The organism is Halorhodospira sp. 9628 (genome assembly GCF_022228075.1).
In the GTDB taxonomy this organism is placed as follows: Bacteria; Pseudomonadota; Gammaproteobacteria; order Nitrococcales; family Halorhodospiraceae; genus Halorhodospira; species Halorhodospira halophila_A.
The window spans coordinates 57,672-108,509 of sequence record NZ_JAJNRF010000010.1; the positions used below are offsets into that span (position 1 = coordinate 57,672).

The 50,838-nt window shown below is 70.7% G+C and carries 50 protein-coding genes (1 of these 50 cut by a window edge); 20 read left to right on the forward strand and 30 right to left on the reverse strand.

Going from position 1 to position 50,838, the window contains the following annotated elements; genetic code table 11:
• From LRG10_RS10355 to LRG10_RS10375, 5 genes are all read right to left on the reverse strand, one after another.
• On the reverse strand, nt 1–53 hold the beginning of the coding sequence (locus tag LRG10_RS10355; RefSeq protein ID WP_238635527.1) for a VWA-like domain-containing protein. 1,303 nt of this gene lie to the left of the window's left edge; the window shows 53 of its 1,356 coding nt (coding positions 1–53); the start codon lies at nt 51–53; its stop codon lies off the left edge, out of view.
• Nucleotides 43–1,146 (reverse strand): AAA family ATPase, encoded by a 1,104-nt coding sequence (locus LRG10_RS10360; protein ID WP_238635528.1) that lies wholly within the window; start codon nt 1,144–1,146, stop codon nt 43–45. The genes LRG10_RS10355 and LRG10_RS10360 overlap by 11 nt, the downstream gene beginning before the upstream one ends.
• The gene (locus tag LRG10_RS10365; RefSeq protein WP_238635529.1) at nt 1,136–2,104 is read right to left on the reverse strand and encodes a hypothetical protein; all 969 of its coding nucleotides are present in this window, start codon (nt 2,102–2,104) and stop codon (nt 1,136–1,138) included. The genes LRG10_RS10360 and LRG10_RS10365 overlap by 11 nt, the downstream gene beginning before the upstream one ends.
• Nucleotides 2,105–2,215: 111 nt before the next feature.
• Entirely contained in the window at nt 2,216–3,178 is a 963-nt protein-coding gene (locus tag LRG10_RS10370; RefSeq protein WP_201168026.1) for an SLAC1 anion channel family protein, read from the reverse strand.
• 67 nt (nt 3,179–3,245) lie between these two features.
• Entirely contained in the window at nt 3,246–5,894 is a 2,649-nt protein-coding gene (locus LRG10_RS10375) for a GNAT family N-acetyltransferase (RefSeq protein WP_201168029.1), read from the reverse strand.
• 128 nt (nt 5,895–6,022) lie between these two features.
• Between LRG10_RS10375 and LRG10_RS13175 the strand changes: the two genes are divergently transcribed.
• Nucleotides 6,023–6,283 (forward strand): acyl carrier protein, encoded by a 261-nt coding sequence (locus tag LRG10_RS13175; protein ID WP_201242846.1) that lies wholly within the window; start codon nt 6,023–6,025, stop codon nt 6,281–6,283.
• Here the strand turns inward: LRG10_RS13175 and LRG10_RS10385 are convergent.
• Complete coding sequence (locus LRG10_RS10385) at nt 6,280–7,035, reverse strand: pseudouridine synthase (RefSeq protein WP_238635530.1); 756 nt, start codon at nt 7,033–7,035, stop codon at nt 6,280–6,282. The genes LRG10_RS13175 and LRG10_RS10385 overlap by 4 nt on opposite strands.
• Nucleotides 7,036–7,121: 86 nt before the next feature.
• On the opposite strand from LRG10_RS10385, the gene LRG10_RS10390 reads away from it, so the two are divergent.
• Complete coding sequence (locus LRG10_RS10390) at nt 7,122–8,465, forward strand: MFS transporter (RefSeq protein WP_238635531.1); 1,344 nt, start codon at nt 7,122–7,124, stop codon at nt 8,463–8,465.
• A 21-nt stretch (nt 8,466–8,486) separates the two neighbouring features.
• On the opposite strand, the gene nadA is transcribed toward LRG10_RS10390, so the two are convergent.
• The 7 genes from nadA to dnaQ are packed head-to-tail and all read right to left on the reverse strand — an operon-like array spanning nt 8,487 to nt 17,351.
• Nucleotides 8,487–9,560 (reverse strand): quinolinate synthase NadA, encoded by a 1,074-nt coding sequence (nadA, locus tag LRG10_RS10395; protein ID WP_201168045.1) that lies wholly within the window; start codon nt 9,558–9,560, stop codon nt 8,487–8,489.
• A gap of 32 nt (nt 9,561–9,592) precedes the next feature.
• Nucleotides 9,593–10,399, reverse strand: a complete 807-nt coding sequence (locus tag LRG10_RS10400) for a molybdopterin-binding protein (RefSeq protein WP_201168048.1) — start codon at nt 10,397–10,399, stop codon at nt 9,593–9,595.
• Nucleotides 10,396–13,518 (reverse strand): efflux RND transporter permease subunit, encoded by a 3,123-nt coding sequence (locus tag LRG10_RS10405; RefSeq protein WP_201242840.1) that lies wholly within the window; start codon nt 13,516–13,518, stop codon nt 10,396–10,398. Before LRG10_RS10405 ends, LRG10_RS10400 begins: the two co-directional genes overlap by 4 nt.
• Nucleotides 13,519–13,521: 3 nt before the next feature.
• Nucleotides 13,522–14,799, reverse strand: a complete 1,278-nt coding sequence (locus LRG10_RS10410; protein WP_201168050.1) for a biotin/lipoyl-binding protein — start codon at nt 14,797–14,799, stop codon at nt 13,522–13,524.
• Nucleotides 14,800–14,850: 51 nt separating this feature from the next.
• Nucleotides 14,851–15,849, reverse strand: coding sequence for a DUF523 and DUF1722 domain-containing protein (locus tag LRG10_RS10415; protein ID WP_201242838.1), 999 nt, complete (start codon nt 15,847–15,849; stop codon nt 14,851–14,853).
• A gap of 36 nt (nt 15,850–15,885) precedes the next feature.
• Nucleotides 15,886–16,623, reverse strand: a complete 738-nt coding sequence (locus LRG10_RS10420; protein WP_201168052.1) for an HAD family hydrolase — start codon at nt 16,621–16,623, stop codon at nt 15,886–15,888.
• The gene (gene dnaQ, locus LRG10_RS10425; RefSeq protein ID WP_238635532.1) at nt 16,620–17,351 is read right to left on the reverse strand and encodes a DNA polymerase III subunit epsilon; all 732 of its coding nucleotides are present in this window, start codon (nt 17,349–17,351) and stop codon (nt 16,620–16,622) included. The genes LRG10_RS10420 and dnaQ overlap by 4 nt, the downstream gene beginning before the upstream one ends.
• Nucleotides 17,352–17,589: 238 nt before the next feature.
• Here dnaQ and nifE point away from each other — a divergent pair, with 238 nt between their 5' ends.
• The 5 genes from nifE to LRG10_RS10450 all read left to right on the forward strand — a co-directional run bounded on the left by nifE (nt 17,590) and on the right by LRG10_RS10450 (nt 22,319).
• The gene (gene nifE, locus LRG10_RS10430) at nt 17,590–18,987 is read left to right on the forward strand and encodes a nitrogenase iron-molybdenum cofactor biosynthesis protein NifE (RefSeq protein WP_238635533.1); all 1,398 of its coding nucleotides are present in this window, start codon (nt 17,590–17,592) and stop codon (nt 18,985–18,987) included.
• Nucleotides 18,984–20,351 carry a nitrogenase iron-molybdenum cofactor biosynthesis protein NifN gene (gene nifN / locus LRG10_RS10435; RefSeq protein WP_238635534.1) on the forward strand — a complete coding sequence of 456 codons (1,368 nt, stop codon included), beginning with the start codon at nt 18,984–18,986 and terminating at the stop codon, nt 20,349–20,351. Before nifE ends, nifN begins: the two co-directional genes overlap by 4 nt.
• 9 nt (nt 20,352–20,360) lie before the next feature.
• Nucleotides 20,361–20,846 (forward strand): NifB/NifX family molybdenum-iron cluster-binding protein, encoded by a 486-nt coding sequence (locus LRG10_RS10440; protein WP_201168056.1) that lies wholly within the window; start codon nt 20,361–20,363, stop codon nt 20,844–20,846.
• Between the two features lie 30 nt (nt 20,847–20,876).
• Nucleotides 20,877–21,386 carry a NifX-associated nitrogen fixation protein gene (locus LRG10_RS10445; RefSeq protein WP_201168057.1) on the forward strand — a complete coding sequence of 170 codons (510 nt, stop codon included), beginning with the start codon at nt 20,877–20,879 and terminating at the stop codon, nt 21,384–21,386.
• Nucleotides 21,387–21,455: 69 nt separating this feature from the next.
• Nucleotides 21,456–22,319, forward strand: coding sequence for a glycine betaine ABC transporter substrate-binding protein (locus tag LRG10_RS10450; RefSeq protein WP_201168058.1), 864 nt, complete (start codon nt 21,456–21,458; stop codon nt 22,317–22,319).
• Nucleotides 22,320–22,377: 58 nt separating this feature from the next.
• Here the strand turns inward: LRG10_RS10450 and LRG10_RS10455 are convergent, their stop codons facing one another.
• Nucleotides 22,378–23,262 (reverse strand): universal stress protein, encoded by an 885-nt coding sequence (locus tag LRG10_RS10455; RefSeq protein WP_201168059.1) that lies wholly within the window; start codon nt 23,260–23,262, stop codon nt 22,378–22,380.
• 184 nt (nt 23,263–23,446) lie between these two features.
• Between LRG10_RS10455 and LRG10_RS10460 the strand changes: the two genes are divergently transcribed.
• Nucleotides 23,447–23,812, forward strand: a complete 366-nt coding sequence (locus tag LRG10_RS10460) for a hypothetical protein (RefSeq protein WP_238633054.1) — start codon at nt 23,447–23,449, stop codon at nt 23,810–23,812.
• 72 nt (nt 23,813–23,884) lie between these two features.
• On the opposite strand, the gene LRG10_RS10465 is transcribed toward LRG10_RS10460, so the two are convergent.
• The 13 genes from LRG10_RS10465 to nifA form a co-directional block, all read right to left on the reverse strand.
• Complete coding sequence (locus tag LRG10_RS10465; RefSeq protein ID WP_201168061.1) at nt 23,885–24,169, reverse strand: 2Fe-2S iron-sulfur cluster-binding protein; 285 nt, start codon at nt 24,167–24,169, stop codon at nt 23,885–23,887.
• 64 nt (nt 24,170–24,233) lie between these two features.
• Complete coding sequence (locus tag LRG10_RS10470) at nt 24,234–24,938, reverse strand: dinitrogenase iron-molybdenum cofactor biosynthesis protein (protein WP_238633053.1); 705 nt, start codon at nt 24,936–24,938, stop codon at nt 24,234–24,236.
• Between the two features lie 14 nt (nt 24,939–24,952).
• A complete protein-coding gene (locus LRG10_RS10475; RefSeq protein ID WP_201168064.1) occupies nt 24,953–25,153 on the reverse strand; it encodes a 4Fe-4S binding protein in 201 nt (66 codons plus the stop codon).
• 16 nt (nt 25,154–25,169) lie between these two features.
• Nucleotides 25,170–26,741: a nitrogenase molybdenum-iron protein subunit beta gene (gene nifK, locus LRG10_RS10480; protein ID WP_201168066.1), complete on the reverse strand. Its 1,572-nt coding sequence runs from the start codon at nt 26,739–26,741 to the stop codon at nt 25,170–25,172.
• Nucleotides 26,742–26,831: 90 nt separating this feature from the next.
• A complete protein-coding gene (gene nifD / locus LRG10_RS10485) occupies nt 26,832–28,298 on the reverse strand; it encodes a nitrogenase molybdenum-iron protein alpha chain (RefSeq protein WP_201168069.1) in 1,467 nt (488 codons plus the stop codon).
• Between the two features lie 13 nt (nt 28,299–28,311).
• Nucleotides 28,312–29,187 (reverse strand): nitrogenase iron protein, encoded by an 876-nt coding sequence (gene nifH, locus LRG10_RS10490; protein ID WP_201168071.1) that lies wholly within the window; start codon nt 29,185–29,187, stop codon nt 28,312–28,314.
• 512 nt (nt 29,188–29,699) lie between these two features.
• Complete coding sequence (locus tag LRG10_RS10495; RefSeq protein WP_201168074.1) at nt 29,700–30,587, reverse strand: SIR2 family protein; 888 nt, start codon at nt 30,585–30,587, stop codon at nt 29,700–29,702.
• Nucleotides 30,565–31,530, reverse strand: a complete 966-nt coding sequence (locus LRG10_RS13275; protein WP_201168077.1) for a nitrogen fixation protein NifZ — start codon at nt 31,528–31,530, stop codon at nt 30,565–30,567. The genes LRG10_RS10495 and LRG10_RS13275 overlap by 23 nt, the downstream gene beginning before the upstream one ends.
• Nucleotides 31,530–31,865, reverse strand: a complete 336-nt coding sequence (gene nifW / locus LRG10_RS10510) for a nitrogenase-stabilizing/protective protein NifW (RefSeq protein ID WP_201168080.1) — start codon at nt 31,863–31,865, stop codon at nt 31,530–31,532. Before nifW ends, LRG10_RS13275 begins: the two co-directional genes overlap by 1 nt.
• 11 nt (nt 31,866–31,876) lie before the next feature.
• A complete protein-coding gene (gene nifV / locus LRG10_RS10515) occupies nt 31,877–33,022 on the reverse strand; it encodes a homocitrate synthase (protein WP_238635535.1) in 1,146 nt (381 codons plus the stop codon).
• Entirely contained in the window at nt 33,022–33,615 is a 594-nt protein-coding gene (locus LRG10_RS10520) for a nitrogen fixation protein NifQ (protein ID WP_201168087.1), read from the reverse strand. Before LRG10_RS10520 ends, nifV begins: the two co-directional genes overlap by 1 nt.
• The gene (gene nifB / locus LRG10_RS10525; RefSeq protein ID WP_238635536.1) at nt 33,612–34,667 is read right to left on the reverse strand and encodes a nitrogenase cofactor biosynthesis protein NifB; all 1,056 of its coding nucleotides are present in this window, start codon (nt 34,665–34,667) and stop codon (nt 33,612–33,614) included. Before nifB ends, LRG10_RS10520 begins: the two co-directional genes overlap by 4 nt.
• A gap of 187 nt (nt 34,668–34,854) precedes the next feature.
• On the reverse strand, nt 34,855–36,432 hold the full coding sequence (gene nifA / locus LRG10_RS10530) for a nif-specific transcriptional activator NifA (protein WP_238635537.1): 1,578 nt from the start codon (nt 36,430–36,432) through the stop codon (nt 34,855–34,857).
• A gap of 517 nt (nt 36,433–36,949) precedes the next feature.
• Here nifA and rsxA point away from each other — a divergent pair.
• Genes rsxA through LRG10_RS10570 form a run of 8 tightly spaced genes read left to right on the forward strand, consistent with a single transcriptional unit; the run spans nt 36,950 to nt 42,747 of the window.
• Nucleotides 36,950–37,534 carry an electron transport complex subunit RsxA gene (gene rsxA / locus LRG10_RS10535; protein ID WP_238635538.1) on the forward strand — a complete coding sequence of 195 codons (585 nt, stop codon included), beginning with the start codon at nt 36,950–36,952 and terminating at the stop codon, nt 37,532–37,534.
• A 4-nt stretch (nt 37,535–37,538) separates the two neighbouring features.
• Nucleotides 37,539–38,084, forward strand: a complete 546-nt coding sequence (locus LRG10_RS10540) for an RnfABCDGE type electron transport complex subunit B (protein ID WP_201168096.1) — start codon at nt 37,539–37,541, stop codon at nt 38,082–38,084.
• Nucleotides 38,074–39,594 (forward strand): electron transport complex subunit RsxC, encoded by a 1,521-nt coding sequence (rsxC, locus tag LRG10_RS10545; protein ID WP_238635539.1) that lies wholly within the window; start codon nt 38,074–38,076, stop codon nt 39,592–39,594. Before LRG10_RS10540 ends, rsxC begins: the two co-directional genes overlap by 11 nt.
• A complete protein-coding gene (locus LRG10_RS10550) occupies nt 39,591–40,664 on the forward strand; it encodes an RnfABCDGE type electron transport complex subunit D (protein WP_201242815.1) in 1,074 nt (357 codons plus the stop codon). The genes rsxC and LRG10_RS10550 overlap by 4 nt, the downstream gene beginning before the upstream one ends.
• A complete protein-coding gene (locus LRG10_RS10555) occupies nt 40,661–41,332 on the forward strand; it encodes an RnfABCDGE type electron transport complex subunit G (RefSeq protein WP_201168102.1) in 672 nt (223 codons plus the stop codon). The genes LRG10_RS10550 and LRG10_RS10555 overlap by 4 nt, the downstream gene beginning before the upstream one ends.
• The gene (locus LRG10_RS10560; protein WP_207190267.1) at nt 41,325–42,020 is read left to right on the forward strand and encodes an electron transport complex subunit E; all 696 of its coding nucleotides are present in this window, start codon (nt 41,325–41,327) and stop codon (nt 42,018–42,020) included. Before LRG10_RS10555 ends, LRG10_RS10560 begins: the two co-directional genes overlap by 8 nt.
• Complete coding sequence (locus tag LRG10_RS10565) at nt 42,017–42,313, forward strand: RnfH family protein (protein WP_201168104.1); 297 nt, start codon at nt 42,017–42,019, stop codon at nt 42,311–42,313. The genes LRG10_RS10560 and LRG10_RS10565 overlap by 4 nt, the downstream gene beginning before the upstream one ends.
• On the forward strand, nt 42,310–42,747 hold the full coding sequence (locus LRG10_RS10570) for a SoxR reducing system RseC family protein (RefSeq protein WP_201168106.1): 438 nt from the start codon (nt 42,310–42,312) through the stop codon (nt 42,745–42,747). Before LRG10_RS10565 ends, LRG10_RS10570 begins: the two co-directional genes overlap by 4 nt.
• Here the strand turns inward: LRG10_RS10570 and LRG10_RS10575 are convergent.
• The 3 genes from LRG10_RS10575 to LRG10_RS10585 all read right to left on the reverse strand — a co-directional run bounded on the left by LRG10_RS10575 (nt 42,744) and on the right by LRG10_RS10585 (nt 45,143).
• Nucleotides 42,744–43,484 carry an outer membrane beta-barrel protein gene (locus LRG10_RS10575; RefSeq protein ID WP_238635540.1) on the reverse strand — a complete coding sequence of 247 codons (741 nt, stop codon included), beginning with the start codon at nt 43,482–43,484 and terminating at the stop codon, nt 42,744–42,746. The genes LRG10_RS10570 and LRG10_RS10575 overlap by 4 nt on opposite strands.
• A 71-nt stretch (nt 43,485–43,555) precedes the next feature.
• The gene (locus LRG10_RS10580; RefSeq protein WP_238635541.1) at nt 43,556–44,332 is read right to left on the reverse strand and encodes an MBL fold metallo-hydrolase; all 777 of its coding nucleotides are present in this window, start codon (nt 44,330–44,332) and stop codon (nt 43,556–43,558) included.
• 49 nt (nt 44,333–44,381) lie between these two features.
• Nucleotides 44,382–45,143, reverse strand: a complete 762-nt coding sequence (locus LRG10_RS10585) for a class I SAM-dependent methyltransferase (RefSeq protein WP_201242804.1) — start codon at nt 45,141–45,143, stop codon at nt 44,382–44,384.
• 162 nt (nt 45,144–45,305) lie between these two features.
• On the opposite strand from LRG10_RS10585, the gene LRG10_RS10590 reads away from it, so the two are divergent.
• The 4 genes from LRG10_RS10590 to LRG10_RS10605 all read left to right on the forward strand — a co-directional run.
• On the forward strand, nt 45,306–45,500 hold the full coding sequence (locus LRG10_RS10590) for a hypothetical protein (RefSeq protein WP_201168112.1): 195 nt from the start codon (nt 45,306–45,308) through the stop codon (nt 45,498–45,500).
• A gap of 43 nt (nt 45,501–45,543) precedes the next feature.
• The gene (locus LRG10_RS10595; RefSeq protein ID WP_238635542.1) at nt 45,544–47,160 is read left to right on the forward strand and encodes an HD family phosphohydrolase; all 1,617 of its coding nucleotides are present in this window, start codon (nt 45,544–45,546) and stop codon (nt 47,158–47,160) included.
• A 2-nt stretch (nt 47,161–47,162) separates the two neighbouring features.
• Nucleotides 47,163–49,175 carry an adenylate/guanylate cyclase domain-containing protein gene (locus LRG10_RS10600; RefSeq protein WP_238635543.1) on the forward strand — a complete coding sequence of 671 codons (2,013 nt, stop codon included), beginning with the start codon at nt 47,163–47,165 and terminating at the stop codon, nt 49,173–49,175.
• Nucleotides 49,176–49,274: 99 nt separating this feature from the next.
• The coding region (locus tag LRG10_RS10605) for a tetratricopeptide repeat protein (RefSeq protein WP_238635544.1) at nt 49,275–50,838 on the forward strand (1,564 nt) is incomplete at its 3' end.

Consider the following 50,838-nt stretch of genomic DNA (forward strand, 5'->3'; position numbering starts at 1 on the left):
ACCATCACGCGAATCGCCGCCGTGCCGCGGTGGGTGTAGGGCTCAGTCGCCATCGGCCCGGCGCTCGGCCATGTAGCGCTGGTACGCCTCGCTGCGCAGGATCGCCCCCTCCAGGCCCCAGGCCAGACCGCGCTGGAAGAGCAACTCCATGGCCAGGGTCTGCGCCTCGCGCGCCGGCAGCGGCGTACGCCCGCGCATCTCCGGGAACTGCTCGATGATCTCCAGGGCGCGGGTAAGGGTCGGCTCGTCGGTGACCGCCGCCACCAGGCCGTAGACCATGCCGTAGAGGCCATCCAGGCTCTCGGGCAGCAGCGCCGCGGTCTCCGGCCCGGGCTGCGCGGCCAGCAGCCGGGTGACGTCGGCAGCCGCCTGCAGCTCATCGAGCACCCCGAAGAATTCAGCGGCGTTGGCGGCCCCGATGCGCCCCTGCACGAACAGCCGCCGCACGGCATCGCCCAGATCGGCCCGGAGCACCGAAGAGACATCCTCCCAGCCCCGCGGGCTGGCGCCGACCAGGTGGTCGTTGGCCAGCTGCGTGGCGGTGTCGTCGAGCCGGTCGGCGCGCACCCGCAGGAAGGCCATCACCTCCGGGGCCAGCTCGCGCTCGGCGGCGTAGTCGAGGAACGCCTCCAGGGCCGTCTGCACGTTGAAGTGGAACATGCGATCGGCCAGCGCCGTGCCCATGTCGTGGCTCACCGCCCCCTGGAAGCGGGCATTGCCCGCCGCCACCACCTGCCAGCCGTCGGGCAGCCGGTACGCCCCCACCTTGCGATCGAGGATCAGCGAGTAGGCAGAGATCTGCAGACGCTGATCGGCGGCGGTGAGCTCGTCGAGGAAGAGGATTCCCTCCGGCTGGTCGGCACCGGGGAGGAACTCCGGCGGGAACCACACCGTGCGCTGCTGCTGCTCATCGGCGTAGATCGCCCCGCGGATGTCCACCGGCTCGATGGTGGTCAGGCGCAGGTCGACCAGAGGCACCCCGAAGTGCTCGGCCACCTGCGCCACCACCGAGGACTTGCCCACGCCGCGGGTGCCCCACAGCATGGTGGCCCGCCGGCGTAGGATCGGGTCGGCGTACTGCTCGATCAGCGCCTGCCGGGCGGCGGCCACCGAGACCGCCGGGATGTTCATCGGATCAGCCGCCATCGCTCCCTCCGTGCCAGGTGCTCGCCGTCAGCGGCCGCGGCAACGGCGGTCGGTCCACCAGCGGGACCTCGGTCCCGGAGAAGAGCAGCGCGCCGATGGCCAGCAGCGGCGGGACACCGTGGAGCCACGGCGGCATCTCGCCCTCGGGCAGCACCACGCCGAACAGCGGCACCGCGGCGAGGATCAGGAAGAAGACGGTCATCGGCAGCAGCCGGCGGCCCACCACCGCCCAGCGCCGGCGACGGAAGCGCCGGTGGAAGGCGCTCGGCGGCTCGGCGAAGACCGCCGCCAGGTGGGCGACGAGCTGCTCGATCCGGGCCTCGACGGCCGCCCGCCGGCGCGGCTCCTCCCGGGGCAGCGCCCGGGTGCTGCGCCACGCCTTCTGCCGCCAGACCAGCGGCCGCCAGCCCCAGCCGAGGACGGCGATCAGGTCTTCGGGCAGCGCAGGCTCGCCCTCGGGGTGGGGCGTGATCTCGATTTGCGCCGGCAGGCCGGCACCCGGGGTGGCGTCGAGCACCACGCGCCGCCCGGCCAGCCGCGCCTCGGCGCCCACGGCCCGCCACCGCGGGTCACCGGGGTCGGCCTCGGAGGCTTTCGCCCAGTAGCTGCGGCCGATACAGACACCGGCGATGCGGATGAACAGCCGGGGGCGCAGCTCCGTGGCCTGCAGGCCCGCGAGCAGGTCGGCGGGACACCCACCATCAAGGGCGAGACCGGCCCAGGTGCCATCGGCGGCGGTGTAGGTGGCGCTCAGCCGATAGAGCCCGGGCTCCCGCTCGGCGAGCACCAGCTGCTCGGTGACCGGCCCCTCGGCGGCGTCCAGCCCCTCGTGGCTGCGCGGCTCAAAGGCGATCTCGCGGTGGACCCGGTCGCTGGCGGCCAGATCCACGGCCCACCCGGCGTCGCTGAACGGCGCCACCCGGGTGAGGATCTCATGGTGGGAAAGCGGCTTGACCAAGGCGGTCGTCCCCTGCGCGGGCTGCTCCGCAGTTCAGGGTACGCCCGGCCGGCGGCGCAATGAAGCCACTCGCCGCCGGGGTATCCCACCCGGGCCCTGGCTCGGCCCGCCCTATTCCGGGCGCAGCAGCTTGCCGCTGAGCAGCTTGATCACGGTGGCGACGAAGACCACGGCGATGACCAGCGTGGTCAGCACCACCAGCAGCATCACGCCGCGGCCGCCGCCGGTCTGGTAAGCCTGCACGAAGTGCTGGCTGGCCAGGCAGAAGGCGGCCAGGGGGAAGGTGTACGCCCACCAGGAGGGGTAGTACGGCAGGCGGACGAGCCGTGGCACCTGGATGAGCAGCAGCAGAAAGGTGAACAACGCCTTGTAGTAGAGCAGCCGACCGACCACCCCGGGATCGCCGCCGTCAAGCAGCGACACCCAGGCCAGGTAGCCGGCCGCCGGCGGGGCCAGGAGCACGAAGAGTGTGGGCAGCAGGAACGCCGGCAGGTTGGGCGCGAAGATCAGCCGGTAGTACACCAGGGTCATCAGGATCAGCCAGAAGAACAGCCCGATGCTGAAGAAGAACCAGGCCACCTCCATGTAGCCGGCCTGCGCCGCCGGGATGGGCACCAGGACGTTGCCCACCGCCGGGATGAACCAGACCGGATTCAGGGTGCCGAGCTCCAGCTGACGCTGCATCCAACTGGTGACGATGGCCAGCATCAGGATCAGGTGCAGCAACGCCCCGCTGCCCCACAGGGCGGTGGACAGCGGTTCCGACTCGGTCACGATGCCCAGCAGGATCAGCGAGATGGAAACCGCCGGCAGGAAGTTGAGGCGCACCGGGTGGGTGACCTCGCCCCACGCCGCCGATGGGTGTAGCGCCGCCTTGAGGGCATAGCCTGCGGCCATGGCGACGAAGCTGATCACCGCCAGCACCACCACGGCCTCGGCTACCCAGGCGGGCCAGCCCCAGAGGCTATGGCTCTCGTTCCAGACCATGGCCAGGCCGGCCAGGCCCATGGTGGCGGCAAACAGCGGCAGCGGCAGGTGGGCCAGGCTGACCCGGGCGTTCTCTTCCTGACTCATGCGAGGCTCCTTCAGCTCGGGGTGGTCACCGCATGCCGGCATACATTACGGATCGGGCATATGCTTGTCACGCGCCGTCGCCGTCCAGGCGCAGGGTCACGTGCATCAGCCCCGGGTCGTCGCTGCTCGGCTCGATGCGAAAGCCCATGGCCTGATTGATCTTGAGCATCGGCTCGTTCTCGCGCAGCACCTCGCCGTAGATCTCGCGGATGCCACGGCGCCGGGCGTAGTCGACGATCCGGTGCATGAGCATCGGGCCCAGCCCCATGCCGGCCACCGAGGGGTCGAGCATGATGTCGTACTCCGCCTGCTCCAGGTCGGGATCGGCGCTGATGTGGACCATCCCCAGCAGCGGCGCCCGGCCAGCGATGCCGTCGCGGGTGATGACCAGCGCCATCTCGCGGTCGAAATCGATCTGCGTCAGCCGCGCGGCCATCTCCTGGGGCAGGCTCTTCAGCGCCTGGAAGAAGCGCATGCGCACCTGCTCCGGCGGCGTTCGCTCGACCATGGCGTTGAGCTGCGGGGCGTCCTCGGGCAGCACCGGGCGCAGGTTCAGGCACTGGCCGTCGGGCAGTTCGATGCGCTCGCTGAGCTCCTGGGGGTAGGGGCGGATGGACAGCGAGTCGGCCGGATCCCCGCGCTGGGGCTGGATGCCCACCCCGGCGTCCAGGGCCAGCACCCCGCGGCCGGTGGCCCAGAGCGGGTTGATGTCCAGCGACTGCACGGCGCCGAAATCGATGACCAGCTGCGAGAGCTTGACCAGGCTCAGCGCCACCGCATCCAGATCCGGCTTGCGCAGCCCGCTGTCCACCAGCAGCCCGTAGATCCGGGTGCGCTGCATGATCTCCCGGGCCAGGTGCATATTCAGCGGCGGCAGCCCGCAGGCCCAGTCGGCGATGGCCTCGGTCTCGGTACCGCCGTGGCCGAAGTAGAGCACCGGCCCGAAGGGCCCGCCGGGGCGCACGCCGAGGGTCAGCTCGAAGGCCCCGTCGCGGCGGGTCATCGGCTGCACGGCAAAGCCGTCCACGGCTACGTCGTCGCCGCGAAGCTCGTGCAGGCGCGCCAGCATCGCCTCGGCCTCGGCGCGCACCGCCTCGGGGCCGCCCAGATCCAGGACGACGCCGCCGGCCTGGGACTTGAGCTGCACTTCCGGCGACATCAGTTTCAGCGCCACCGGCTGATCCAGCTCGGCGGCCACCGCGGCGGCGTCCTCCGGGTCGTTGGCGCGGCGGGTTTCCACGCAGGGGATGCAGTAGGCGCTGAGCAGCCGCGCCGTCTGGTACTCGTTGAGCTGATCGCGCCCGGCGGTCAGCGCCGCCGACAGGATCAGCCGCGCCTGCTCGTAGTCCGGGGTGAAATCCTCGGGCAACGAGGGCGGCGTCTGCATCAGCAGGGTCTGGCTGCGCCGGTACTGAAGCAACCGGCTGTAGGCGCGCACCGCCTCCTCGGGGTAGGCGAAGGCCGGCACCGCCGCCGCGAGCCGCCGCAACCCGGCCTCTCCGGCGGAGGGGTCCCAGGCGGCGAGTACCGGCTTGCGCAGCCGCTTGGCGTGGCGGACCACCACCTCGGCCACGCCCTCGCCGTCGTCGCTGGCGCCCGGCGCCTTGAGTGCCAGGATACCGCTGATGCGCCGGTCCTTGCCGAGGATCTCCAGGGCCCGATCGTAGGCGTCGGCGTCGGCGTCGACGCCCATGTCCAGGGGATTGTGGCTGCTGGCGTTGCGCCGGGCCAGCTCCTGCAGGGCCTCATTGCTCTCCGCGGAGAGCTGCTGCGGACTGCTGTCGTAGCGGCGCAGGGCGTTGCTGGCCAGCAGCCCCATGCTGCGGCTGTTGCCGAGGATCGCCAGCGGCCCGTCGCGGCCCGGCACCCGGCTGCTGTCGAGGATCTCGACAGCGCTGAACAGCTCCTCCAGATCGTCCACCCGCACCACGCCGGCACGGCGGAAGGCCGCGTCGTAGACGAAGTCGTCGATCTCCGCCTCGCCCACCTGCGGCGGCTTGAGGATGATCACCGGCTTCATGCGGGCCAGCCGCCGCAGGGCCGACATGAACTTGCGCGCCCGGCGCACCCGCTCGATATAGACGATCACCGCGCGGGCGCGGTGGTCGGTGGCCAGGTAGTCGAAGCTGTCGCCCAGGTCCACGTCGGTGGCGGCGCCGATGTGGATGATGTGCGACAGCCCCGAGTCGTTCTCGCGGCACCAGCGCAGGGCGGCCCCGGCCATGGCCGAGGATTTGGTGACCAGCGCCGCCTTGCCGCTGGCCAGTGTGATGGGCAGCGACGAGGCGTGCAGGCCCCGGTGGGGGACGCTGATGCAGCTGCTCCCCGGCCCGGCCACCCGGACCAGATGGGGGCGCGCCGCCTCGAGAATGGTGCGCTCGAGTTCCTCGCGCTGCTCCTGGGTGTAGTCCCGGGGGACCGCGCGCGTGACGATCACGGCACGGGTGCCCAGCTCGCCCAGGGCGGTGATCAGCCCCGGCACCACCTCCAGCGGGCGGGTGATGACGGCCAGATCCGGCACCGCCGGCAGGCGTTCAAGCGCGGGGAAGACCGGGACACCGCCCATGGAGTCGATCCCCGCCATGACCGGCATCACCGGCCCCTGGTAGGGCTCGCTGAGCAGGTTGCGCAGGATGCGGCGATCGGTGTCGCTGGCCTCGCCGATCAGGGCGATGGAGCGGGGCTGGAAGAGGCTTTCGAGATTGCGTACGGTCATCGGGCTCGGGATCTTTGCGGGCGCTGCAGTGCACCACGGGGCCAGTCTATCGGTCCCGGCAACAGGGAAGCCAGCCGGCAGGCCATCGCCGGGTGCAGCGCCCGTATCGGACGGCGGAGGAATCGGCAGTGGCGGAGGAGACCGAGGCGCGCATCGAGCGGGCCCTGCAGGAGGCGTTGGCGGAGATCGCGCCGGAGGCGGACGTGCGTCGGCTGGACGCCGAGCGCAGCCTGCACGCCCAGCTGGGGATCGACTCGGTGGACTTCCTGCGCTTCCAGGCAGCACTGGAGCGCACGGCCGGGGTGCCGATCCCCGGTGCGCACAGCTACCGCTTGTCCACCCCGGCGGGTTGCCGGCGCTACCTGCACGAGCGGCTCGGGACTGACTAGTCGCGCTCGCCGGCCGGGGCCGGGTCGGGGTCCGCCGCCAGCCCGGCCTGCCGGATGATCGCCTGCAGCTCGGCGTCGGGTTCGGTGGTCAGACGCACCGTACGGCCATCCCCGGGATGGGGGACGGTGAGTTCGGTGGCAACGAGCATCAGCCGCCGGGCGTCGAAGCGCTCGCGGAAGAGCCGGTTGTTGGCGCCGTCGCCGTGGGTGGTGTCGCCGATGATCGGGTGGCTGAACGCCTTCATGTGCCGGCGCAGCTGATGCTGCCGCCCGGTCTGCGGCTGCAGTTCCAGGCGTGTGTAGCGCGCCGTGTCGTAGCGCGAGACCGGGATCGGCAGCTCCGTCCAGGCCAGCGGGATGTAGTCGGTGACCGCCGGCTGCGGTGCGCCCCCCTCGCCGCGGCGCCCGGCGCCCAGCGGGCGGTCGATGCGTCCGGGCGCCTCGACCCAGCCGCGCACCACCGCCTGGTAGCGCTTGCCGATGCGCTGCTCGCGGAAGGCGGCGGCGAGCACGGACGCGGCGTCGGGATCGAGGCCGAGGACCAGCACCCCGGCGGTGGCCCGATCGAGCCGGTGAACCGGGTAGACCCAGTGACCGCCGAGCTGATCGCGGACGCGCTGCAGGAGCACATCGCGGTCGCGGTCGATGTTGCTGCGGTGGACCAGCAGCCCGGCGGGCTTGTAGACGGCGATCAGCCGCTCGTCCCGGTAGAGCACGGCGAGGCTGCGATCGTCCCGGGTCGGGTTTTCCACGGTGGTGCGATCCTCGATTGCGGGCCTGTCGCGACGTTCCGGCGCAGGCGCTGGCACGCCGGCGGCACGCATCGTAGCGTATCGCCATGAGCGATCCCACACCCCGCAGCAGCGCCACCCCCTCGCCCCTGACGACGCTCGTCTACGCCCTGGCTGCCCTGCCGCTGGCAGCGAGCGTGCCGCCGTTCTTCCTGCAGATCGCTCCGCAACGACTGGAGGCACCGGAGGTGGCCGCCGTGGCGGTGATCGCGGTGCTCATCGCGCTGCGCCTGCTCGACGCTGTCGCGGTGCTGGTCGCCGGCGCCTGGAGCGACACCGTGCCCCTGGCGGCGCGGCGCCGGGGCGGCTGGTGGGCCGGTGCCGGACTCACCCTGGCAGGACTGGCGCCGCTGCTGCTGCTCGAGCCCGGCACCAGTCTGCTGCCGCTGCTCCTCGGCGGCACCATGACCACCCTGGGCTGGGTGCTCATGCGGGTCAGCCACCTGGCCTGGGGCGCCGAGCTGGCCGCCGGCTACCACGACCGCACTCGGCTGTTCACCGCGGCGCAGCTGGCCACCCTGCTCGGCATCGGGCTCGGGCTGGGCGCCCCGCTGCTCGCCGTGGAGGTGGGCGCGGCGCGCCTCGACGCGCTCGCGGCCCTCTACCTACTGCTCGTCGGCGTCACCGCCCTGGCGGCCCTGGCCATCCTCGCCCTGCCGGACCGGCAGCCGGCGGCCCCGCCCGGCGGGTTCGGCGTAATCGCCCGACGCCTGGGCGGGCTGCGGGCGTGGCGCCGGCTGCTCGGCGCCCACACGGCCAACGTCGCCGCCAATACCCTCGCCGCCGCCCTGCTGCTGCCCATCGCCGCCGGCATCGTCGGCGACGCCAGCGCCGCCCCGACCGCCTTGGCGGCCTACCTCCTGGCGGCACTCATCGGCCTGCCTCTGGGTGCGGCGCTGGCCCTGCGTTACAGCAAGCACGCCATCTGGTGCGCCGCCCTGGTCCTCGCCGCCGCGGTGCTGATCTGGATCCCGCTGCTCGGCCCGGGCCACACCCTGCCGCTGCTCATCCTCGCTGCCCTGCTTGGGCTCACCGGCAGCCTGGACTGGGCGCTCTCCGCCGCCATCCAGGCCGATATCCCCGACGTCGAAGCCGCCCACACCGGCGCCCCGCGCACCGGACTGCACTTCGCCGTCTGGTCGCTGGCCGGCCGCGTCGGCTTCACCCTGGCCGGCGCTGCGGCGCTGCTGACCGTGGCCCTCGCCCCGCCCAACCCCGCCCCGGGCACGGGCGAGGTCAGCACCCTGCTGCTCGTCGCGGGGATCGCCCCGGCGGCGCTCAAGCTCGCGGCCATGGGGCTGATGTGGGACTTTCCGGTGGACGAGATCCGCCACGAGGCGCTGCAGCGGCGCATCGCCGAGCGCCGCGCGGCGGACGCCGCCGCGGGGTAGCCGCCGCGCCGGGCGTGCCGGTCAGGCGTCGCCGGTGCCGAGGACCTGCCGGGCCCGCTCGGCGGCGAAATCGAGCATACGGTTGAGCGAGCGCCGCGCCCCGGCTGCCACCCCGGGATCCACGGTGACCTGCGGCTCACCGGCCTCGAGCGCCGCCGCCAGGCTGCGCAGCCCGTTCATGGCCATCCACGGGCAGTGAGCGCAGGAGCGGCAGGTGGCGCTGCGCCCGGCGGTGGGCGCCTCGATGAGCGTCTTGTCCGGGGCAGCCTCGTGCATCTTGTGGAAGATGCCGGCGTCGGTGGCAACGATGAAGGTGTCGGCCTCCATCTCGGCCACGGCACGGATCAGCTGCGAGGTGGAGCCGACCACGTCGGCCTGCTCGACCACCGCCGCCGGCGACTCCGGGTGGACCAGCACCCGGGCCCCGGGGTGCGCCTGGCGCATATCGGCCAGCTCCAGGCCGCGGAACTCCTCGTGGACGATGCAGCTGCCATCCCAGAGCAGCATGTCCGCACCGGTCTGGCGCTGCACGTAGTCACCCAAGTACTTGTCCGGCGCCCAGAGGATCTTCTCGCCGCGCTCGTGCAGGTGGGCCACCACGTCCACGGCGATGCTCGAGGTCACCACCCAGTCGGCGCGGGCCTTCACCGCCGCGGAGGTGTTGGCGTAGACCACCACGGTGCGATCCGGGTGCTGATCACAGAACGCCGCAAACTCGTCGGCCGGACAGCCGACATCCAGCGAGCAGGTGGCCTCGAGATCCGGCATGATCACCCGCTTGTCCGGGGTGAGGATCTTGGCCGTCTCGCCCATGAAGCGCACGCCGGCGACGGCCAGCATGGAGGCCGGATGTTCGGCGCCGAAGCGGGCCATCTCCAGCGAGTCGGCGACACAGCCGCCGGTCTCGTCGGCCAGCCGCTGCAGCTCGGCGTCGGTGTAGTAGTGGGCGACGAGCACCGCATCGCGCTCGCGCAGGAGCGCGCGGATGCGCTCGCGCAGCGCCTCGCGCTCATCGGCGCTGAGCGTCTCGTCGGCGGTGAACGCCTCGGGACGGAAATAGCGGGTGGACGGCTCGATGACGGAGGGATCCGACATGGGCTCAGGACCTCGATGGGTAACGCAGGGGATTATGGGGTTGGACCGTTGCCAGCGCCGGGAGTTGCGTCGGCTACCGGCTCCCAGCCGTAGCCAGCGGCCTCGAGTTCGCGGGTGAGCGCCTCCAGCGCCTCGGTGGCCCGCGGCGCCGGCCCGCGCACACCGAGCTCGACCTCGAAGCCGCGCTCGCGGCCGCCACCCGGCAGACAGGAGATGCGCAGATCCGGGTACGCGGCGGTGAAGCGCTCAAGGAGCGGGATCATCGCCCCCTCGCGCGCCCCGGGGACACGCACCGCGCGCTGCAGCGTGCGCCCCGGCGCCTGCAGGTGGGCGTAGTGGGTGTCCAGCACCCACTCCACCATGGGCCAGGCCATGCGCGGGAAGCCGGGGACGAAGTGGTGGTCGCCCCAGGAGAAGCCCGCCACCCGGTTGACCGGGTTGGGGATCATCCAGGCGCCGGCGGGAAACTCCACCATGCGCAGGCGCTGCTCGGTGGTCTCGGCACCGAACTGCTCGCGCATGGCCGCCTCGGCCTCGGGGTGGCGCTCCAACGGCCGTCCCACCGCCTCGGCGCAGCACTGCCGGGTGCGGTCGTCGGGGGTGGCGCCGATGCCGCCGAAGCTGAAGACGATGTCGCCCCCGGCGAAGGTCTCGCCCAGGGTGCGGGTCAGCAACTGCGGGTCGTCACCGATCAACCGCGCCCAGGCGAGCTCCAGCCCGCGGGCGTCGAGCCGCTCGATCACCGCCTCCATGTGCCGATCACGGCGCCGGCCGGTGAGCAGCTCGTCGCCGATGATCAGGGCCCCGAACCGGGGCGTATGGTCCGCATGCTCGGTCATGGCGTTGTACCGTACCGCCACCGCGTCACCCCGGCAACCGCGTCTTCATAGATGCGCAGCAGCGCCGGCATCAGGAACAGCACGATACCCGTGGCCCCGGCCAGACCGAAGGCGATGGCCGCCGCCATGGGGATGAGGAACTGCGCCTGTACCGACTGCTCGGCGAGCAGCGGCAACAGCCCGCCGATGGTGGTCAGCGAGGTGAGGATCATCGCCCGCAGGCGCTGGCAGGAGGCCTCGGCCAGGGCCTCGACCACCGGTGTGCCGTCATTGCGGATCTGCTTGTAGAACAGCGTCAGGATGATGGCGTTGTTCACGGTGATGCCGGTCAGGCCGAAGAGGCCGAAGAGCGAGAGCAGGGTCAGGTCGAGCCCCATGACCCAGTGGCCGACCAGCGCCCCGACCAGCCCGAAGGGGATCACCGACATCACCAGCAGCGGCCAGCCGTAGGAGGCGAAGACCCACGCCAGGATCAGGTAGATCAGCCCCAGGGCGAAGAACAGCCCGCGCTGCATATCGGCCAGGGTCTCGTCCTGGAAGTCCGCCTGCCCGCCGAACTCGGCGGCCACGCCGTAACGCTCGGTGAGTTCCGGCAGGACATTCTCGCGCAGATCGGCGCGGATCTGCCCGGTGTTGGCCACCCGGTCGTCCACGTCGCCGGTCACACTCACAGCCAGCTCGCCGTTGTGGTGGCGCACCACCTCGAAACCACGGCGCGACTCGATGGTGGCCACGCTCTCCAGCGGTACCAGATCCCCGTCGGGCAGGCGGATCTGCAGATCGGTCACCGCCGAGAGATCGCGGCGCTCGGCCAGCGGCTGGCGCAGGCGCACCTCCACCTCGTCACGGCCCTGGTGGTAGACCTGGGCCAGCTCGCCGGCGAAGGCATCGCGCACCTGCCGGCTGACCGCCTCGGTGGTCAGCCCCAGGGCCCGGCCTTCGGCGGTGAGACGGTACACCCACTGCTCCTGACCGTAGGGCAGGTCGTCGTCGATGCTGCCCAGCCCCGGATAGCGGTGCAGCACCTGGCGCAGCTCGTCGGCGGCCGCCCGCAGGGTGCCCGGATCCCCCTGGGTCAGGCGGACGTCGATGTCCTCGCCGGGCGGGCCGGCGCTGCGCTCGCGGATGACCAGCCGCTCCAGACCGGGGCGCTCGGTGATGCGCTCCTCCCAGGCGTTCATCAGATCGGTGTTGCGGACGTCACGATCCTCCGGCGAGATCAGCTCCACGGCGATGCTGCCGTAATGATCGCCACGGTTGGCGTCCTGGGCGTCGCGGGCCTGCATCTCGCCGTAGCGCACGGTGTGGGTGCGCACCAGCCGCTGCTCGGAGAGCGCCTCGTCGGCGGCGTGGAGCTGGCGCTCCATGTCGGCCAGGAAGGCCTCCACCCGCTCCGGCGGCGTGCCCGGCGCGAAGCCGACGTTGGCGTGCAGCACCGTCCCCTCGGGCTCGGGGAAGAAGGTGAACTCGATCCGACCACCAACCACCAGTCCCACCGCCGCCACCAGCAGCGCCACCGCCGACGAGACCGTGGTCCAGCGCCACTCCACCGCCCGGGTGATGCCGCGCCGGTAAGCCCCCTCGCGGAAACCGTGGAAGCCGCTGTCCACCCAGCGCCGGAAGCGGCTCGGCTCGCGCCCGCGCTGATCGCCCTCGAAGGAGCGGCGCAGGTGCCCGGGCAGGACGATGAAGGCCTCGATCAGTGAGGCGATGATCACGCAGATCACCACCAACGGGATGTCGAAGAGGATATTGCCCATCACCCCGCTGATCGCCATCAACGGGATGAACGCCGCCACCGTGGTCAGCGAAGAGGCCATCACCGGGGCGAGCATGTCCCGCGCGCCGCCGGCGGCGGCCTCCCCCGGCGATTCGCCGCGCTGGAAGCGGGCCACGCCGCGCTCTCCGACCACGATGGCGTCGTCGACGATGATCCCCAGGGTCATGATCAGCGCGAAGAGGCTCATCATGTTGATGCTGCCGCCCACGCCCCAGAGCACCACCAGCGCGGTGAGGAAGGCGGCGGGGATGCCCACCGTCACCCAGAACGCCACCCGGGCGGTGAGGAAGGTGAATAGGATGGCCACCACCAGCAGCAGCCCGGCCAGGCCGTTGCTGACCAGCAGGCCGATGCGTTCGCTGATCAGCTCCCAGAATTCGTCGTAGACGGTGAGCTCGAGCCCCTCGGGTAGGGTTGGCGTGACATCGTCGTACCAGGCCTCGAGGATGGCCGCCGCCCCCAGGGCGTCCTCGCCCTCGGCGCGCTGGACGTAGAGTTCGATGGCGGTGTCCTCGCCCAGGCGGAAGTCCACCTGGCCGTCCCGGGCGCGGCGCTCGATCTGCGCCAGGTCGCTGAGCAGCAGCGGCTGGCCATCGCCGTCGGTGATCTGCAGATCGCGGAACTCCTGCACGCCGCGGCGCTGCTCGAGGCTGCGCAGCTGCCGGGCGATATCCGCCTCGCCGGCCTCGCCGCCGGGCAGATCGGTGCTCTCGGCGTCGATGGCAGCCCCCAGGTCGCCGAAGGTCAGACCGGAGTCGAGCAGCACGCGCTGCTCGACCTCGATGGCCGTCTCCAGATCCGGCATGCCGGTGACCTCGACATTGGCCACCCCGCGGCGCAGCAGGTCGTCCTCGAGCTCACGCGCCCAGGCGCGCATGCTCGATGGCGGGGCATCGCCGCTGAGCACCACGCGGGCCACCGGGTCGAACTGGGTGATGCGCCGGATGGTCGGCTCCTCGGCCTCCTCCGGGAGGTTGCGCACGGCGGCGACGCGGTCCTTGACGTCCTCCACCGTGTCGGCCATGTCGGTGCCCTGGAAGAACTCAAGGCTGATGTTGCTGACGCCGTCCGCCGAGCGCGACTGCATCTCACGCAGCCCCTGGACGTCGCGCACGGCGTCCTCCAGGGGGGTGGTGACCGAGTCGGCGACGTCCTCGGCGGTGGAGCCCGGCCACTGCACCTGCACGGTGACCACGTCGAGCTCGAAGCTGGGGAAGAACTGGGTGTTGAGCTGGCTGACGGCGTAGAAGCCGCTGATGAACATCAGCGCCAGCACCAGGTTGGCCGCTACCGGGTGCTCCGCCAACCAGCGCAGCGCGTCTCGCCGCTGCTCGACCATCGCCTAGCGGCTCTCCGCTTCGACGCGCACGCGCAGCCCATCCGTGGCCTGCGGGATCTGGGTGGTAACGATCTGCGTGCCGGCATCGATCTCCGGGGCGCGAACCAGCGCCCCCCGGCCCCCGTCGGGGCGCCGCGCCTCGCCCAGGCGCTGCACCTCGATGCCGCGTAGGCGCTTGGCCTCCTCGTCCTCCTCGATGACGTAGAGCCGCTCGGTGCCGTAGAGCGCCTCGTAGGGCACCACCAGCGTGCCCGGCTCCGGGGGCAGCTCCAGCATCACCTCGGCAAAGCGATCCAGGGCGACCTCGTCGTGGCGCTCCTCGACGGCGAAGATCGCCTCGACCCCGCCGCGCTCCCGGGGGGTGTGCCCGGCCAGCCGGTCCAGCTCCAGGGCGAGCCCGCGGCCGTCCACCAGGGCCTCACCGTACACCCCGGTGTCAGCGGCGCGGGCCCGATAGAGGGCCCCGATGCGCGTGGTGGGGATCTGCACCCGGACCTCCAGCTCGCCGGTGTCGTAGAGGCCGACGAGTTCGCTGCCCGGGCTCACTCGATCGCCCCGGCCCACGGCCACCGCCCTGACCCGGCCGTCGAAGGGGGCGCGCACCTCGGTGCGGCGCACGTCGCGCCGGGCCTGGTCGCGGGCCGCCTCCGCGCTGTCGCGCCGCGCCTCGGCCACGGCCAAGCGCTCCTCGGCGTCGTCCACCGCCTGTTGCGCCCGGATCACCGCCTGGCGCTGCCGCTCCCGGGCCTCCTCGGCGTCGTCGAGTTCCGAGGGCGAGGCGGCGTTGTCGGCCACGAGCTCCTCGAGCCGCGCCACCCGCCGCTCATCGATGGCCAGCAGCGCCTTCTCGGCCTCGAGATCCTCGCGGTCCGCCGCAACGGCGCGGCGCTCCTGGCGCAGTGCGGCCTCTTGCTCGTCGAGATCGGCCTGACGCTGGCGCAGGGTGTCCCGCAGTTCACCGTCGTCCAGGCGCACCAGCAGCTCGCCGGCCTCCACCACGCGGCCGTCGCGCGCCCGGACCTCGGCGACGTCGGCCTCCACCGCGGACTTGACGGTGACATCCGAGGGCGACTCGATATAGCCGAACAGGCGCAGCAGCGGCTGGTGGACGCCGGGCTCGGCGCGCTCGGTGGCGACCACCCACGAGGGTTCGGTGGGCTCCTCGGCAGGCGGATCGGGGCGGGTCCAGACCAGCGCCGCCAGCACCAGCACGGCCGCCAGCAGCACCACCACGGGCGCAGCGACCCCCCAACCCTTGCGCAGCAACGAACGTAACGGCACGCAGCCCTTCCTTTTCGTCTCGAATGTCGTGGAGCGACCCCGGCCGCCCGGTCAGACCTGATTGAGCAGCGCCAGTTCCGGCGGGCTCCAGTAGAGATAGAACTGCCGCTCCACGTAGGGATCCGGCCAGTGGCGGAAGTGGTGGCGCAGCAGCGTCACCGGCACGATCAGCGGCACCATGCCGGTGCGGTACTGCTCGATGACGTCCACGACCTCCTGCTTGTCCGCCGGATCCAGCTCCCGCTTGAGGTAGCCGAGCAGGTGATAGAGCACGTTGGCGTGCCGCCCCCGGGTGGCCGGCCGGGCCAGCGCCGCCATGAACGCCTCGATGTAGGCCTCGGCCACGGCCTCCAGCGGCCGCTCGCCCAGCGTCGAGACCAACCGCCCGAGCGCGCGCATGCGCTGGTCGTCGTGGGCCATGAGCAACAGCTTGTGCTCGGCGTGGAAGTCCACCAGGGCCTTGCGCGTCAGACCCGCCTCGACCAGGCGCTGCCAACGGTAGTAGCAGAAGACCCGACAGACAAAGCCCTCGCGCAGGGCCGGATCATTGAGCCGGCCCTCCTCCTCGACCGGCAGCAGCGGATTCGTCTCCATCAGTGTCCGCGCGTAGGCGCCACGGCTTGAGAACCCGGCCGGATGGCCGTCGGGCTTATACACCTTGACCCGCTCCATGCCGCAACTCGGCGACTTGGACTTGAGGATATAGCCGCTGAGCCAGTGCAGCTCACGCCCTTTCTCGCGGCCGTAGGCCTCCATGGCCTCGGTGACGTCGGTCTGCCGGTCACGCACACCACGCACCCGCACCCGCTCGTCCTCGGCCTGCTCCAGGCGGATGGGCGGCCGCGGGGTGGGCAGCCCGATGGCCACCTCGGGGCAGACGGGCACGTAGCGGAAGTAGCGCGAGAGCGCCTCGGTCACGAAGGGGTTGCGCTTGTGGCTGCCGTCGTAGCGCACCTCCTCGCCGAGCAGGCAGCTGCTCACGCCGACCGGTATGCGTGGCTGTGGCTCTTGGGCACCATCCTCCCGGTTCTGCTCACTCTCCCGACTCATGATCTCCCTGGGTTTGTACATCTTTTGTACAGCATTCTAAACGTCCTGTGCCGGCCCCGCACCCACACTGCGCTCGATGGCACGGCGCAGCGCCTCCATGTCCGGGACCATGAGGCAGTCGGGCACGCCGTCCGGCGGCTCCGGCGGGCCGTGACGGCACATCAGCGCCGCCTGCATACCCGCGGCCAGGGCGCCGGCGGCGTCGGTGTGCGGATCATCACCGACGTGCAGGACCTCCCCCGGTGGTACCCCGGCACGCTCACAGGCCAGGGCGAAGATCGCCGGCTCCGGCTTGGGGATGTCAATATCCACGCCGCGCACCACGAAGTCGACGCAGGGCCCCAGCGCCGTACGGTAGACATCGGCGTTGCCGTTGGTGATCACGCCGATCCGAAAGCGCGCCGAGAGCTCGCGCAGCGCCGGCAACACCTCGGGGAACGGGGCCACCCGGGCCTGCCGCGCCTCGAGAAAGACGGCAAAGGTCTGCTCCACAAAGCGCTCCGCGGCCGTCCCATCGATCCCGCAGCAGCGGGCGATCTCGGCCATGGTGGCACGGCGCAGGGTGGTCGCGTTGCGCGTCAGCTCAGGCCGCGCGGCGGCGAGTTCGCGGCGGAGCTGGCGCATGCGATCGGGATCGAAGCGCTCGGCCACCACCGGGTAGGCTTCGCGCAGGTAGTCGTGCAGGGTCTGCTCGGCCGCCGCGAGCACGTCCTCGACGGACCACAGGGTGTCGTCGAGATCGAAGGTCAGCGCCCGCAGCGGTGCCCGGATCATGAGCCGGCCGCCTCTTCGCCGCCGCCCGCCCGGCGCCCCAGCGCCGGGCCACCGCAGGTCGCCTCGATCCGCTGGAGCAACTGCTCGTGGGCCTCGCGCTCCAGCTCGCCCGATTCCGGGACGCGCAGTCGCGGCCGCTCCGGGGACAGCCGCTGGATCGGCTCGGCGCCGCCCGGCTCCAGGCCCTCGCCGTCCAGGGAGAGCTTGCCCTGGCCACCGGTCATGGCCAGGTAGACCTCGGCGAGCAGCTCGGAGTCGAGCAGCGCGCCGTGGAGTTCGCGCCGCGAGCCGTCCACGCCGTAGCGCTTGCACAGCGCGTCGAGGCTGCAGCGCTGCCCCGGATGCATGCGCCGCGCCAGCTGCAGCGAATCGGTGACGGTGCAGTAGTCCTCGAGTTGCCCCCACGCCGGCCCCAGACGGGCCAACTCGGCGTCGATGAAGCCGACGTCGAAGGGGGCGTTGTGGATGATCAGCTCGGCATCCCGGACGTAGTCGACGAAGCGCCGGGCGATGTCGGCGAAACGCGGCTTGTCCGCCAGGAAGCGGTTCGACAGGCCGTGAACGTTCTCCGCGCCCTCGTCCACCGCCCGATCGGGATTGAGGTACTCGTGGAAGTTGTTGCCGGTCAGCCGCCGGCGCTCGAGTTCCACGCAGCCGATCTCGATGATGCGGTGCCCCTCGGCGGGGTCCATGCCAGTGGTCTCGGTGTCGAGCAGGATCTGCCGCATGGCTCGGGTCCCGGGTACTTTGCAACGATTCCAAATAGTCTGCGGTGCGCCCTATCCCGGGTCAACGCAGGTTGTGCGAAAGGGCACACGATAACGCCCGCCCGTCGGATTTGCGACACGCGCGCGCCGCTCGCCGCCCGGCCACCGCCCGGCACAGGGCGGCGGCGACCGCGGACCGGGCGTGGCACGCGCCTTGCTGCACTGCGGGCAAGCCACCCACGACCGGAGCTGCCCGCCCATGCGCAACCAGGAGATCGCCGCTCTGCTCGACGAGCCGGGCTGCGCCCACAACCAGGGGTCGAAGTCCGGCTGCGCACGTCCCACCCCCGGGGCCGCCGCCGGCGGCTGCGCCTTCGACGGCGCCCAGATCACCCTGCTGCCGGTGGCCGATGCCGCCCACATCGTCCACGGCCCCATCGGCTGCGCCGGCAGTTCCTGGGATAACCGCGGCACCCGCTCCACCGGGCCCACCCTGTGGCGCATCGGTATGACCACCGACCTCAGCGAGCAGGACGTGATCATGGGCCGGGGCGAGGCGCGGCTGTTCCACGCCATCAAGCAGGCCGTGGACGAACACGCCCCGGCGGCGGTGTTCGTCTACAACACCTGCGTACCGGCACTCACCGGCGACGACCTCGAGGCAGTATGCGGCAGCGCCGAGCGCCGCTGGGGCACGCCAGTCATCCCGGTGGACTGCGCCGGATTCTACGGCAGCAAAAACCTGGGCAACCGCATCGCTGGCGAGGCGGTGGTCCGGCACATCGTCGGCACCCGCGAGCCGGAACCGGTGCCGGCAGAGGACCAACCGGCGGACCGCCAGATCCACGACGTAGGCCTGATCGGCGAGTTCAACATCGCCGGCGAATTCTGGAACGTCCTGCCGCTGCTCGACGAGCTCGGCCTGCGCCTGCTCGGCAGCCTATCCGGCGACGCCCGCTACCGCGAGCTGCAGACCCTCCACCGGGCCGAGGCCAACATGCTGGTCTGCTCCAAGGCTTTGCTGAATGTGGCGCGCACCCTGGAGGAGCGCTACGGCATCCCGTATTTCGAGGGCAGCTTTTACGGCGTCGCCGACACCTCCGCCGCCCTGCGCGGCTTCGCCCGGCTGATCGACGACCCGGCACTGACCGAGCGCACCGAGCAGGTCATCGCCCGCGAGGAGGCCCGCGCCGATGCCGCGCTGGAGCCCTACCGCGAGCGCCTGCGCGGGCGCCGCGCCCTGCTCTATACCGGCGGCGTGAAGAGCTGGTCGGTGGTCTCGGCGCTGCAGGATCTGGGCATGGAGGTGGTCGCCACCGGAACGCGCAAATCCACCGAGGCGGACAAGGCGCGTATCCGCGAGCTGATGGGCGAGCAGGCGCAGATGCTCGATAGCGGCGCGCCGCGGACGCTGATCGACACCGTCCGCGCCCACGAGGCCGACGTGCTCATCGCCGGCGGACGGAACATGTACACCGCGCTGAAGGCGCGCATCCCGTTTCTGGACATCAACCAGGAGCGCCCCCACGCCTACGCCGGCTACACCGGCATGGTGGAGCTGGCCCGCCAGCTGTGCCGCAGCATCGAGAGCCCCATCTGGCCCCAGGTGCGTGAACCGGCGCCCTGGGAACGGCAGGAAGGGAGGACCGGGCCATGACCCGCATCGAACGATCCACCAGCCCGCTGAGCGTCAACCCGCTGAAGGCCAGCCAACCGGTGGGTGGCACCCTCGCCACCCTCGGCTTCCGCGGCGCCGTGCCGCTGCTCCACGGGGCCCAGGGCTGCACGGCCTTCGGCAAGGTCTACTTCGTGCGCCACTTCAACGAGCCGATCCCGTTGCAGACCACGGCCATCGACCCGATCAGCGCGGTGCTCGGCGCCGACGATAACGTCCTCGGCGCCCTGGATACCCTGTGCAGCAAGTCCGCGCCGGCGCTGATCACGCTGCTGACCACCGGGCTCTCGGAGGCCGAGGGTACGGACATCGAACGACTGGTGCGCACCTTCCGCAGCGAGCACCCGGAGCACGCCGCCACCGCCGTGGTGCCGGTGAACACGCCGGATTTCGTCGGCAGCCTGGCCAGTGGCTACGCGGCCACGGTGGAGGCGGTCATCGAGCACCTGGTCCCCGCCGAGGGCACCCGCCCCGGCCGGGCACCGCGGCGGGTCAACCTGCTGCTCTCCGACGCCGTCTCGCCCGGGGATGCCGAGGCGCTGTGCGAGTTGCTCGAGGCCTTCGGCCTGGAGCCGGTGGCCATCCCCGACCTGGGGGCCTCCATGGACGGCCACCTAGACGACGACGATTTCAGCCCCATCACCACCGACGGGACGCCGCTGGAGGCGCTGCGTGGCTGCGGCGACGCCGCCGCCACGGTGGTCGTGGGCGCCTCGCTGAACCGCGCGGCGGACCGGCTGCGCGAGCGCACCGGGGTCCCCGACTACCGCTTCGAGCACCTGATGGGCCTGCACGCCACGGACCGGCTGGTCATGGTCCTGTGCGCCATCGCCGACCGCACCGCCCCGCCACCACGCATCCAGCGCCAGCGTCGGCAGCTGCAGGACGCCCTGCTCGACACCCACTCGGTGCTCGGCACCACGCCGGTGGGCGTGGCCACCGAGGCGGACCTGCTCGCCGGGCTGACCACCCTGCTCCACGACGCCGGCGCCGAGGTGACCACCGCCGTGGCCCCGGAGCGCTCGCCGGTGCTCGACGCCATACCGGCGCGCCGGGTGCATATCGGCGACCTGGAGGCGCTGGAGCACCACGGCCGCGAGGACGGCGTGGAGCTGATCCTCGGCAGCGGCCACGCCGCCGCCACCGCCGGCCGGCTGGGGGTGCCCATCGTGCAGTGCGGCTACCCCATCTGGGAGCGGGTCGGGCTGCACACCCGCCCCCGGGTGGGCTACCGCGGCAGCCGCGACACCCTCTTCGAGCTGGCCAACACCCTCCTCGAGCATCGCGAGGTGCACGGCGACGTGCGCCCCTACCGCTCGATCTACCGCAGCGCCGATATCGCCTGAGGAGCCGTGATGACTGTCCGTCACTTAAGGATCGCCGACGGGGAGGGGCTGGAACCCGCCCACCAGGGCTCGGTGCGCATCGCCTTCGCCACCGCCGACCGGCACACCGTGGACCAGCACTTCGGGCTGGCCAGCGGCTTCGCCATCTACCAGGTGGGGTGTTCGGGCACCCGGCTGCTGGAGGTGGCCGACATCGAGGAGCCGGCCGACGCGGCGCCGGACTGCGACCGCCTGGCACCGCGCCTGCAGGTCGTCGAGGGCTGCGCCGCGCTCTACTGCAACGCCATCGGCGCCCCGGCCGTGCGACGGCTGCTCACACAGGGGTGCCAGCCGCGCAAGGTCTCCCACGGCACCGCCATCGACACCGTGCTGGGCACCCTGATCGCGCAGTTGCGCGAGCGCCCGCCGGCCTGGCTGAGCCGGGCCCTGCGCGGCGAACCGGCCGGCGAGGCCCGTTTCGACGCCATGGAGGCCACCGGCTGGTGGGCCGACTGACCAGCTGCAGCCAACCAGGGAGGAACCCCCATGTGGACCTGGAACCCGCAGGACGAGCAACCCGAAACCACCGCCACCGCGCAGGTCCTGGACGACCAGGATCCCGCCCTCGAGACACCGTTCATCCGTGAGCTGCTCCGCCAGGTCCGTGCCACGGACACCTTCGGGGCGTGGGAACACTACAGCGATGCGGCGGTCATCGATCCGTTCATCCTCACCCCCGAGCGCAAGCGCGCCATCCCCGTGGTCGCCGACCCCGACGGCGAAACGGTCAACCGGGTGCGCACCTTCTACAACGCCGTGTCCGCGCGGATCGAGGCGCGCAGCGGGGTGATGGCGGTGCCGGTGATCAACCTCAGCCACGAAGGCTTCGGCCGCGCCTTCGTGCTTGCCGGCAAGCTGGTGGTCGTCGACAAGCCGCTGCGCGACGTCCACCGCTTCGGCTTCGCCAGCACCGAGAAGCTGGTCAGCCGCGGCGAGCGCCTGGTCGACGGGGCGGTGGCCCTGATCGAGCGCTTCCCGGAGGTGGCCCGAGCCTGAATCCGGCGCGGCCGGACCGACGGACTATACTCCGCTGGGGGGTTCGACCCCGTAATGGAGGATAGCCCGATGGCTCATTCATGGTTGCGCACCGCCGGTGCTGCGCTGCTCATTGCCCCGCTGGCGGCCACCGCCGGCCAGGAGATCCGCATCGGCTGGACGGCCTGGGCCGACGCGGAGTTCGTCACCCGGATCGCCGAACGGCTGCTCGAGGAACGCTACGACGTCGACGTCGAACTGGTCCAGACCGACATCGCGCCGCAGTACACCGGCATCGCCCGCGGCGACCTGGACTTGATGCTGATGTCGTGGCAGCCGATCACCCACGAGGACTACATCGAGCGCTACAGTGACGACCTGCTCGACCTGGGCGTGCTCTACGGCGACGCCCGCCTGGGCTGGGTGGTGCCGCGCTGGCTGTACGAGGACGGACTGACCAGCATCGATCAGCTCAATGAGGAGCGCTGGCAGGACGCGCTCGACGGGACCATCCAGGGCATCGACCCGGGCGCCGGGCTGATGCGCCTGTCCCACGAGGCCATCGAGACCTACGGGCTGGATTATACGCTGATCGAGGCCAGCGACGCCGGCATGACGGCCTCGCTGGACCGGGCCGCGCGCCGCGATGAGCCCATCGTGGTCACCGGCTGGAGCCCGCACTGGAAGTTCGGCGCCTACCAGCTGGCGTTCCTCGACGATCCGAGGGGCGCGCTTGGCGGCGCGGAGACCATCCACGCCCTCGCCCGCCTCGGCTTCGACGAGGACCATCCGCAGATCGCCGCCTTCATCGGCTGCATGGACTACGACCTGGAGATGCTCAACGACTACCTGTTCATCGGTCGGGACGAGTCCACCGAGGCCGCCGTCGACCGCTTCTTCGAGCAGGAGACCGAGCTCATCAGCGCCTGGGCCGCCTGCGCCACCGAGCAGTAAACCCGCCCCACCGACCCTGCCCCTGCCGGATCCCTCCGGCAGGGCTCCGGAGCAGCGCTCAGTCCCCGTCCTCGAACCCGGGGGCGTCGTCGCGGACCAGCAGCAGATCCGTGGACACCTCCCGCAGCAGCCGTGCGGCAACGCTGCCGAGCAGCATGTTCGCCCAGCGGCCACGCCCGTGGTTGCCCATCACCACCACATCGGCGCCCAGCCCGCCCAGGGCCTCGAGCAGGATCGTGGCCGGATAGCCGGCGTGCACCTCCAGGTGCACCTCGTCGGCGCCCAGCCCCTCGTCCCGGGCGAACGATTCCAGGTCGGCCCGCGCCTCGTCCATCCAGCGCGTCTGCTGCTCCTGGATGTAGCTATCGCCGATGCCGGCAGCGCGCATGCGATCCAGCTCGGCGGTATCCACCACATAGAGCAGGTGCAGCTCGGCCGCCGGGAAACAGCGCCGCGCGTACTGAAGCGCCGCCCGCGAGCAATCCGAGAAATCGACGCCCACAGCAACGCGCCGATACGGCGCATCGGAGTCGCGCCGGACCACCAGCGTCGGCGTCCGTGCGTGGCAAACCAGCTGCTCGGCGGTGGTGCCCAGGATCCAGTCGCGCACGTACTGCCGGCCGTGGGCACCGACGACCAGCAGGTCGGCGCCGCCCTCGTCCGCGGCGTAGACCACCTCGCCGATCACATCCCCGATCAGGACCCGGGGCTGCGCGCGGTGGCCCGGGGTCCCGGACTGGAGCTGCTGCTCGGCGGCGGCCTGGAACACCCCTTCCCGATCCGGCGAGCCGCTGAGCGCGCGCAGCCCCGGCGCGTCGCTTTCGATGACGTGGACCGCCTCCAGCGTGGCGTCCCAGGCCTCGGCCAACTGTACGGCGCGGCGCCCGGCCCGCCCGGCGCGTTCCGACAGGTCGCTGGCGAAGACGATTTTCTGCATGCTCATGACGGCTCCCTCGATCGCATCCGGCAGAATCCGGCCAAAGGTCCGGTGCAGCGGGCCTCGGCGCTTGCCCGCGCACCGGTCTCATCCTTAGATTGTGGCACCATGACACGCGAGTGCGGGAGCCACAGCGGGGCAACACGCCGCAGCTCCCGCGGAACCCGGTATCCGAGAGGAGCCTTTACCCATGCTTCAGAAGGAACACACGCGTCTCGAGCTCGTCACCTTCCTGGTGGCGGTGGCCACCGGCGTGCTCGGCGCCGTCGCGGCCTCGGCCGGCGCCTACTGGTTCGGCGGGATCCTGATGGCGATCATGGCCCTGGCCCTGTTCATTTTCGTCATCCCCGGCATCGCCGCCAAGCTGCCGCCGGCGGGGCAGGCCCTGCCCGCAGCCCTGCTGCTGATCCTCGGCCTGTGGATGATGGCGACGGTGGGTGAGGGGCTAAGCTTCCTCGGCTTCATCGCCATGGTGGTAGCCGTGGGCACCGTGCTCATGCCCTTCTACCTGATCGCCCTCGGCGGGCGGGCCTTCCACCTCAAGCAGCAGCGCTGAATGTCAACGACCCCGCGGGACGGCGTCCCCCCTGCCGCCGCCCCGCGGGGTATCCGACCCGCCCTGCGCGGATCAGGCCGGTTTCAGCGTGACATCCCCGAGGATCTGCGCCTGGCAGGCGATGCGCTGCTGCTTGCCCGCAAAGTGCTCGCGTAGCAGCTTCTGCTCCACCTCCGAGGGCGCGCTCAGGTTCTCTTCTCCGTCGAGCACCTTGCACAGACAGGTGCCGCAGTCCCCCTCGCGGCAGCCGTAGACAATCCCCGAGCCGACCTTCTCGGACAGCTCGATGATCCGGGTTCCCGCCGGCGCGCTGACGGTCAGATCGATATCCTTGAACGTTACCTGGGCTCTTGGCATCCCGTGAACTCCTTGTGGCTTATGGTTGGATTCTATTGCTGGCCCCGTCCGGTAACCGCCGGCCTCACGGCGCGACCCGCGCCGCACCTTCTCCGGCCATCAGCCGGGCCAGCCACGGCGGCGGGCGCTCGGCCAGGGCGGCGCGAAGCTCGTCCATGTGCGCCGCGGCCGCTCCCCCGGCGTCGCGCCTCATGGGAAAGACCCCGGCGTTGACCACCTTGGCCGCCGCCGGGCCGCCGATCGAGCAGCAGTACAGCACGTGGCAGTCGGCGATCAGCGCCACCCGGGCCGCGATGCGGTCGTCGCGCCGGGTGCCGCTGCCAGTGACCGCCTCGGCCACCGGCCGGACCTCGGCAAGCCGGCAGCCGGCGGCACCGACTTCGTAGATGAGGAACCGGGCGCAGGCGCCGAAGTGACCATCCAGCTCACCGCCGCTGTTCGAGGCGCAGGCGACCCGGATGGTCCCCTCTGGCGACGGACCCGGCTCCGGCTCGGGGACCGGCTCTGGTGCCGCCTCTTCGCCATGCAGGGCCCGGCAGGCGGCCTCCAGCCGCTCCGCCGGGGCCTGCTGAACGGCCTCCAGGTGGTGGGCCCCGCCGGCGTCGCGCAGCCCCCGGGGGGTCACCCCGGCGAGCTTCTCGGCGCTCAACGGTGCCCCGAGCAGCCCGGTCAGCACCCGCACCAGCTGCGATACGTCGAGCTCCGGGAGCTCGCGCGCCGCCAGCCCGATGCGCAGGGCCAGTTCCGGTTGCAGTGACGCATCCTGCATGCCGTCTCCTCCCTTCAGTCGGCGGGGACGATGCACTCGTCCACCTCGCAGACCTCCTCGCAGCGGGGCATCTCGAAATGCCCCTCGCACTCGGTGCAGCGGTCCGCGATGATCTCGTAGAGGCCCATCTTGTTGCGCTTGATGGCCGCCTCCGGGCACTCCGGCTCGCAGTCGCCGCAGCTGGTGCACAGTTCCGGATCGATTTTCATGGCCATGCTCTTTCCTCCTCGATCACCGGACCAGGTCGTAGTTGAAGTCGGTGACCCCCATGTGACGGGTCTCCTCGTCGAGCCGGGCGAGCACCTCGTTGACGATGGTGGTGAGGATGTACATCGCCCCCTCGTAGCCCCAGATGCTGTTGCGGTGCAGGTGATGCCGGTCGAAGATCGGGAAGCCGAGGCGGATCAGCGGCACCTCGAACTCCTTGCCCTTGTAGAGGGTGTCGCGCTGGATGAACTTCCCGTAGGAGTTGCCGATCATGAAATCCGGCTTGTCGGTGAAGCACAGCGAGCGCATGTGCCAGAGATCCTTGCCGACGTAGACCTGGGCGCTCTCGCCGTACGGGGTCTGCTCGAGCATGGCGCGCATGGCCTTGCCCCAGCGCTTATTGGCGTTGTGGCAGAGCACGTGGCGCGGCTCGGCGCCGAGTTCGGTGAGGAACCGGGTCATGCCCATGACGAAGTCCGGATCCCCCCACAGGGCGAAGCGCTTGCCGTGCAGCCACTGGTGGGAGTCGGTCATCATATCCACCAGCCGCCCGCGCTCGAGCTCCAGGGACTCGGGGATCGGCTTGCCGGTGATCTGCGAGACCTTCATCAGGAAGTTGTCGGTTCCCTCGAGGCCGATGGGCACCTGAACCTCGGGGCAATCGTGCTTCCAGGTCTGCTTGATGTACTTCTTGGTCTTGGTCAGCATCCACGGCTGGAGCAGCAGGGTGTCCAGCGCATTGGGGGCGTCACGGACCTCGTCAATCGGCGTCCCACCGGCGTACATCCGGTATTCACCGTCGGCCGGGGTGTCGAGCACCTCGGTGGGATCGCAGAGCAGCGAGGCCTCCACGCCCATCTCGCCCAGGGCGCGCTTGAGCCAGCGGTAGCTGCCCAGGTAGGTCTCGAAGCCAGGCACCAGGTTGACCTTGCCGTTGCTGCCCGGCTGCTTGTCCTCCATCTCGTTGATGGTGAAGTAGCGGGCAATGCCCTCGAACATGCCGTCCCAGCCGGTGACGTGGCTGCCGACGAAGCTCGGCGTGTGCGCAAAAGGCGTGGGCACTTCCTGCGGCAGATACCCCTCGTCCTTGGCGTTGCCGATGAAGGCGTTGAGGTCGTCGCCGATGACCTCGGCCATGCAGGTGGTGGAGACGGCGATCACCTCGGGCTGGTAGATCTGGTAGGCGTTCTGCAGCCCCTGGTTCATGTTCTTGTGCCCGCCAAAGACCGCGGCATCCTCGGTCATGGAGTCGGAGACACAGGCCACCGGCTCCTTGAAGTGGCGGTTGAAGTAGGTCCGGAAGTAGGCCACACACCCCTGGGAACCGTGGACGTAGGGCAGGGTCTTCTCGAACCCCAGCGAGCAGAGCACCGCCCCGAGGGGCTGACAGACCTTACCCGGATCGACGGTCAGCGCCTCGCGCGAGAAGTTCAGCTGCTGGTACTCCTCGGTGGTGGTCCACTCGAAGGTCTCGTCGATCTTCGCCGCGTCGACGCCCTCCTCCTGCTCCCGGCGCTTGCGGCTGAGGACCTGTTGGTAGTCGTCATCCCGGAACAGCGGGTAGCACGGCTTGATGGCTTCGGTGTCTTCGTTCATTGCGCTTCCTCCAGCTGCGCCGCGCTGCGGGCACGGCGCCTTGCCCTGTTCGGGCGGGCCGGCTGAGCGGCCCGCCCCTGGCTGAGATGGTCAGGCCGCCTTGGAGGCCGGCTCGCCGGTGGCCTTCCACGGCGGGGTCATGCGGTCCCAGACCGGGTTGTTGAGGGTCATGTCCATATCCCGGGCAAAGATCGCGAAGCCGTCGTAGCCGTGATACGGCCCGGAGTAGTCCCAGGAGTGCATCTGCCTAAACGGCAGACCCATCTTCTGGAACACGTACTTCTCCTTGATCCCGGCGGCCACCAGGTCCGGCTGGACCCGCTCGATGAAGCGCTCCAGCTCGAAGGCGTTGGCGTCGTCGTAGACCAGCGTCCCCTCCTTGAGCTCGGGGTAGGTGCGGTCGTAGTCGTCGTCGTGGGCGAACTCGTAGCCGGTGCCGAGCACCTCCATGCCCAGGTCCTCGTAGGCGCCGATGACGTGGCGCGAGCGCAGACCGCCGACGTAGAGCATCACCTTCTTGCCCTCCAGCCGCGGCCGGTACTTGGCGATCACCGCGTCCATCATCGGCTGGTACTTGGCGATGACGGCCTCGGCGTTGGCCTGGATGGTCTCGTCGAACCGGGCAGCGATCTCGCGCAGGCTCTGGGCAATGCGCGTCGGACCGAAGAAGTTGAACTCCATCCACGGGATGCCGTGGGTCTTCTCCATGTGCTCGCAGATGTAGTTCATGGAGCGGTAGCAGTGCAGGAGGTTGAGCTGCACCTTGGGCGTGTTCTCCATCTCGGCCAGGGTGCCGTCGCCGGACCACTGGGCAACCACGTTCAGGCCCATCTCCTCGAGCAGGATGCGCGAGGCCCAGCAATCGCCGCCGATGTTGTAGTCACCGACGATGGCCACGTCGTAGGGCCCGGCCTGGTGGCCGTCGCCGTCGCGGTTCTCCAGGACGTGGTCGCGGATGGTGTCGTTGGCGATGTGGTGGCCGAGGGACTGCGAGACCCCGCGGAAGCCCTCACAGCGCACCGGGATAACCGGCTTGCCGAGGCGCTCGGTGGCCTGACGGCCCACCGAGTCGATGTCGTCGCCGATCAACCCGACGGGGCACTCCGACTGCACGGTGATGCCCTTGTTGAGCGGGAAGAGCATCTCGACTTCGTCGATGATCTTCTCGAGCTTGGGGTCACCGCCGAAGACGATGTCCCGCTCCTGGAAGTCGGAGGTGAAGTTGATGGTGCCGAAGGTGTCCACGCCGGTGTGGCCGGTGTAGTAATTGCGACGGCCGGCCCGCGAGAGCTGGCCGCAGCCCACCGGGCCGTGGGAGATGTGCACCATGTCCTTGATCGGCCCCCAGACCACGCCCTTGGAGCCGGCGTAGGCGCAGCCGCGCTGGGTCATGACCCCGGGCACCGACTTGCGGTTGGAGGTCACGCACTTGCTCGGCTGCTGATCGGCCCCGACGGCGGCCAGGTGCTTGGCGCGCTCCTCGCGGGTAGCCTCGGGATAGACCTCGAGGACCTCCTCGATCAGCGCCTGGGCCTCATCCTGCGTCATGCTGCTCATTGGCTCTCCCCCTTTACGCCGAGGCGGTCTCGTCGGCCTTTTGCCCCACGATGGACTCGTCCTCCTCCTCGAGGATGCCGAACTCCATGAGCAGGTCCTCGAGGTCATCCATGCCCAGCGGCGTGGGCACGACCATTTGGGTGTTGTTGATGACGTTGTCCGCCAGTTCGCGGTAGACGTCGGCCTGCTTGCACTCCGGGTTGTACTCGATGACCGTCATACGCCGGATCTCGGCGTGCTGGACCATGTTGTCCCGCGGGATGAAGCCGATCATCTGGGTACCCAGCCGGCTGGCGAGGTTCTCGATGAGCTCGTCCTCGCGGTCGGTGTTGCGGGAGTTGCAGATCAGCCCGGCCATGCGCACGCCGCCGGAGCTGGCGTACTTCACGATGCCCTTGGCGATGTTGTTCGCCGCGTACATGGCCATCATCTCGCCGGAGACGACGATGTAGATCTCCTGGGCCTTGTTCTCGCGGATGGGCATGGCGAAGCCGCCGCAGACCACGTCGCCAAGGACGTCGTAGAAGACGAAGTCCAGGTCGTCCTCGTAGGCGCCCTCCTCCTCGAGGAAGTTGATGGCGGTGATCACGCCGCGGCCGGCGCAGCCGACCCCCGGCTCCGGGCCACCGGACTCGACGCACTTGGTGTCGCCGTAGCCGACCTGCAGGACGTCCTCGAGCTCAAGGTCTTCGACGCTGCCCGCCTCGGCGGCCAGGTGCATGACCGTGTTCTGCGCCTTGGCATGGAGCATCAGGCGGGTGGAGTCGGCCTTCGGATCGCAGCCGACGATCATCACCTTCTTGCCTTTCTCGGCGAGCGCCGCCACCAGGTTCTGCGTGGTGGTGGACTTGCCGATGCCGCCCTTGCCGTAGATTGCTGCCTGTCTCATGGGTTAATCCCTCCTGACCGATGGTTACGTCGGCCGCCTCAGCGGCTCGCACCCGGGTTTTGCAACCGGCGTGCCAGCAGGGGGCAACGACGGACCCGCTGCGCCGAAGGTGACCCGCCGCGTTTACGCAACCCGTTGATCCAAAAGACTTATAGGAAGACCAGGAACGATCAGCAAAGAAAGGGCGAACACCCCCGGGGGCCCGGCCCGACGATCCGGGACGGCCCGCAGGCCCGTGGCAAGTCCGACATGATCGGCCGGGGGTTGTCGGGGAGCGGACAAGGGGGAAGAACCGCTCCCCGACCGACAGGAGGGATGCTTCAGTGCTCACTGAAGACGGCGGTGTGACCGCGGTCGCTGAAGGCGAGGACCTGATAGGACTCATCCGGCTGGCCGGGGATCCACTTGCGTCGCATCGCCCCTGCTCCTCATCGACAGGTTGTGTGGCACCGGTCGTCATTATTGATCGAACGCAATCCGGATGCCACCCCCTCCGACGGGGCGAGCGACGCTCAGGCGCGTTGGGGTGACGAGGCGACGCCGACGGCCCGCGCCGCCAGATCGCGGGCGCAGGCCTCGATCACGGTCACACCGTGGCGGGCCAGGTAGCGCCGCTCCTTGCCGGCCGTGGCGGGCAACAACGCCCAGCCCTTGGGCTCGCCGGCCTCCTGGGTGATCTCGGTGAAGAGCATGCGCTCGGTATCCCGGGTGAAGCGAACCCCGAGACTCAGGTAGCGCACGCCCCGGCGCCGCTCCTTGAGGAACCGCGGCAGGGCAAAGCCGCCCATCAGTTCGGTGAGGTAGTCCACAAAATCGGCGTCCGAGGCAACGAAGCTCGGCTCGGGCCGGGGCGACCCCAGGGGCTTGAACAGGATCGGACCCGCCGGCGACGGCGGCGACTCGGCCGCCTCGTCGTGGAGCTCGTGGTAGCCGATGCTGTCGTGCCGGAAGACCCGATAGCGTCGCCCGCCAGTGACCCGTGCGACGCCCTGAACCAGCAGGTGCGGGGTGCCGGCCCAGGCGTCCTGGAGCTGGGTATCCCGGTTGAGATCCACCACCCAGGCCGGCCGCTGCTGCGCCAGCCAGTCGATCACCGGCGCCCGGGTCCAGGGGACCTCGCCGAAGCAGGTCCGCAGAAAACGCTCCAGATAGGGGCGTCCGTGATCCTGCTCGACCTTCATCGCCGCCCGCGAGAACTCGTGCATCAGCACCGGCGACATCGGCTTGCCCTGATTCAGCGCGAGGATCAGCCGCTCGTTGTCTGCCGGCATGGCATCGCCGGTCTCCGGGTGACACGCCCCGTCCAGCGCGCCCGGCCCGAGCACCGGGACGACGCTGCCGTCGGCGAAGCCGTGGGTCCAGCGGCGGATACGCTCGTCATCCAGTCCCGGATGGCTCATGGTTCTCCCCTCCCTGGCCGGCCCGCGCCCGATCCCGTTGGACCTGGCGGGCCCGCTTTTCCTGCAGGGCCCCGCGGATCCGCTCGCGCAGCTCGTCATCCAGCGGGGCAACGTCGGGCGGGTGCACGGTCTCGCAGAGGAGCACGTGCAGACCCATCGCCGTTTCCACCGGGCCGCGCACCTCGCCGGCGGCCATCTCGAACAGGGCCGCGTCCAGCTCCTCATGCAGCTGCCCCCGCGCCACCCGGCCCACCAGCCCGCCGTGCAGGGCGCTGGGGCACTCGGAGTGGCGCTCGGCGGCGGCGGCAAAGCCCCGCGGGTCGTCCGCCAGCTTCCCGGCCAGCTTCTCCGCCCGCGCCCAGGCCCGCTGCCGGGTATTCTCCGGGAACTCGTCGTTGATGGTGATCAGAAGATGGCGCACGGTGCGCGTCTCGTCCCGCTGGAAGCGCTCCGGATGCTCGCGGTAGAAGCGCTCCACGTCCTCGTCGGTGACCTCCGGCACCTCGGCGGCCAGCGGCGCCAGGGCGTGCTCCGGAACCTGCAGCGTACGCCCCGGGAAGCGGACCTGGTAGGCCGGCCCGGTGCGTGCATCGCGCAGGACGCGGATGATCTCGCCCACCGCACCCGGCTCGGCCACCACCTCGCCATGGACGGCGAGCCGCCGCGTGGGCGTGACGCGGTCGCGAAACTCGAAGCGGGTCTCCACCCAGTGGCTGGCTGCATCCATGAGCTCCTCCTCGCGACAGCCGACCATGCGGTCCTGATCCAGAAAGAAGACGCTGTAGACGATCTGATCCTGCAGGAAGGTCCCCACATCACGGACGTAACCCACGCTCCCCCGGGGGACGAGCAGCTCACCGCGGGCCACGCCGGGGTAGGTGCCGTCGTTGCGGATGTTGCGCGCCACCCGCACCGCCGCGCCGATCCGGAACCGCGGCAGCATCAGCCGAATCCTCCACGGCCTATTCGCGCCACCGGGACCTCGCCGCTCGCCCCCCGGGCCACCTGCCGGTGGATGCGCAGCGCGGCCTGGCTGCGGGCGTCGGAGCCGACGAAGTCGTCGTGGGCGCGTTGCAGCAGTGCCCGGGCCTGCCCCTCGGCCTCATCGGGTGTCGCCGGCGGCTCGGCGCTGGCGTAGTCGTGGAAGCGCTGCAGGATATGCAAGCGGTAGACCCGCAGCAGCTGTGGATCGTAGGCCACGCCGAGGCCCTCGAACCACGCCTCCGCGCCTTCCAGGCCCTCCTCGTTTTCCGGTTCCAGCGGCTCCAACCACTTCATGGCAACCTCCTCTACACCTCGACGGCATCCTCGGCGGCCGCGGCCGCCCCTTGCGCCACCAGCGCACGCAGCTCCGCGGCACTGGGGGCACGCTTGTGAGTGACACTCCAGCGGCGGATCAGCGGCAGCAGCGCCCGGGCCTGCTCGCGGTCCAGGCTCACCCCGGCCTCGCGGCACGCCGCCTGGACCCCGCGGGTGCCGGAGTGCTTGCCGAGGACGAGCTCGTGGCACCGCCCGACCTCGTCCGGATCCAGACCCTGGTAGTTGCGGGCGTCCTTGAGCAGCCCGTCCACGTGGATCCCGGCCTCGTGGCTAAAGACACCGGCGCCGACCACGCTCTTGCCCCAGGGCACCGGCCGGCCCGAGGCGGCCTCCACCAGTGCCGCGACACCGGTCAGGCCGGCGGCGTCGACCCCGGTGGTCCGGTCACAGAGCCGATGAAGCGCCAGGGTCACCTCCTCGAGCGCGGCGTTGCCGGCACGCTCGCCCAGCCCGCAGACGGTGGTGTTGACGTGGGTGGCACCGCCGCGGACGGCGGCCAGGGTGTTGGCCGTGGCCAGACCGAAGTCGTCGTGGGCGTGCATCTCCAGCTCCAGGCCGGTGGCCGCGCGCAGGCGCTGGAAGAGCTCGTGGACCGCGAACGGCTCGGCGATGCCAACCGTATCCGCGATGCGCAGCCGGCGCGCCCCGGCCGCCTCCGCACAGTGCGCGACCTCGACGAGGAAATCGGGATCGGCGCGGGTGGCGTCCTCGCCGCCGACACTCACCGCCAGCCCTTCGGCCCGCGCCCGCCGCACCCATGCATCGATCCGACCCAGCACCCAGCGGCGGTCGCGGCCGAGCTTGTGCGCAATCTGCTGATCCGAGACCGGGATAGAGCCGTCCACCCCCCAGACCCCCAGCCCGACACACGCCCGCAGGTCCGCCTCGCGCATGCGCGCCCAAACCAGCAACCGCGCCGACAGCCCGGCGGAAACCAGGGCCCGGATGTCGGCCCGCTCCTCGGGCCCCATGGCCGGGATGCCCACCTCCAGCTCGGGCACGCCGATCCCGTCGAGCGCCGCGGCGATGGCACACTTCTCCGCACGGGTGAAGGCCACGCCGGCGGACTGTTCGCCGTCGCGCAAGGTCGTATCGTCGATCACCACCGCGCCCATCACTCCTCCGGCCCGAAGCACTCGGCGAAATCGCTGCAGGCGTCGCAGGACGGCGCCCGGCACGTATAGATTCCGGTCTCTTCACACAACCGCTTGTAAAGGAACTTCTTCCACTTCATGTCGCGGTCGTTCAACGCACAGAGCGCGGGGAAGGCGTCTTCCATCAACGCCGTGAGCTCCCCACGGGAGCGCAACCCCAGGTCCTGCCAGAGATGATCCCGGCCCAGACAGCCGGCGGCGACGATGCGCGCCAGCCAGCGCTCCGAGCGATCGGCGCCGCGGCGGTAGCGAAGCAGCAGGTCGGCGACATCCGCCTGCTCGTCGGCCAGCGGTTGCGAGAGCGTCGTCGGCTCGGGGAACGGGGTCACCGCGCCCACACTGGGAAAGTGGCGGCCCATCATGGCCACGTACTCGCCCGGCTCCAGACCCATCCACGCCGGCAGGACGCTCTCGCCGCTGAGCCAGGCGGCCACCAGCCGGCCCAGCGCGCGATCATTGGGCAGGCCGGTGGCCTCGGCCAACAGCCCGCCGCAGGTGTAGGGGGCAAAAACCCGCCCATCGGGCTCGGGCGGCAGCGAATGGGTGCGGTTCATGGCGTACCCTCCTCTTCCCGCAGCTGCTCCTCCAACTCCTGCCAGGTGGCCTGCTGGCGTCGGCGCACGGCCTCCGGATCCAGCGACCGGCCCGCTACCCGGGCCCGGCTGAACTCCGCCCCGCGGTCCTCGCCGATCAGCCCGGCGGCATCGGCACGGCACTGCTGGCAGTGGCTCATCACGGCGATATCACTGGCGCAGGCGGCCCGCAGGCCGAGCAGCTCGGCGTCGCTCGGACCGCGCTGGCCAATCTCGCCGAAGTAGGTGCCGTGGCTGGGGTCGGAGATCAGGGGCATGACGTTGTGCAGGAACGCCCCGCGCTGGCGGACCGCCCGGGAAACGACAGGTAGATGCTGATGGTTGATCCCGGGGATGGCCACCGAGTTGACCTTGACCAGCACGCCGCGGGCGGCCAGCGCCTCGATGCCGGCGAGCTGGCGCTGCACGAGGATCCGGGCGGCCTCCAGGCCACGCCGGCGCCGGTGCTCAAAGAGGATCGAGGGGTGGATGCGCGCGCCGATCTCCGGGTCGATGGCGTTGACCGTCACCGTGACGTGCTCCACCTCGAGGGCCACCAGATCGTCCACGTAGTCGGGCAGCGCCAGGCCGTTGGTGGACAGGCACAGGCGCAGCTGGGGAGCCACCTCGCGGATGCGCTCGAAGGTCTCGAAGGTGCGGCGCGGGTTGGCCAGGGCGTCGCCCGGTCCGGCGATGCCCACCACCGACAGCTGCGGGATTTCATAGGCCACCGCCAGGGTCTTGGCCGCGGCCTCCTCCGGAGTGAGCACCTCGGAAACCACGCCGGGGCGGGACTCGTTGGCGCAGTCGTACTTGCGATTGCAGTAGTTGCACGAGAGGTTGCACCCCGGGGCAACGGCCACGTGCAGCCGCGCGAAGTGGTGGTGGGCACGCTCGGAGTAGCAGGGGTGGTCCCGGACCTTGGCGCGCAGCGCCTCGGGCAGGTGCTCGAGCCCGTCGCCGGGCGCCCCCTCGCCACCGACGCCGGGGCAGCCGGCGGCGGGGTCGCAGGTGGTGGAGCCGGATGCGTCCATTGTCTCTCCCTCCGTCGGGACCGGAGCCGCGCTCCGGTCGGGCTTGCCCGCTCTTTTGCAAACCTCGTGCCGGATCACGGGAGCGGCCAACCGCCCGTCTCGCCGTGCCTCCCGCCGCGGCATTCGCCGCGCGTGTCGCAAACCCCACACAGCCGCGTGTCGCGTCCGCCACGCCGCCAGCAACGGCTCATAGGCTCTTGACCGGGATGTCGAGGGTCTTGATCCGGTAGGCGATCTGCCGCGGCGTCATGCCCAGCAACCGCGCCGCCTTGGCCTGCACCCAACCGGTGCGCTCCAGCGCGGCGATGACCCGCTCGCGCTCGTCCAGGTTTGGGTCGTTCGGGTCCGGGGCCGCCGGCCCGGCGGGCAGCACCCCGCCCTCGACGGCCGGCGAGCCGTCCTCGGGGATCCCGGCCAGGATCACGGCCTCCTGGTCGATGCGGCCGTCCTCGCTCATGATCGCCGCCCGCTCCAGGGCGTTCTCCAGTTCGCGAACATTGCCCGGCCAGTGGTAGCGCATCAGCGTGCGGATGGCGTCGTCGGAGATCTCCAGCGCCCGCTCCTGGTTGCTGGCGATGCGCCCGACGAGGAACCGGACCAGCTCCGGGATGTCCTCGAGGCGCTCGCGCAGCGCCGGCATGGTGATGGTCATCACGTTGAGCCGGTAGTAAAGGTCCTCGCGGAACTCCCCGGCGGCCACCGCCGCCTCCAGATCGCGGTTGGTGGCGGCGAGCACGCGCACGTCCACCCGCCGGGTCCGGGTGCTGCCCACCCGCTCGAACTCCCCCTCCTGCAGGACCCGCAGCAGCTTCGCCTGGAAGGCCGGGGAGATCTCGCCCATCTCATCGAGGAAGATGGTGCCGCCGTCGGCCTGCTCGAAACGCCCCACCCGGCTCTGCACAGCGCCGGTGAAGGCGCCTTTCTCGTGGCCGAAGAGCTCGCTCTCGAGCAGGCTGTCGGGCAGCGCCGCGCAGTTGAGCTTGACAAAGGGCGCGTCGGCCCGGGGCGAGTTGTAGTGGATGGCGTTGGCCAACAGCTCCTTGCCGGTGCCGGACTCACCGCGCAGCAGCACCGTAGTGCTCCACTGCGCCACCCGGCGCACCTGCTCGAAGACCCGGCGGATAGCCGGGGTCCGGCCGATGACGTTCTCGAAGCCGTAGCTCTCCTGCACCTCCCGGCGCAGGCGGTCGCGCTCATCGACGATGGCCGCCTGCTCACGGTCAACCTCGGTGGCCAGGCGGACCGTCTGTGCGACCAGGTTGGCGACCATCTGCATGAACCGAGAGCGCTCGGCCAGCAACGCGCCCTCGTCGGCGGCGGGCTGGGCGGCGAGTACGCCCACCGGCGGGTCCTGCTCGCCGGGGCCGTTGATGGGTACACCGATGAACGGCAGATCCGGATCGTAGAGACCGAGCCGATCGAGGAAGCGCGGCTCCTCGGAGATGCGCCGCACGATCAGCGGCTCGGCGTGATTGAGGATCTCGCCAACGATCCCCTCGCCCGGCCGGTAGGCGACCTCATTGGCGGGGCTCTGCCCGTACAGCGCGCGGACGATGGTCTCGCGGCGGACGGGGTCGCGCAGGGCGACCATCCCGGAGTGCATATCGGCGTGCTCGTGGAGCACTTCCAGGACGGCCTGAAGGGTCTCGCGCAGGTCGAGACTGCGTGAGAGTACGCGGCTGACCTGGTACAGCGCCTCGAGCTGGGCCTCGACCAGTCCGGCCCGGGCGCGTTCTCGGGGGCCGACGGACGTGGGGTTCTCCATGAATACTCCCCTCCGCTAGGTGCATCGGTTTTGGCTGGCCCAGATGGGGTCAGGGGGCCCCAAGGCGTCATTGAACGCGCCGAGCATCGCAGCCCCGGCAGGGGTTCGGCGCGAACCTTTACGGGTTCGCGCCGATCAGCGCGCAGCCACAGCGAAGCGTGCTCTGCGCGCGGCCCTGCCGGGGTGAGAAGCGCAGGAGACCCGCAGGGCGCGTTCGTCAGACGCCTTGGGGCCCCCTGACCCCATCTGGGCCAGCCAAAACCGTTGCAACTCCCGTTCCAGACAGCCGGCGAACCGTCGACCCCCGTTTGTCGCGTTTCTCACAGTGATTCACGGAAGGTGATGCTTTTGTCGTCTGTGCCACATCGGTGCAACGGCACCTCTTTGGTGCAAATGGGCGAGGTTCGGACGGGATGACGCGGGGTTGCGGGACCGTGGTGCTCAAAGGGTACCGGCTGGCACGGCTGATGCTTGACCCGTAGCGAACGCCGCCGACGGGCCGGGAAAGGGAAAGAGGATGACGGAATACCTGCTACTGCTGCTCGGCGTCGCCCTGGTGAACAATGTGGTCCTGACCCAGTTCCTGGGGCTGTGCCCGTTCATGGGTGTGTCGAACCGACTGGATACCGCCCTGGGCATGGGCCTGGCCACCACCTTCGTACTCACGTTGGCGGCGGCGGCCGGGTGGGTGATCGAGCACGCCCTGCTCATCCCCCTGGACCTGGAGTTCCTGCGCATCCTCAGCTTCATCCTCGTTATCGCCGGGACCGTGCAGTTCACCGAGATGGCCGTCGCCCGGGTCAGCCCCGCCCTGCACCAGGTTCTGGGCGTCTTCCTGCCGCTGATCACCACCAACTGCGCCGTGCTCGGCGTGGCCCTGCTCAACATCCAGGAAGCGCACACCTTCGCCGAGAGCCTGGTCTTCGGCGTCGGAGCGGCGCTCGGTTTCACGCTGGTTCTGGTCCTGTTCGCCGGCCTGCGCGAGCGGCTGGCCACGGCGGCGGTGCCGGCCGCCTTTGCCGGTGCCCCCATCGGCTTCGTGGTCGCCGGACTGCTGTCGCTGGCGTTCATAGGACTGACCGGACTGCCCGAAGGAGGGTGAGGCGATGTATGCAGCGATGCTGGTTCTGACCGGGATGGCGCTGGTGATCGGGTTCCTGCTGGCCGTGGCCGCGCAGTATCTAAAGCCGCCGCCGGACGAGACCGCCGAGGAGGTGGAGCGCGTCCTGCCCGGTACCAACTGCGGCCAGTGCGGCCTGCCCGGCTGCAGCGTCGGCGCCCGGGCCGTGGCCGCCGGCGAGCTGCCGGTGAACTTCTGCCCGCCCGGCGGTCGCGCCGTGGCCGAGGAGATTGCCCGGATCACCGGGCAGCCGCTGGTCCTGGAAGACGGCGACGACGGCGTCCGCCGGGTGGCGCGGGTCACCCGCGAGGACCTGTGCACCGGCTGCCTGAAGTGCATCAAGGCCTGCCCCACCGATGCGGTCATCGGCGCACCCAAGCAGATCCACGGGGTATTGCCCGAGGCGTGTTCCGGCTGCACGGCGTGCATCGACGTCTGCGCCACCGGCGCGCTGGAGATGGTCCCGGAGCCGGTCACCCTGGCCAATTGGCGCTGGCCGCGACCGACGGAGGCCTGCGACCGTGCTGCTTAGCAAACCAAAGATCATCCGCGGCGGCGTACGCACCGAGTCGCGCAAGCAATCCACCGCAGAGGCCCCGCTGGAACCCCTGCGGGCCGGGCAGCGGCTCTACGTCTCGCTGGCCCAGCACATCGGCGCGCCCGCCCTGCCGGCGGTCGCACCGGGCCAGGACGTCGCCAAGGGGCAGTGCATCGGCACGCCGGAAGCCGGCCTCTCGGCCGCCGTCCACGCCCCCACCTCGGGCCGGGTGGTGGCCATTGACCGCCATCCGGCGCCGCACCCCTCGGGGCTGACCGTCCCCACCGTGATCATCGAACCCGACGGCGAGGAGCGCTGGGCGCCGCAGCTGCCGGACCCGATGACCGCGCCGGCCGGGCAGCTCGACCCTATGGCCATCGCCACCCGGGTGGCCGAGGCGGGCATCGTCGGCATGGGGGGCGCCGCCTTCCCGGCGGCGGTCAAGCTCGGCGCCGGGCAGCCGGTGGCCACCCTGATCCTCAACGGCGGTGAGTGCGAGCCGTACCTGACCTGCGACGACCGCCTGATGCGCGAGCGCGCCGCCGGGATCATCGACGGCGCCCAGCTGATGGCCCGCGCCCTGGGAGCCGAGCGCACCGCCATCGGGGTCGAGGACAACAAGCCGGAGGCCATCCACGCCCTGCGCCGCGCCACCGACGCCCTGGGCGGCCCCGACGTGGTGCCGGTGCCGAGCCTCTGGCCCCAGGGCTCGGAAAAACACCTGATCTACACGCTGACCGGCTGCGAGGTACCCGCCGGGGCGCGGGCGGCGGATATCGGCGTGGTGGTGCACAACGTCGGCACCGCCTACGCCGTCCACCGCGCCGCCCGCCACGGCCGACCGCTGATCAGCCGTCCGGTCACCGTCGGCGGCGGCGCCGTGGCCGAGCCGACGAACTTCGAGGTGCCCCTGGGTCTGCCGCTGCAGACCCTGCTCGAGGCGGCCGGCGGGCTGCGCGAGGACCCGGCCCGGGTGCTCGCCGGCGGTCCGATGATGGGCCAGGTGGCCCCGCTGGAGGCCGGCGTGGCCAAGGGCACCAACGGCGTCATCGCCCTGACGGCCGCGGAGATCCGCGAGGCCGAAGGGCGCCCCTGCATCCGTTGCGGGCGCTGTGTCGATGCCTGCCCGATGGGGCTGATGCCCTTCGAGATCGCCAACCGCGCCGCCGCCGGCGACGTCGACGGCGCCGCGGCCAGCGGCCTGATGGACTGCCTGACCTGCGGTTCCTGCGCCTACGTCTGTCCCTCGGCGCGGCCGCTGGTCCAGCTCTTCCACCACGCCCGCGGTCAGCGCGCCGAGCAAGCCGCCGCCAAGGAGCGCAGCGAACTGCAGCGGCGCATGGCCGAGCAGCGGGCGGAGCGCCAGCGACGCGAGCAGGAACGCAAGAAGGCCGCCGCCGCGGCCCGCCGCCGCCAGCGGGCGCAGCAGAAGGCCGCCGGCGGCGATTCGGAAAGTCCAGCCCAGGAGCAGCCGCAAAACGAGGAGAAGGAGACTCAGACGTGAGCGAGCTGGTTGCCGGCCCCCACACCCGGGCCCCGCTGAGCCTGCCCACCCTGATGCGCCAGGTGCTGCTCGCCGCAGCACCCGCCACCGCCTTCGGGGTGTGGCTCTACGGCTGGCCGGCCCTCAATCTGCTGCTGATCACCCTGGTCACCGTGGTGGCCGCCGAGGCCGCCTGCCTGCGCGCGGCCGGACGCCCGGTACGCAGCGGCGTGGGTGACAGCTCCGCGCTGGTCGCCGGCTGGATCCTGGCCATGAGCCTGCCGCCCTGGGCGCCGTGGTGGATCGGTGTGATCGGCGGACTGCTGGCGGTGATCCTGGGCAAGGGGGTCTTCGGCGGCACCGGGCAGAACCTCTTCAATCCCGCCATGGTCGCCCGCGTTGCCCTGCTCATCGCCTTCCCGGTGGAAATGACCCGCTGGGTGGAGCCGGCCCCCCTGGGCTCGGCAACCGCCCCCGGCTTCCTGGAATCGCTCGGGATCACCTTCGCCGGCGCTGCTGACTGGGACGCAGTGACCGGCGCCACCACCCTCGACACCGCGCGCACCGCGGTCACCGAGGGGCAGAGCATCGAGACCGCCCTGCCCGAGGCCTATCAGCCGGCGCTGGCCCTGCTCGGCTACGCGCCGGGCAGCCTGGCGGAGGGCTCGGCACTGCTGCTCGCCCTGGGCGGGCTCTACCTGATCTACCGGCGGGTCATCGCCTGGGAGATCCCGGTGGTCATGCTCGCCACCCTGGCGCTGCTCGCCAGCGGCTTCCACCTGCTGGACCCGGATCGCTACGCCGATGCCGGCGTCCATATCCTGGCCGGTTCGACCCTGCTGGCGGCCTTTTTCATCGCCACCGACCCGACCACCTCGCCGGCCACCACCCTCGGCCGTGCGGTCTTCGCCGCCGGCTGTGCGCTGATCGTCTGGGTGGTGCGCACCTATGGCGGCTACCCGGAGGCCACCGCCTTCGCGGTGCTGCTGATGAACGCCTTCACCCCGCTGATCGACCACTGGATCCGCCCCCGGGTCTACGGCCGGACCCGGCTGGGCGCGCCGCTGAGCACGGACCGGGAGGGCCCATGAGCACGCCGGAGCGCCCCAGCTACCAGCAGCGCACCGCCTACCACGTCACCCTGCTCGGCATGGTGGCCCTGCTCAGCAGCGCCGCGCTGGTCATTGCCGACCTGCAGACCCGCGAGCCGATCGAGGCGGCCCGCGAGCGCCAGCTCGGCGAGCGCATCGCCCAGGTCACGCCGGTACACAGCGCCGCCGACGCCCCGCTGGAGCGCACCGTCACCGTCGAGCACGACGGCCGCCGACACACCGGCTGGCAGCACGTGGAGGGCGATGCAGTAACGGCGGTGGCGCTGGAGAGTCAGGCCCAGGGCTACGGCGGCACCATCCGGGTGATCGTCGGCATCGACCGCGACGGCGAAATCCTGGCCGCACGCGTCACCGAGCACCGGGAGACCCCGGGGCTCGGCGACGACATCGAGGCCGAACGCTCCGACTGGATCGACGCCTTCGAGGGGCGCTCCCTCGGCGATCCCCCCGAAGAGGCTTGGGCCGTGGAGAAGGACGGCGGCGAGTTCGACCAGTTCACGGGTGCGACCATCACCCCGCGGGCGGTGGTCGAGGCCGTCCACGCCGCCCTGCACGCCTTCGAGGCCCACCAGGACCGGCTGCTCGACCCCCGCGCCGGCCGCCAGCGGACCGCCGATGGCGCAACCGAGGAGACCGACGATGGCTGACACCGATGCCGGACTCGCCGACCGGGAAGCACCCGCCCCCGAGGGCCGCTGGCGGCGCATCGCCCGTGAGGGGCTTTGGGACAACAACGTGGTCTTCGCTCAGCTGCTGGCCCTCTGCCCGCTGCTGGCGGTGACCTCTACCGCCACCAACGGTCTGGGGTTGGGTCTGGCCACGCTGTTCGTGATGGTGCTCGCAGCGGTGCTGGTCTCCACCCTGCGCGGGCTGATCACCGACCCGGTGCGCATCCCGGTGTTTATCCTGCTCATCGCCACCCTGGTCACCGTGGTGGATCTGTTCATGGAGGCCCACCTCAACCCCCTCTACCAGGCGCTGGGGCTGTTCATCCCGCTGATCGTGACCAACTGCGCCATCCTGGCCCGGGCCGAAGTCTTCGCCTCGCGCCATCCGCCCGCCGAGGCCGCCTTTGACGGACTGATGATGGGCCTGGGCTTCACCGCCATCCTGGTCGTTCTCGGCGGCGTGCGCGAGCTGCTCGGCGCCGGCACCCTGTTCGACCAGGCCGGGCTGATGCTCGGGGATGCCTTCGCTTTCCTGGAGATCACCGTCTTCCCTGATTACCCCGGCTTCCTGCTCATGGTGCTGCCGCCGGGGGGCTTTATCGCGTTAGGATTTCTGATGGCCGGCAAGCGGCTGCTGGATCGCCGCCGGGAGGCACAGACGACATGAGCGAGCACGAGGCGCAGAACGACCCCCTGCAGGTCTCGGTGGCCTACGTCGAGGGCAGTGAGCACTTCTGGCGCTGCCTGCAGGTGCCGGCGGGGACCACCGCCGCGCAGGCCGTGGCACAGAGCGGCCTGCAGCAGCGCTTCCCGCACCTGGAGCTGAGCGCGCTCAAGCTCGGCGTCTTCGCCAAGCCGGTCAAGGCTGATCGGGTTCTCGAGAACGGCGACCGCGTGGAGGTCTACCGGCCGATCACCGCCGACCCGGAGGCCCTGGCCGGCGAAGAGGCGGATTCATGAGCGGCTGCCTGGAGCGCGAGGCGGTGGTCATCGAGACCCGCGGCGATCAGGCCCGGGTCCACGCCGACCGGCCGGCGGCCTGTGGCGCCTGCAAGGCGCGCGGGGCCTGCGGCGCGCAGCTGCTGGACCGCCACCGCGGGGCGCGGGGCGTGTGGGTGCGCAACGCCATCGGCGCCCACGCCGGCGAGGCGGTGGTGGTCTCGGTGCCTACCGGCGCCCTGCTCGGCGGCGCCCTGGCCGTTTACCTGCTGCCGCTGGCCGGCCTGCTCGGCGGCGCCCTGCTCGCCGACGCCGGACTCGGCGCCGGCACCCCGGGCACCGTGGCCAGCGCGGCGGCGGGTCTGGTGGCTGGACTACTGGCCGCACGGCGTCTGCTGCAGCGTCGCCGCAGCCCAACCGGGCAACTGAGCCTGCGCCGCCCCGGCAGCGCCTAGAAGCGCAGGCGGACGCCGACACGCCCGCCGCGATTGCGCGACTCCTCGTACTCGAAGACGCCGTCAAAGAGTCCCTCCACCAGCTCGACTCGGGCGCTCAGGGTCAGGCGACCATTGCCGATGCGCAGCAGACGCTCCTCGGGATCGTCCGGGTCGTCCATGCCCAGGTAGTAGGCATAGTGGGCGCCCACGCTCCAGCGCTCGGACAACGGTCGCTGCACACCCAGCCCCACGGTGGCACCGGCCCGGCGGTCCTCCCGGCAGGCGTCGTCGTCGTCTTCCTCACACTTTTCAAGGTTGCGCCGCTCGCGGGCGGCCGTTGCATACACGTCCGTCCCGGCCACCACGTCGCTCCGATGCCAGCCCAGGCCGAAGGCGTAGTGCTCCAGGGCGGCGCGGGTGTCTTCGGCGTCCCCGCCCCCCAGGCAGTCGCCGACGCAGGCATCCGTGCCCAGATAGTCGAAGTAAAGAAAACCGCCCGCGGCGGACTGCCAGGAGGCGCGCAGGTGGCCGCCGATGGCCCGGCGATAGTCGATGGCCTCAGCGTCCGGATCTCCCTCCGGGCGGACGCTCAGCGAGCCGTCGAAGACGACCTGGGCGAAGGCCAGCTGGACGTAGCTCTGCGGTCGTTGCTCCTCGGCGGCGGCCGGCGCCAGCCCGAGGACGAGGAGCAGCACCCAGGCGATGCCTGCTCGAGCCCGGCTCGGGCGTGATTGCGGGTTGTCGCTTGCTCGCATCCGGGAACCGGCCCACGCGGCGGGGTGAGTACGGAACCTAACCGCTCGTCCGCGGCGATTCAACGCCTGCCTCAGCGGCCGATCTGCAGGACGTCGCCGCCACGCAGCAGTTCGCAGTGCACCCCGGCGGCGGCGGCCTGCTCGCGCAGCTCCTCCTCGATACGCGCCGCCGCACCGGGTTTGAGGTGCGTGACCCACACCCGCACGCCTGCGGGCCAATGCCGCAGTTCTTCAACGAGCTGCGCCGGGGTGTAGTGGCCCACCTGACGGGCCAGCGACTCCAGAGCATCGGGGAAGGCGCACTCGATGATCAGGGCATCCGGCATCCCCAGCTCTTCAAGCCGCTCACGCAGCGCCGGCGAGGCACCGGTATCGCCGCTGAAGACAAGGCTGCCGCTGCCATCGTCGATGCGATAGCCCACAGCCGGGACGCTGTGCCGCGCCGGCAGCGGCGTGATGTGGAACGCACCGAGGATCAAAGCCTGAGCGGAGGGCAGCGGCTCGAAGACAAGCACCGGCTCCTGCGGGGTGGGGATGGCGGTGAAATCCGGCCACAGGACGCCGTTGAACAGGTGCTCGCGCAACACGTCGAGCGTCGGCGCCGGCGCATGGACGCGGATGGGCGGGGTGCCGTCACCGATACGGGCGTCGGCCATCAGCCCCAGGTAGGCGGTGTGATCCAGATGGGCGTGGGTCAGCAGCACATCGCGGATGCCGCCGAGCTCCGCGGCGGTCAGGTCGCCGACGCCGCTGCCGGCGTCGACGAGCAGCCAGCCGTCCACCAGAAAGGCGGTGGTGCGCAGCCCCTGGCCGATTCCGCCACTCGTGCCCAGCGCGCGCAGCTCCATCGCCCCTCCGGTGGTTTCGGGTCGCCGCCCGGGACGACCCGAGGGTCACTCAGCCTTTGCGGCGCAGGACCCAGATCTCCAGCAGCGACCACTCCTCGCCAGGATAGTTCTCCTGCTCGAGCTGCGACATGCGCCGGTGGCGCGAGGCCATGCTGCCGACGAACTCGAAGCGCTCGAGGAGCATGCGCTTGGTGGCGTCGGCCTTCTCCAGGGCAAAGGGATTGAGGAAGTTGACCAGCATGTACCCCTCCCCCTGCTTGCTGGCAAAGGCGTCGAGGATCTTCTCGATGGCCTCCGGCTCCAAGTAGACCAGCGCGGCGGTGGAGATGACCACATCGGCCTCGGCCATGGTGCGCTCCACGGCCTGCTGCGTCTCGGCCGGCGGGGCGTTAAGGTCGGCCTCGATGGTCTCGTCGTAGATACCGGCCTGCTTGCCGTAGGCGAGCGCACTGCCGGAGATGTCGATCCCGGTGACGCGCGCGGGGAAGCGGCGCTCGGCCTCGATGTTCAGCGCGGCGTCGCGATCGCGCCAGTTGTGGCGGATGGCCTCGAAGTCCATGCCGTACAGGGTGGCCATGGTGGTGTTGCCGAAGCAGGCGCACAGGTCCACGAAGTTCACCGGCTGGCCACCGGCGGTCTGCTTCTCGACCCAGGGCAGGATCAGGCGATCGAAGGTCTGGCGATTGAAGTTATCGGAGACGTAATCGAGGGCGTCGAGGATCTGTTCCTTGAAAGGAACCGGGGAGTCGGCGATGTAGATATCGTCGAAGTGCTGTTTCTTTTCGTCGGTCTTGACACCGGTGTCGCTCATGCGGGCTTCTCCCTTTCGCTGATTTGCGGCGTATCCTCCCGCTGAGGCCCCCGCGGGTCAAGCCGGACACCGCCCGGCACGACACCGCGGACCATTGTGTTCAGGAGCCTGCGCGCGTACCTTTCCCACAGGGAGAGTCCGACAGAATGCTCAGGAGGGACGATGGAATTCGACACGCTCGGTGGCAAGCTGGCGCTGGTTGGCCTGACCGGTGTGGCCTTCGCCGTTCTCTACATGCTGTTCATCGCGATCGCCGTCGATCCGCGGCTGATCTCGATGGACTGGCTGGTGGTCTCGGTTCTGGCGGGTGCCGGATGCAGCTACCTGATCTACCAGTACAAAGGCATCATCAAATAGAGCGCACCGGGGCCGTCCGGATCGACTGCGCCGGAGCGTTGCCGTGAGCGATGCGTACGAGCCGCCGCTGACCGAGCAGCGCCTGGCGCAGCTCCTGGAAATCGGTGTAGCCCTGTCTGCAGAACAGGATACCGACCGACTGCTCGAGCGCATCCTCAGCGGTGCCCGGGCGCTCACCTCAGCCGACGCCGGAACCGTCTACCAGGTACGCGACGGGCAGCTTCACTTCAACACCGTCCACAACGACACCCTCGAACTCCACCTCGGCGGCACATCGGGACGCCCGATCGACTTTTCGCCCCTGCCGCTGTACCTCGAAGACGGCACCCCGAACACCCGCAATGTGGCGGCGTACGCCGCGGTCCACGGGCAAACCGTGCGCATCGACGACGCCTACGACGCGCAGGGGTTCGACTTCTCCGGCACCCGGGCGGTGGACGCACGCACCGGCTACCGGTCGCAGTCGTTCCTGACCGTACCGCTGCGGGACCACGAGCAGACCGTGATCGGCGTGCTGCAGCTCATCAACGCCGTGCGCGACGGCCAGACCGTGCCCTTCTCGCCGCGCGATGCGCGCATTGCCGAATCGCTGGCCTCCCAGGCCGCCATCGCCCTGACCAAGCAGGGTCTGATCGATGCCCAGCGCCAGCTGTTCGAATCGTTCACCGAAGTCCTGGCGCGGGCCATCGACCGCAAGAATCCGACCACCGGCCGCCACTGCGAGCGCGTCCCGCAGCTGACGCTGATGATCGCCGACGCCGCCTGCCGGACCGCGCAGGGCCCATTGGCGGATTACCGGCTCAGCGCCGAGGAGCACGAGGAGCTGCGCCTAGCCGCCTGGCTCCACGACTGCGGCAAGGTCACCACCCCCGAGGCGGTGGTGAACAAGGCGACCAAGCTTGAACGCCAGACGGACACCATCGAGGAGGTGGCCACCCGAGCCGCCGTCGTCCGCCAGGAAGCGGAGGCCACGCGGCTGCGCCGGCATCTGAGCGGCGGCAGCCAAGAGGCGAACCAAGCGGACACCGATTACCGGACGCTCTGCCAGCGCCTGGACGACGACCTGACCTTCCTGCGCAGTGCCAACATCGGCGGCGAGGCCATGGACGACGCCGCGCGCGAGCGGGTGGCGGCCATCGCCGACGCCTACAGCTGGACGGACGCCGCAGGCCATCGACAGCCTCTGCTCACCGCCGGGGAGATTGAACACCTGCAGATCCGCCGCGGCACGCTCAGTGACGCCGAGATGGAACAGATGCGCGACCACGTCCGCGTCAGCCGCGAGATGCTCGATCAGCTGACCTACCCGCGCCATTTGCAGCGGGTGCCGGAGATCGCCTCGCAGCACCACGAGCGCATGGATGGCGGCGGTTACCCCGAGGGCATCACCGGGGCACAGATGAGCCGACGGGCCCGGATGATGGCGCTGGCCGACGTCTTCGAGGCCCTGACCGCCGCCGACCGCCCCTACAAGCCAGGCAAAAAGCTCAGCGAGGCGGTGCGCATCATGGGCTTCATGACCCAGGACGGCCACTTCGACCCGGAGCTCTTCGACGTGTTCATCCGCGAGGGCGTCTACCGCGACTACGCCCGGCACTTCATGCACCCCGAGGCCATCGACGAGGTCGACGAGGCCGCCATCCCCGGCTACCGGCCGTAGCCGTGCCGCACACCCTGCGCAGCCGCCTCGCCCCGCTAACGATCGGCGTGCTGCTCCTGGCCCTGGTGGTGACCGCCACCCGCAGCAACTGGCCGCCCCTGCGCGCGACGGTGGAGGCCGCCGAGCAGCTGATCTACGACCAACGACTGATCTGGTCGCAGCGCACCGGGCTGGACGCCCACGACGAGGTCGAGATCGTCATCGTCGATATCGATGAGCGCAGCCTCGGGCGCGTCGGCCGCTGGCCGTGGCCGCGGAGCACCGTGGCCGAGCTGCTCGAGGCGCTTTGGGCCGCCGGGGCCGTGGTGGTCGCCTTCGACATCGTCTTTGCCGAACCCGAGCACAATCCCGCGGAGCAGGTGGCCCGCGGGGTGGACGACCCGGCGCTGCGTGAACGCGTCGGTGAACTCGCTCCGCGATTCGACGGCGATCGCCGCCTGGCCGAGCAGCTGGAGCGCGGCGACTCGGTGCTCGGCTTCTTCCTGCACCACGACGAGACCACCAGCCATACCGGCAGGCTCCCCGATCCGGCACCGGGGCTGGATCCGGCGACTGGCGACTCCACGGTCATCCACCGCTTCGACGCCTACACCGGCAACCGCCCCGCCCTCCAACAGGCCGCCACAAGCGGCGGCGCCTTCAGCATTGTCCCCGACAGCGACGGTGTGGTACGCCGGGCGCCACTGCTGCTCGGCCACGGCGAGAAGGCGTACCCGAGCCTCGCGCTGGAGACGGCACGGGTCTACCAGCTCCTGGACAGTCTGCGAGTCGAGACAACCCGTATCGGCGACTACAACGCCGTGGCGGCGGTGGGGCTCGGCGCTGCCCGCCTGCCCACGGATGCCCGGGGCCAGGCCCTGATCCCCTATCGCGGTCCGCAGGGCAGCTTCCCCTCGATCAGTGCCGCAGACCTGCTGACCGGCGATGTGGACGATGGAATCCTGGAGGGCGCCATCGTCCTGGTGGGTACCAGCGCCATGGGCCTCTACGACATGCGCGCCACCCCGATGCAGGCAGCCTTTCCGGGCGTCGAGATCCACGCCAACTTGCTCGCCGGCATCCTCACCGACGACCTGCCCCGGGAGCCGGCCTGGGTCGAGGGCGCCGACCTGCTGGCCACCCTGGTAGCCGGGCTACTCGCCGCCGGCCTGCTGCCCTTTCTCGGGCCGCTCGCCACGCTGGCGGTCACCGCCGCCCTGCTGGCCGCAATCCTGGGCGCGAACCTGTGGGCCTGGGCCCAGTGGGACCTGGCCCTGGGCGCCACCGCCCCGCTGGCTGCCGTGCTGCTCATCGGTGCCGGCAACCTCTCCTGGGGGTTCCTCTTCGAGTACCGGCGTCGTCAACAGCTGCGCCAGCGCTTCGGCGAGTACGTCCCGCCGGAGCTGGTCGCCCGCATGGCCGAAGCCCCGGGCTCCTATACCCAGACGGGCGAGACGCGGGAGATCACGGTGCTCTTCGCCGACATCCGCGGCTTCACCACGCTCTCCGAACAACTCGACGCCGCGGCGCTGCGCGAACTGCTAAACCGCTTCTTCACGCCCATGACCCGGGTCATCTTCGAGCACGGCGGGACCATCGACAAGTACGTGGGGGATCTCATCATGGCCTTCTGGGGCGCCCCGCTCGACGACCCGGAGCACCGCCGCAATGCGGTCGCCGCAGCGCTGGCCATGCAGCGCGAGGCGACCCGGCTGCGCGAGGAACTGGCCCGCGAGGGGCTGCCGGCCATCGAGATCGGCGTCGGCCTGAACTCCGGACCGGCGGCCGTCGGCGATATGGGCTCGGCCTACCGCCGGGCGTACACGGCCCTGGGCGATACGGTCAACCTGGCCTCCCGGGTGGAGGGGCAGACCAAGACATACGGCGTTGGCGTACTCGTCACCGAGCACACCCGCACCGGGCTGGAGGCGGTGTACCGGTTCCGTGAGGTCGATCGGGTGCAGGTCAAGGGGCGCGAGGAGCCGGTCACCCTCTACGAGCCAATTGACGCGCCCCAACCACCTGCAAAAACCTGAAACTTTTTATTCTTCCAATTTCAGTCCGGCTCGCTTAGCTTAACCGTAAGGGCGCCAAGGTTAACCCCTTCCTCCAAGGCTGCGACGGGATGGCTGGGCATGATCAAACGCACCGGGCTCTGCGCCCTCTCCCTTCTGTTCGGTTCCAACCTCGTCCAGGCAGAGCCCGATCCCCCGGATACGGGGATCGAAATCGAGTCCGGGGATACCCTGTGGGACCTGGCCGCCGAACACCTCGGCAACCCACTGCTCTACCCGTGGATCTGGCAGGCCAACCCGACCATCGCGGATCCGGCCCGTATCCGCTCCGGCGACCGTCTCGCCCTGCCGCAATCGCCCCGGATCCCGCCCGCCCTGCGTCCCGAGACGCCGCATGCCGAGCCGCCCGCACCACCGACTCCGGCAACTGCGCCGCCGGCCCGCCAGGTGGCCCGGGATATACGGCTTGCCGTCGAGGCGGAAGACTACGAGCAGGCGGTCGCCCTGTCCCGGGACCACGAAGCGCTGACCGGGGTCCCGGTGTACGACTTCGAGGCCGGGCGGGCCTACCTGCGCAGCGGGGATATCGACGAGGCGGTGGTGCACTTCGACCGGGCCGTCATGGTGGCCCCGGATGCGCCACGCTACCGGCTGGAGTACGCCCGCGCCCTGTTCGCCGCGGAAGACCATGCGGCCTCGCAGCGCCAATTCAAGCGGGTCCTGGAGACCGAAGAGGTGCCCGAGCCGGTGGCGCAGAATATTCAACGGTTTCTTGAGGCCATCGATGCCCGCCTGACCTCGCGCCGTCCGGAGACCCGCGCGCAGGCGGCGATCGCGGCCGGCTACGACTCCAACCCACTCTACTCCGCCGACGACGAGTTCCTCTTTCTCGGCTTCTTCCCGGTCGACTTCGAGCGCGAGTCCGACACCTTCCTCGACACCCGGGCCCGGGTCGAGCACCGCCGGCCGCGGACCCGCACCAGCAGCTACCAGTACCTGGGCGAGATCGAGCACCGTCGCCACAGCGACGTCAGCGCCGCCGACCAGACCGAGGCACGATTGCGCGGTGGACTGGCGTTCGAGGGTTCCGAGGGCCGCTCCTATCGGGTGCCACTGGAACTGCGGCACACGAGGCTCGATGGCGACTCGTTCCGCACTCGACTCGCCTTCGCCCCCGAGGCCGTCCTGCCCCGGGGGCCGACCCGGCAGCTGCGGGTGCAGGGGCAGCTGGCCTACGCCGACTACGACAACGACGACCGCGATGCGCTCACCCTGGGCGCCTCGGCCACCTCGCTGCACGTGCTCGATCCGCAGAGCGCACTGCTGTTCTACGCCGGAGTCGCCACTTCGTACGATGCCGCCGACGAGGACGAGTTCACCAAGGCCCGTGCCGGCGGCTTTCTGGGCCTCCAGCGGGCCTTCTTCGAGGACACCACGGCCAGCGTGACCGCCACCGCCTCCCACGAGCGCGCCCGGGAGGCCCGCTCCACCCTGGCGGCCTTCCCCGACGAGGACAACGGCGCCGAACGCGCCACCACTTACGAACTGCGGGGCGCACTGACCCACCCCCTGGGGGACTCCGGGTTCACCGCCTTCACCGAGGGCGCCGTGCGCGAGAAGCAGTCGAACATCGATCTGTTCGAGTTCACCCAGCGCGAGATCTTCGCCGGAGTGCGCTATGACT

Coding starts and splice junctions, on each gene's coding strand:
- LRG10_RS10420 (WP_201168052.1), bottom strand. CDS start 16,623: ATGATCCGGGCACCGCTGCGGGCGCTGACCTTCGATCTCGACGACACC.
- LRG10_RS10585 (WP_201242804.1), bottom strand. CDS start 45,143: ATGAGCGACACCGGTGTCAAGACCGACGAAAAGAAACAGCACTTCGAC.
- LRG10_RS10565 (WP_201168104.1), top strand. CDS start 42,017: ATGAGCGAGCACGAGGCGCAGAACGACCCCCTGCAGGTCTCGGTGGCC.
- nifD (WP_201168069.1), bottom strand. CDS start 28,298: ATGAGCAGCATGACGCAGGATGAGGCCCAGGCGCTGATCGAGGAGGTC.
- nifN (WP_238635534.1), top strand. CDS start 18,984: ATGACCCGCATCGAACGATCCACCAGCCCGCTGAGCGTCAACCCGCTG.
- LRG10_RS10590 (WP_201168112.1), top strand. CDS start 45,306: ATGGAATTCGACACGCTCGGTGGCAAGCTGGCGCTGGTTGGCCTGACC.
- nadA (WP_201168045.1), bottom strand. CDS start 9,560: ATGTCGGATCCCTCCGTCATCGAGCCGTCCACCCGCTATTTCCGTCCC.
- nifA (WP_238635537.1), bottom strand. CDS start 36,432: ATGGAGAACCCCACGTCCGTCGGCCCCCGAGAACGCGCCCGGGCCGGA.
- rsxA (WP_238635538.1), top strand. CDS start 36,950: ATGACGGAATACCTGCTACTGCTGCTCGGCGTCGCCCTGGTGAACAAT.
- LRG10_RS13275 (WP_201168077.1), bottom strand. CDS start 31,530: ATGCTGCCGCGGTTCCGGATCGGCGCGGCGGTGCGGGTGGCGCGCAAC.
- nifW (WP_201168080.1), bottom strand. CDS start 31,865: ATGAAGTGGTTGGAGCCGCTGGAACCGGAAAACGAGGAGGGCCTGGAA.
- nifB (WP_238635536.1), bottom strand. CDS start 34,667: ATGGACGCATCCGGCTCCACCACCTGCGACCCCGCCGCCGGCTGCCCC.
- LRG10_RS10440 (WP_201168056.1), top strand. CDS start 20,361: ATGACTGTCCGTCACTTAAGGATCGCCGACGGGGAGGGGCTGGAACCC.
- LRG10_RS10445 (WP_201168057.1), top strand. CDS start 20,877: ATGTGGACCTGGAACCCGCAGGACGAGCAACCCGAAACCACCGCCACC.
- LRG10_RS10465 (WP_201168061.1), bottom strand. CDS start 24,169: ATGCCAAGAGCCCAGGTAACGTTCAAGGATATCGATCTGACCGTCAGC.
- LRG10_RS10455 (WP_201168059.1), bottom strand. CDS start 23,262: ATGAGCATGCAGAAAATCGTCTTCGCCAGCGACCTGTCGGAACGCGCC.
- nifV (WP_238635535.1), bottom strand. CDS start 33,022: ATGGGCGCGGTGGTGATCGACGATACGACCTTGCGCGACGGCGAACAG.
- dnaQ (WP_238635532.1), bottom strand. CDS start 17,351: ATGCGGCAGATCCTGCTCGACACCGAGACCACTGGCATGGACCCCGCC.
- LRG10_RS10495 (WP_201168074.1), bottom strand. CDS start 30,587: ATGAGCCATCCGGGACTGGATGACGAGCGTATCCGCCGCTGGACCCAC.
- LRG10_RS10400 (WP_201168048.1), bottom strand. CDS start 10,399: ATGACCGAGCATGCGGACCATACGCCCCGGTTCGGGGCCCTGATCATC.
- LRG10_RS10415 (WP_201242838.1), bottom strand. CDS start 15,849: ATGAGTCGGGAGAGTGAGCAGAACCGGGAGGATGGTGCCCAAGAGCCA.
- LRG10_RS10360 (WP_238635528.1), bottom strand. CDS start 1,146: ATGGCGGCTGATCCGATGAACATCCCGGCGGTCTCGGTGGCCGCCGCC.
- LRG10_RS10570 (WP_201168106.1), top strand. CDS start 42,310: ATGAGCGGCTGCCTGGAGCGCGAGGCGGTGGTCATCGAGACCCGCGGC.
- LRG10_RS10375 (WP_201168029.1), bottom strand. CDS start 5,894: ATGACCGTACGCAATCTCGAAAGCCTCTTCCAGCCCCGCTCCATCGCC.
- nifK (WP_201168066.1), bottom strand. CDS start 26,741: ATGAACGAAGACACCGAAGCCATCAAGCCGTGCTACCCGCTGTTCCGG.
- LRG10_RS10575 (WP_238635540.1), bottom strand. CDS start 43,484: ATGCGAGCAAGCGACAACCCGCAATCACGCCCGAGCCGGGCTCGAGCA.
- LRG10_RS10520 (WP_201168087.1), bottom strand. CDS start 33,615: ATGAACCGCACCCATTCGCTGCCGCCCGAGCCCGATGGGCGGGTTTTT.
- nifH (WP_201168071.1), bottom strand. CDS start 29,187: ATGAGACAGGCAGCAATCTACGGCAAGGGCGGCATCGGCAAGTCCACC.
- LRG10_RS10560 (WP_207190267.1), top strand. CDS start 41,325: ATGGCTGACACCGATGCCGGACTCGCCGACCGGGAAGCACCCGCCCCC.
- LRG10_RS10450 (WP_201168058.1), top strand. CDS start 21,456: ATGGCTCATTCATGGTTGCGCACCGCCGGTGCTGCGCTGCTCATTGCC.
- LRG10_RS10540 (WP_201168096.1), top strand. CDS start 37,539: ATGTATGCAGCGATGCTGGTTCTGACCGGGATGGCGCTGGTGATCGGG.
- nifE (WP_238635533.1), top strand. CDS start 17,590: ATGCGCAACCAGGAGATCGCCGCTCTGCTCGACGAGCCGGGCTGCGCC.
- LRG10_RS10370 (WP_201168026.1), bottom strand. CDS start 3,178: ATGAGTCAGGAAGAGAACGCCCGGGTCAGCCTGGCCCACCTGCCGCTG.
- LRG10_RS10390 (WP_238635531.1), top strand. CDS start 7,122: ATGAGCGATCCCACACCCCGCAGCAGCGCCACCCCCTCGCCCCTGACG.
- LRG10_RS10580 (WP_238635541.1), bottom strand. CDS start 44,332: ATGGAGCTGCGCGCGCTGGGCACGAGTGGCGGAATCGGCCAGGGGCTG.
- LRG10_RS10475 (WP_201168064.1), bottom strand. CDS start 25,153: ATGGCCATGAAAATCGATCCGGAACTGTGCACCAGCTGCGGCGACTGC.
- LRG10_RS10470 (WP_238633053.1), bottom strand. CDS start 24,938: ATGCAGGATGCGTCACTGCAACCGGAACTGGCCCTGCGCATCGGGCTG.
- LRG10_RS10460 (WP_238633054.1), top strand. CDS start 23,447: ATGCTTCAGAAGGAACACACGCGTCTCGAGCTCGTCACCTTCCTGGTG.
- LRG10_RS10555 (WP_201168102.1), top strand. CDS start 40,661: ATGAGCACGCCGGAGCGCCCCAGCTACCAGCAGCGCACCGCCTACCAC.
- LRG10_RS10405 (WP_201242840.1), bottom strand. CDS start 13,518: ATGGTCGAGCAGCGGCGAGACGCGCTGCGCTGGTTGGCGGAGCACCCG.